Source organism: Candidatus Accumulibacter necessarius (genome assembly GCF_036625085.1).
Window position 1 is genome coordinate 510,642 of sequence record NZ_JAZKUM010000004.1, and the last position, 57,671, is coordinate 568,312.

At 63.7% G+C, this 57,671-nt stretch carries 46 protein-coding genes and 6 pseudogenes (2 of these 52 cut by a window edge); 23 read left to right on the top strand and 29 right to left on the bottom strand.

The genetic code is table 11. From position 1 onward, the window contains the following. Both V5B44_RS13585 and V5B44_RS13590 read right to left on the bottom strand, forming a co-directional pair. Nucleotides 1–98: the 5' portion of a hypothetical protein gene (locus tag V5B44_RS13585; RefSeq protein WP_332359546.1), read on the bottom strand. 994 nt of this gene lie to the left of the window's left edge; only the first 98 of its 1,092 coding nucleotides appear in the window; its start codon is at nt 96–98; its stop codon lies off the left edge, out of view. 184 nt (nt 99–282) lie between these two features. After that, a complete protein-coding gene (locus tag V5B44_RS13590) occupies nt 283–2,673 on the bottom strand; it encodes a DUF6600 domain-containing protein (RefSeq protein ID WP_332359547.1) in 2,391 nt (796 codons plus the stop codon). A gap of 275 nt (nt 2,674–2,948) precedes the next feature. Between V5B44_RS13590 and paaY the strand changes: the two genes are divergently transcribed. Both paaY and V5B44_RS13600 read left to right on the top strand, forming a co-directional pair. After that, entirely contained in the window at nt 2,949–3,575 is a 627-nt protein-coding gene (paaY, locus tag V5B44_RS13595; protein ID WP_332359548.1) for a phenylacetic acid degradation protein PaaY, read from the top strand. A 121-nt stretch (nt 3,576–3,696) separates the two neighbouring features. After that, on the top strand, nt 3,697–4,554 hold the full coding sequence (locus tag V5B44_RS13600) for an NAD-dependent protein deacetylase (protein WP_332359549.1): 858 nt from the start codon (nt 3,697–3,699) through the stop codon (nt 4,552–4,554). Between the two features lie 540 nt (nt 4,555–5,094). Here the strand turns inward: V5B44_RS13600 and V5B44_RS13605 are convergent. From V5B44_RS13605 to V5B44_RS13630, 6 genes are all read right to left on the bottom strand, one after another. Next, nucleotides 5,095–5,751, bottom strand: coding sequence for a hypothetical protein (locus tag V5B44_RS13605; RefSeq protein WP_332359550.1), 657 nt, complete (start codon nt 5,749–5,751; stop codon nt 5,095–5,097). A gap of 79 nt (nt 5,752–5,830) precedes the next feature. Further along, nucleotides 5,831–6,016: a hypothetical protein gene (locus tag V5B44_RS13610; protein WP_332359551.1), complete on the bottom strand. Its 186-nt coding sequence runs from the start codon at nt 6,014–6,016 to the stop codon at nt 5,831–5,833. Between the two features lie 96 nt (nt 6,017–6,112). Next, nucleotides 6,113–7,855 carry a dihydrolipoyl dehydrogenase gene (gene lpdA / locus V5B44_RS13615; protein ID WP_332359552.1) on the bottom strand — a complete coding sequence of 581 codons (1,743 nt, stop codon included), beginning with the start codon at nt 7,853–7,855 and terminating at the stop codon, nt 6,113–6,115. Between the two features lie 13 nt (nt 7,856–7,868). Continuing rightward, the gene (gene aceF / locus V5B44_RS13620; RefSeq protein ID WP_332359553.1) at nt 7,869–9,197 is read right to left on the bottom strand and encodes a dihydrolipoyllysine-residue acetyltransferase; all 1,329 of its coding nucleotides are present in this window, start codon (nt 9,195–9,197) and stop codon (nt 7,869–7,871) included. A gap of 12 nt (nt 9,198–9,209) precedes the next feature. Then, nucleotides 9,210–11,903 carry a pyruvate dehydrogenase (acetyl-transferring), homodimeric type gene (gene aceE / locus V5B44_RS13625; RefSeq protein ID WP_332359554.1) on the bottom strand — a complete coding sequence of 898 codons (2,694 nt, stop codon included), beginning with the start codon at nt 11,901–11,903 and terminating at the stop codon, nt 9,210–9,212. Between the two features lie 280 nt (nt 11,904–12,183). Continuing rightward, nucleotides 12,184–12,954 carry a lytic transglycosylase domain-containing protein gene (locus tag V5B44_RS13630; RefSeq protein ID WP_332359555.1) on the bottom strand — a complete coding sequence of 257 codons (771 nt, stop codon included), beginning with the start codon at nt 12,952–12,954 and terminating at the stop codon, nt 12,184–12,186. A gap of 287 nt (nt 12,955–13,241) precedes the next feature. Here V5B44_RS13630 and V5B44_RS13635 point away from each other — a divergent pair, with 287 nt between their 5' ends. The 4 genes and pseudogenes from V5B44_RS13635 to V5B44_RS13650 all read left to right on the top strand — a co-directional run. After that, nucleotides 13,242–14,372, top strand: a complete 1,131-nt coding sequence (locus V5B44_RS13635) for an ISAs1 family transposase (RefSeq protein WP_332359556.1) — start codon at nt 13,242–13,244, stop codon at nt 14,370–14,372. Nucleotides 14,373–14,595: 223 nt separating this feature from the next. Further along, nucleotides 14,596–16,499, top strand: a pseudogene (locus V5B44_RS13640) (thiamine pyrophosphate-dependent enzyme). An 84-nt stretch (nt 16,500–16,583) separates the two neighbouring features. Further along, nucleotides 16,584–17,219 (top strand): indolepyruvate oxidoreductase subunit beta, encoded by a 636-nt coding sequence (locus V5B44_RS13645; protein WP_332359557.1) that lies wholly within the window; start codon nt 16,584–16,586, stop codon nt 17,217–17,219. Nucleotides 17,220–17,298: 79 nt separating this feature from the next. Continuing rightward, nucleotides 17,299–17,751 (top strand): annotated as a pseudogene (locus V5B44_RS13650) (AAA family ATPase); the annotation flags it as partial. Nucleotides 17,752–17,831: 80 nt separating this feature from the next. On the opposite strand, the pseudogene V5B44_RS13655 reads toward V5B44_RS13650, so the two are convergent. From V5B44_RS13655 to V5B44_RS13665, 3 genes and pseudogenes are all read right to left on the bottom strand, one after another. Continuing rightward, nucleotides 17,832–17,999 (bottom strand): annotated as a pseudogene (locus tag V5B44_RS13655) (PIN domain-containing protein); the annotation flags it as partial. Continuing rightward, on the bottom strand, nt 17,996–18,250 hold the full coding sequence (locus V5B44_RS13660) for a FitA-like ribbon-helix-helix domain-containing protein (protein ID WP_332359558.1): 255 nt from the start codon (nt 18,248–18,250) through the stop codon (nt 17,996–17,998). The gene V5B44_RS13660 and the pseudogene V5B44_RS13655, both read right to left, overlap by 4 nt. A 40-nt stretch (nt 18,251–18,290) precedes the next feature. Next, nucleotides 18,291–19,172 (bottom strand): annotated as a pseudogene (locus tag V5B44_RS13665) (transposase); the annotation flags it as partial. A gap of 64 nt (nt 19,173–19,236) precedes the next feature. Between V5B44_RS13665 and tnpA the strand changes: the two are divergent. The 3 genes from tnpA (at nt 19,237) to tnpC (V5B44_RS13680) (ending at nt 21,556) form a co-directional block, all read left to right on the top strand. Further along, the gene (gene tnpA, locus V5B44_RS13670; RefSeq protein ID WP_332359559.1) at nt 19,237–19,557 is read left to right on the top strand and encodes an IS66 family insertion sequence element accessory protein TnpA; all 321 of its coding nucleotides are present in this window, start codon (nt 19,237–19,239) and stop codon (nt 19,555–19,557) included. After that, nucleotides 19,554–19,907: an IS66 family insertion sequence element accessory protein TnpB gene (gene tnpB / locus V5B44_RS13675; protein ID WP_332359560.1), complete on the top strand. Its 354-nt coding sequence runs from the start codon at nt 19,554–19,556 to the stop codon at nt 19,905–19,907. The genes tnpA and tnpB overlap by 4 nt, the downstream gene beginning before the upstream one ends. Nucleotides 19,908–19,987: 80 nt before the next feature. Further along, nucleotides 19,988–21,556, top strand: coding sequence for an IS66 family transposase (tnpC, locus tag V5B44_RS13680; RefSeq protein WP_434735447.1), 1,569 nt, complete (start codon nt 19,988–19,990; stop codon nt 21,554–21,556). A gap of 38 nt (nt 21,557–21,594) precedes the next feature. On the opposite strand, the pseudogene V5B44_RS13685 reads toward tnpC (V5B44_RS13680), so the two are convergent. Then, a pseudogene (locus V5B44_RS13685) lies at nt 21,595–22,056 on the bottom strand (IS110 family transposase); the annotation flags it as partial. Nucleotides 22,057–22,443: 387 nt separating this feature from the next. Next, complete coding sequence (locus V5B44_RS13690) at nt 22,444–22,755, bottom strand: hypothetical protein (protein WP_332359561.1); 312 nt, start codon at nt 22,753–22,755, stop codon at nt 22,444–22,446. 513 nt (nt 22,756–23,268) lie between these two features. Here V5B44_RS13690 and V5B44_RS13695 point away from each other — a divergent pair. The 6 genes from V5B44_RS13695 (at nt 23,269) to V5B44_RS13720 (ending at nt 29,850) form a co-directional block, all read left to right on the top strand. Then, a complete protein-coding gene (locus tag V5B44_RS13695; protein WP_332359562.1) occupies nt 23,269–23,454 on the top strand; it encodes a hypothetical protein in 186 nt (61 codons plus the stop codon). Nucleotides 23,455–24,723: 1,269 nt separating this feature from the next. After that, nucleotides 24,724–25,901, top strand: a protein-coding gene (locus tag V5B44_RS13700; RefSeq protein ID WP_332359563.1) for an IS3 family transposase whose coding sequence is annotated in 2 segments (ribosomal slippage) — nt 24,724–24,973 and nt 24,973–25,901 — 1,179 coding nt in all. Because the reading frame shifts where the segments join, the coding sequence is not laid out codon by codon here. A 370-nt stretch (nt 25,902–26,271) separates the two neighbouring features. Continuing rightward, nucleotides 26,272–27,126 carry a bifunctional methylenetetrahydrofolate dehydrogenase/methenyltetrahydrofolate cyclohydrolase FolD gene (gene folD, locus V5B44_RS13705; protein ID WP_332359564.1) on the top strand — a complete coding sequence of 285 codons (855 nt, stop codon included), beginning with the start codon at nt 26,272–26,274 and terminating at the stop codon, nt 27,124–27,126. After that, nucleotides 27,126–27,623, top strand: a complete 498-nt coding sequence (gene purE, locus V5B44_RS13710; RefSeq protein ID WP_332359565.1) for a 5-(carboxyamino)imidazole ribonucleotide mutase — start codon at nt 27,126–27,128, stop codon at nt 27,621–27,623. Before folD ends, purE begins: the two co-directional genes overlap by 1 nt. A 42-nt stretch (nt 27,624–27,665) precedes the next feature. Then, nucleotides 27,666–28,823, top strand: a complete 1,158-nt coding sequence (locus tag V5B44_RS13715) for a 5-(carboxyamino)imidazole ribonucleotide synthase (protein ID WP_332359566.1) — start codon at nt 27,666–27,668, stop codon at nt 28,821–28,823. Continuing rightward, on the top strand, nt 28,813–29,850 hold the full coding sequence (locus tag V5B44_RS13720) for an L-threonylcarbamoyladenylate synthase (RefSeq protein WP_332359567.1): 1,038 nt from the start codon (nt 28,813–28,815) through the stop codon (nt 29,848–29,850). Before V5B44_RS13715 ends, V5B44_RS13720 begins: the two co-directional genes overlap by 11 nt. Here the strand turns inward: V5B44_RS13720 and V5B44_RS13725 are convergent. From V5B44_RS13725 to V5B44_RS13735, 3 genes are all read right to left on the bottom strand, one after another. Further along, the gene (locus V5B44_RS13725) at nt 29,847–33,923 is read right to left on the bottom strand and encodes a translocation/assembly module TamB domain-containing protein (protein WP_332359568.1); all 4,077 of its coding nucleotides are present in this window, start codon (nt 33,921–33,923) and stop codon (nt 29,847–29,849) included. The two genes, V5B44_RS13720 and V5B44_RS13725, sit on opposite strands and share 4 nt — an antisense overlap. Further along, on the bottom strand, nt 33,920–35,629 hold the full coding sequence (locus V5B44_RS13730) for an autotransporter assembly complex protein TamA (protein ID WP_332359569.1): 1,710 nt from the start codon (nt 35,627–35,629) through the stop codon (nt 33,920–33,922). The genes V5B44_RS13725 and V5B44_RS13730 overlap by 4 nt, the downstream gene beginning before the upstream one ends. A gap of 302 nt (nt 35,630–35,931) precedes the next feature. After that, nucleotides 35,932–36,771, bottom strand: coding sequence for a cytochrome C assembly family protein (locus V5B44_RS13735; protein ID WP_332359570.1), 840 nt, complete (start codon nt 36,769–36,771; stop codon nt 35,932–35,934). A 31-nt stretch (nt 36,772–36,802) separates the two neighbouring features. Between V5B44_RS13735 and ffh the strand changes: the two genes are divergently transcribed. Continuing rightward, nucleotides 36,803–38,158: a signal recognition particle protein gene (ffh, locus tag V5B44_RS13740; RefSeq protein WP_332359619.1), complete on the top strand. Its 1,356-nt coding sequence runs from the start codon at nt 36,803–36,805 to the stop codon at nt 38,156–38,158. Between the two features lie 19 nt (nt 38,159–38,177). On the opposite strand, the gene V5B44_RS13745 is transcribed toward ffh, so the two are convergent. Continuing rightward, nucleotides 38,178–38,780 carry a lytic transglycosylase domain-containing protein gene (locus V5B44_RS13745; RefSeq protein ID WP_332359571.1) on the bottom strand — a complete coding sequence of 201 codons (603 nt, stop codon included), beginning with the start codon at nt 38,778–38,780 and terminating at the stop codon, nt 38,178–38,180. Further along, nucleotides 38,768–40,492 (bottom strand): proline--tRNA ligase, encoded by a 1,725-nt coding sequence (locus tag V5B44_RS13750; protein WP_332359572.1) that lies wholly within the window; start codon nt 40,490–40,492, stop codon nt 38,768–38,770. Before V5B44_RS13750 ends, V5B44_RS13745 begins: the two co-directional genes overlap by 13 nt. A 215-nt stretch (nt 40,493–40,707) precedes the next feature. On the opposite strand from V5B44_RS13750, the gene V5B44_RS13755 reads away from it, so the two are divergent. The 3 genes from V5B44_RS13755 to coq7 are packed head-to-tail and all read left to right on the top strand — an operon-like array spanning nt 40,708 to nt 42,494. After that, entirely contained in the window at nt 40,708–41,253 is a 546-nt protein-coding gene (locus V5B44_RS13755) for an RNA pyrophosphohydrolase (RefSeq protein ID WP_332359573.1), read from the top strand. Then, nucleotides 41,250–41,825 carry a CNP1-like family protein gene (locus V5B44_RS13760; protein WP_332359574.1) on the top strand — a complete coding sequence of 192 codons (576 nt, stop codon included), beginning with the start codon at nt 41,250–41,252 and terminating at the stop codon, nt 41,823–41,825. Before V5B44_RS13755 ends, V5B44_RS13760 begins: the two co-directional genes overlap by 4 nt. 48 nt (nt 41,826–41,873) lie before the next feature. Then, on the top strand, nt 41,874–42,494 hold the full coding sequence (gene coq7, locus V5B44_RS13765) for a 2-polyprenyl-3-methyl-6-methoxy-1,4-benzoquinone monooxygenase (protein ID WP_332359620.1): 621 nt from the start codon (nt 41,874–41,876) through the stop codon (nt 42,492–42,494). A 163-nt stretch (nt 42,495–42,657) separates the two neighbouring features. Here coq7 and V5B44_RS13770 read toward each other — a convergent pair whose 3' ends face one another. Next, complete coding sequence (locus V5B44_RS13770) at nt 42,658–43,077, bottom strand: OsmC family protein (protein WP_332359576.1); 420 nt, start codon at nt 43,075–43,077, stop codon at nt 42,658–42,660. Between the two features lie 635 nt (nt 43,078–43,712). On the opposite strand from V5B44_RS13770, the gene V5B44_RS13775 reads away from it, so the two are divergent. Continuing rightward, a complete protein-coding gene (locus V5B44_RS13775) occupies nt 43,713–43,850 on the top strand; it encodes a hypothetical protein (protein ID WP_332359577.1) in 138 nt (45 codons plus the stop codon). Between the two features lie 15 nt (nt 43,851–43,865). On the opposite strand, the gene V5B44_RS13780 is transcribed toward V5B44_RS13775, so the two are convergent. Both V5B44_RS13780 and mtnA read right to left on the bottom strand, forming a co-directional pair. Continuing rightward, nucleotides 43,866–45,482: an NAD(P)/FAD-dependent oxidoreductase gene (locus V5B44_RS13780; protein WP_332359578.1), complete on the bottom strand. Its 1,617-nt coding sequence runs from the start codon at nt 45,480–45,482 to the stop codon at nt 43,866–43,868. Between the two features lie 102 nt (nt 45,483–45,584). Then, on the bottom strand, nt 45,585–46,592 hold the full coding sequence (gene mtnA, locus V5B44_RS13785; RefSeq protein ID WP_332359621.1) for an S-methyl-5-thioribose-1-phosphate isomerase: 1,008 nt from the start codon (nt 46,590–46,592) through the stop codon (nt 45,585–45,587). A gap of 331 nt (nt 46,593–46,923) precedes the next feature. On the opposite strand from mtnA, the gene tnpC (V5B44_RS13790) reads away from it, so the two are divergent. Then, nucleotides 46,924–48,561 (top strand): IS66 family transposase, encoded by a 1,638-nt coding sequence (gene tnpC, locus V5B44_RS13790; RefSeq protein WP_332359579.1) that lies wholly within the window; start codon nt 46,924–46,926, stop codon nt 48,559–48,561. Nucleotides 48,562–48,859: 298 nt separating this feature from the next. On the opposite strand, the gene V5B44_RS13795 is transcribed toward tnpC (V5B44_RS13790), so the two are convergent. The 5 genes from V5B44_RS13795 to V5B44_RS13815 form a co-directional block, all read right to left on the bottom strand. Further along, on the bottom strand, nt 48,860–49,237 hold the full coding sequence (locus tag V5B44_RS13795; protein WP_332359580.1) for a HepT-like ribonuclease domain-containing protein: 378 nt from the start codon (nt 49,235–49,237) through the stop codon (nt 48,860–48,862). A 26-nt stretch (nt 49,238–49,263) separates the two neighbouring features. Beyond that, nucleotides 49,264–49,554 (bottom strand): nucleotidyltransferase family protein, encoded by a 291-nt coding sequence (locus tag V5B44_RS13800; protein WP_332359581.1) that lies wholly within the window; start codon nt 49,552–49,554, stop codon nt 49,264–49,266. A 366-nt stretch (nt 49,555–49,920) separates the two neighbouring features. Then, nucleotides 49,921–51,552, bottom strand: coding sequence for a transposase (locus V5B44_RS13805; RefSeq protein WP_332359582.1), 1,632 nt, complete (start codon nt 51,550–51,552; stop codon nt 49,921–49,923). A 40-nt stretch (nt 51,553–51,592) separates the two neighbouring features. Further along, nucleotides 51,593–52,432 (bottom strand): transposase, encoded by an 840-nt coding sequence (locus tag V5B44_RS13810; RefSeq protein WP_332359583.1) that lies wholly within the window; start codon nt 52,430–52,432, stop codon nt 51,593–51,595. Further along, complete coding sequence (locus tag V5B44_RS13815; RefSeq protein ID WP_332359584.1) at nt 52,433–52,810, bottom strand: transposase zinc-binding domain-containing protein; 378 nt, start codon at nt 52,808–52,810, stop codon at nt 52,433–52,435. Nucleotides 52,811–53,247: 437 nt separating this feature from the next. Between V5B44_RS13815 and V5B44_RS13820 the strand changes: the two genes are divergently transcribed. Continuing rightward, nucleotides 53,248–53,874, top strand: coding sequence for a nucleotidyltransferase domain-containing protein (locus V5B44_RS13820; protein WP_311106217.1), 627 nt, complete (start codon nt 53,248–53,250; stop codon nt 53,872–53,874). Between the two features lie 325 nt (nt 53,875–54,199). Here the strand turns inward: V5B44_RS13820 and V5B44_RS13825 are convergent. Then, nucleotides 54,200–55,878, bottom strand: a pseudogene (locus V5B44_RS13825) (IS1634 family transposase). Nucleotides 55,879–55,998: 120 nt separating this feature from the next. Between V5B44_RS13825 and V5B44_RS13830 the strand changes: the two are divergent. Then, a complete protein-coding gene (locus tag V5B44_RS13830; protein ID WP_332359585.1) occupies nt 55,999–56,151 on the top strand; it encodes a hypothetical protein in 153 nt (50 codons plus the stop codon). A gap of 264 nt (nt 56,152–56,415) precedes the next feature. On the opposite strand, the gene V5B44_RS13835 is transcribed toward V5B44_RS13830, so the two are convergent. Continuing rightward, on the bottom strand, nt 56,416–57,489 hold the full coding sequence (locus tag V5B44_RS13835) for a hypothetical protein (RefSeq protein ID WP_332359586.1): 1,074 nt from the start codon (nt 57,487–57,489) through the stop codon (nt 56,416–56,418). A 4-nt stretch (nt 57,490–57,493) separates the two neighbouring features. Beyond that, nucleotides 57,494–57,671: the final stretch of an NAD-dependent epimerase/dehydratase family protein gene (locus V5B44_RS26705; RefSeq protein WP_434735448.1), read on the bottom strand. The gene runs 596 nt beyond the window's last position; the window shows 178 of its 774 coding nt (coding positions 597–774); its start codon lies beyond the right edge, outside the window; its stop codon occupies nt 57,494–57,496.

Here is a 57,671-nt window from a genome sequence, read left to right on the forward strand (position 1 = left end):
CCCAGGTTCATTTCATAATTGACCGGCGCCGCGAGTGCGCCTGGCAGGATGCCGGCCAACGCGCCGGCCATGGCCAACTGCAGAGCATGCTTGTTCATCTTGACCTCCCAAATGGAATCAAAGCAAGGCCAGTGTATAGCACGCTTCGTGCACAACGGGAAGGGTACCTTGTCAGCGTCGGGCTCCTGCCTCGCGGCCGCCATCTCTGGCCGCAGTCGCCACTCGCCGGTGACCGTCGCGCGTCGGCAAGCATCCAGACCCCGCCAGCGATCCTTGTCCGCTTCATTGCATCCCCGACTGACGGGCTCGCAGTTCCTCACGTGGATCACCCCGCTTCTCGCTCGGCCGGCTACCACCCAGCGCACGTTCGGCACCCGCCGGTCGCTCTCGCGGCGGCTGAGCATCCACCCGTGCCGGAGCAGCCAGGCGGGTCGACTCCGCTCTCCCCGCAGCAGCTTGCTCACTGCGCGCCTCCTGCCGCCGGTGCTGCCGGAGCGAGTCCTCACCATTTGGCGCGCGGTCTGGCAGACGGGGCTCGGCTCTCTCCGACCGCACCGCGGTCACGGGCCGGGCGGCTTCCGCCGGCGGCCGCTCAACGCGTTGCGGCGCCATCACGGGCTGTGACGTCGGCGCGGCGGCGCGCTGCGGTGCCATTACGGGCGGTGGCATCGGCGCGCCAGCACGCTGCCCAGCTGCGTCGACGCGAGGCAGTGGCGAGGTCGTCGGCACGTCCACTGGGCGCTGTTGAGAACCGGTGGCAGTCATCGCCGGAACCGCGGTCGAAATCGGCGTCGGTGACGCGGCTTGCCGATCTCGCCCTTCGAGCGCGGATGGCGCAGACACGCGGCCGGGGGAGTCGCCAGAGCGCTCGCGGCGTTCGGGGACGGGACCGGCAGCAGGCATTCCTCCTCGATCGATCCGCTGACTCGCGGACAACACCGAAGGCGCTGGCGCCATTGGCGACGCCGGCGCAGCGGGGAGCAACCCGGGATCCGAGCGACGTGCGCTGTCCATCGGTGCTTCCGTGCGCACCCGACCGCCTGGATGCCCAGGCAGTGCGGCTCCGCGCGGTGGTGGGGATGCGGCGTCGGCAGTTGGCGGCGGTGCCGGTGCCGGTGCCGCCACGGTCGTCGGGGGGCTTGCCGGCAGCATCGAAACGACGTTTGCGCTCGCTGGTGGCGGTACCACCGACCTTGGCCGGGTCAAAGCCGCCGCTGCGGTCGCTCCTGACAACCCGACAGGAGGGGTCGCCTGTGCGTCGCCGCGCCTGCCCGACTGACCATCCGGCAACGCGCCACCGGCTGCCGGCCGCGTTCGCTCTGCTGCTGGCTGCATCTGACCCATCTGGCGACGCACCTCCTCACGATCGCGGGCTGCAACCGGAGCCCTCACCTGTACTGGCTGGCTGGTCAGCAGGGCGCGCTCGGCTGGTTGCAGGGCTGCTTCACGAACATGGCGACGCTGCCGCATGGCCTCCTCGGGAACCGCCGTCACCGCTTGTGGCAGATGCTGATGAACGTAGCGCGAACGTGCCGCGACGGCTTGCGGGTTGACCGTGATCTCCGTCAGGTGGTTGATGTTCGTGACCTGGGCCGCGTTGACCTGGCGCACATGGCCGGCACTACTCCGGTAGGCCGGGATATACACCTCGCGCGGCGCGAGCGGAAACCAGCCGACGGCAGGTCGTGCGCCGGCGTGCGCGGGTCGGTGGGCGGCCGGTGTGCCGACCCAGGCCACCAGCGCGGGAGCGTAGACCGGTCTCGCCACCCGCTTGCCCGGAACCCAGCCCCAGGCGCCACGGAAGAGCGCCCAGCGTCCGTAGTGGAAAGGTGCAAAGCCCCAGGGCTCGTCGCCAACCCAGCTCCAGCCCCACGGATCAACCCAGACCCAGCGCCCCGAGCGGTACGGTGCCCAGTCAGCGGGCAGCGCCCGCGGAAACCAGACGGCACCGTATTCGGGGCTCTCATACCAGTTGCCGTGGGCGTCGAGGTCGCCGACACCGGTCATCTCCGGCGAAACAAGGAGGGCCTGGGTAGCCGCACGCTGCGGCTCACGCGCCGCACTCCAGAGGGCAAATTCGTCATTCACCGGCGCCGACAACTGATACTGGGTCCGTCCGGCAGACCAGAACTGGGCACGTTGGCCAGCGCCGATGTCAAGTGAACTGTCGGCTGCAGAGAAACGGAGGGCGCCGGCATAGACCGTCCCGGCGGTGGTGGAACGATCCGAGTCGAAGCGATAGCGACCCGCCTCACGCACCTGGAAGCGGCCGTCCCGGGTACTGAATTCGAACTCGCTTGCCGATTCGGGCGAGGGGAGCCGGGCAATCACGCTGCCTTCGCGCAACCGCAGCGCGACTCCTTGATCGTCAAGCTGCACCAGTTCGAGAACACTCCCCGAGGCAATCTGGAGCAGATTCGAGCCGATCTGTACTTCGGCACGGGCACCGGCAGCCGTCGACAAGACGTCGCCACTGGTGAGCGGCCAGTTGAGCACGGCGGCGCTCGATTCACCGCTCTCCGCCCGGTGCAGATGAACCGACCCGAAGAGCGAGGCGATGCGCCCTACCCGGCCAGGCGGATCGGCTGCTGCCGGCGAGATCGCCAGCAGCGAGAGAAACAGCAGGGTCAGTGATCGACACCAGTGATGCAGGGTGGCAAGGTAAGGTGGCATGGCTTCCGGTCTCCAGAGCGCCGGCATGAAACCTGCCGGATGAAAGGTTAACGCTCGACTCACCGTTTTATCGGACAGCGGCAACCGTTTGTTACACAATTGCCACGCGCCGCATCATCAGGCCAAAACCGCAGCCGCTCCCGCGGACAGGATCCCGCATTCGTAAGGCGGTTTGGCAGCCACCCTTGCCGACCGTAGAATGCGCCGCAGATCACCCGCAGCGCCACGCCATAGCCCCCTTGCGCCCCGGCGCGCCCTTCCGCAGGAGTATCCAGATGAACAGACCCCGTGTTTTCGCCATCGACGGCATTGTCCCGGTCATTGACCCGAGCGCTTACGTCCATCCATCAGCGGTTCTGATCGGCGACGTGATCGTCGGCGCAGGCTGCTATGTCGGCCCCTGCGCCAGCCTGCGCGGCGATTTCGGTCGCCTGATCCTCGAACAGGGGGTCAATGTGCAGGACACCTGCGTCATGCACGGCTTTCCCGGCACCGACACGGTCATCGAGCAGGACGGCCACATCGGCCACGGTGCCGTGCTGCACGGCTGCCACATCGGACGCAATGCGCTGGTCGGCATGAACGCGGTGATCATGGATAACGCCGTGCTCGGTGAATCGTCGATGGTCGCCGCTTGCGCCTTTGTCAAGGCCGGGATGGAAATCCCGGCGCGGTCGCTGGTTGCCGGTGTCCCGGCCAGGGTACTGCGCCCGCTCAGCGATCAGGAACTCGCCTGGAAGTTTGCGGGAACCCGCACCTACCAGGATCTCACCCGACGCTCGCTGGCGACACTGGTCGAAGCCGAAGCGCTGACGGCGGTCGAGCCCGACCGGAAGCGCTTTGACCTGCCGGGCGTGCTGCCGTTGATCGAACTCAGGAAGCTGTCGGAGAATAGCGGGTAGCGCGAGGCGAAAGCCTCTTTCGTCCCGCTGTCCCCGGATTGGCGATCTGCTCCGGATGGCACATGGCGACGATCCCAGGCGGCTCCCGCCGTTTCCCGGACCCTCCCGGATTGGAACCCGCATGCCCGAGACCAGGCCAATCTCTCCCATCCCACGACAAATCGAGCAAGGCATCGAGCGGCTCTCCACTCTGCTGGAGCGGGGCCCGGTCGCCCTCCTTTCCGGTGCCGGCTTGAGCACGGCGAGCGGCATTCCGGCGTATCGGGACCGTCATGGCCAGTGGCAGCATTCGCAGCCGATCCAGCATCAGGATTTCCTGCGTTCGGAAGCCGTACGCCAGCGTTATTGGGCGCGCAGTTTCGCTGGTTGGGCAAGCATGGCCCTGGCCAGCCCGGCAGCGGGGCATCGGGCGCTGACCCGAATGGAAGAGAGGGGGATCGTCTCGGCGGTCGTCACGCAGAATGTCGATGGCCTGCATCAGAAGGCGGGCAGTCGTTCGGTGATCGAACTGCATGGCGGCATCGATCGGGTGCTCTGCCTCGCCTGCGGCGAGCGTTTTCCGCGCGCATCGGTCCAGCACTGGCTGGCGGCCGCCAACCCCGAGTTCACGGCCGGCGCCACGCGCCCGGCGCCGGACGGCGACGCCCAGTTGCCCGATGCGGCCGCCGCCGATTTCCGGATCCCCGGCTGCCCATCCTGCAACGGGACGCTCAAGCCGGATGTCGTCTTCTTCGGCGACAGCGTGCCCAGGGAGCGTGTCGCTGCAGCGAAGCAATCGATCGATGCGGCACGGGCATTGCTGGTGGTTGGCTCGTCACTGATGGTTTACTCGGGCTTCCGCCTCGTCGACCATGCACGCCAGCGCGGCCTGCTCGTGGCCGCGATCAATCAGGGCGTGACGCGAGCCGATCACCTCCTCGACCTCAAGGTCGAAGCCGACTGCGGTGAAGTTCTCGAGCGCCTGCTGGGCAGGACATGAAGCGCGCGCGGTCTTCGGCGCCACCGGAGAAACACGAGGGCAGCCGATGCAACGACGCCGGAGCAAGAACAGGCTCTCCCATCAGCTTTGGCGAGCGTGCGATTTGGCTCCCGGGAGCCGGTGAGCGTTCGGTCAGAACGAGCGCGTGACGCCTTGCAGACATCACCGCGGGGCACCGCAGCCCAAAGCGAAGAACCAAAAAAACACACCGCCGCTGCACGAAGTGCGGCGGCGGCATGCGACAGCTGAAGTGGCCGAACTACCCGTGCCCGTGGTACCACGGCAAGTACCACCTGTGGAACGGCTATGGGGCGTGCTGGGAAACCACAGACGCTGCTAGCTGCCGAGCAGCGTCTGAGCCTGGCCTACAGCATCACCCGCCGCAAAGTTCCTCGGGTCGCTGACCCTGAACCCTCGCCGGGAGGGTTTCTCATTGCCGCCGCCCTTACCAGTGCTTTTCCCCATGACCACACCGGGTAAAGCTATAATGACAGGCTCCCCATCTACCCTTCCATGGTCCGAGACACTACCTTCGGCCCCTCAGTTCGCCGGCAAACAGACGTAGCCTTCCACCCTCATATTGATTTGGAGGTCGCCGTAGGGGAAAGCCAGCGGATAATCTGAGCCAGCGTTGGTGCAACCGACCACCGATATCAATCCCTCAGTCACACCGGAAAAGAGACCTTTGGTGGGTTCGCCTGGATCAGGCGAGGACTCCTCCACAAAAAAGCTCAGCAACTGGCCCCGACACAGTCTTCGTTGCAGCTTGGGATCCAAAGGATCATCCCCAACAAACCGGGTGTTGAAAGACATCTCCGACTGCTCATAGTCATCGCAGACGATTCGATGATCATAAACATGATCTTCAGCGGAAGATGCGATGTTTGGAGTACCCGACAGAGCACACGTGAGCTTGTAAGTACCGCCATGCCTCCTGGCGGAAACCTTCAGCTGTGCCACTCCGGATGTTAGCGGGAGTGGCCCGAAGAAGCCGCCATCCCCGAAGCCTACGGCGTTGTTGTTGATCACACCTTCCACCTGCGCCGGGAAAGTACCCGCCGCGTTACAGGAAGGTTCGCCCGCCTGGCAAATCGAGGCTACGAAGACCAGGCTGGTCGTCGCCAGCAGTTTCGGGAAATGGGTCACAGGATTCTCCTCTACAGAATTATCGACGATGGATGTGAACGCCAGACCCAATCAGACCTGGTATCCCGAGCAGAGAACCTCGTGAAGGATAGTGAGTCCAGCCGCTCCGCGGTGAGTATAGTTATGCCCTTCAAGCCTTGTCAATGTCGCGCATACCGACGGTATGGCAAGTTGGTTGTCTGTCGGCAAACAAGACGAGCGGTGTGCCCTCTCGGGTTTTGGTCATTCCTTGATGATCGAAGACCACACGGATGTTGCGGTTGAGATGGCGCATATTCTCCGCGAGGCTGGTCTTGCCGCGCTCGTCCGGGGTCATGGCACGTCCGGGATCAAGTCCTGTAAGCCCGCAGCAAGAGGACGCCGCCACACTTCACGTGTGGCGGCGTCACTGAACGGTCGAGACTCGTCGCGCCTACCTTTTCTTCACCGCCGGCAGATCGGTACACACTCCCTCATAGACCTCCGCGGCCATTCCCACCGACTCGCCGAGCGTCGGATGCGGGTGGATGGTGTGGCCGATGTCAGTCGCGTCGCAGCCCATTTCGATCGCCAGGCAGACTTCGCCGATGAGATCGCCGGCGTCGGTGCCGACGATGCTGCCGCCGATGATGCGGTGCGTGGCTTCATCGAAGATCAGCTTGGTGAAGCCCTCCTCGCGGCCGTTGGCAAGAGCCCGACCCGATGCGGCCCAGGGGAAGACGCTCTTGCCATAGGTGATGCCTTCCGCCCGGCATTGCTCCTCGGTCTTGCCGGCCCAGGCAATTTCCGGATCGGTGTAGGCAACCGAGGGGATCTGCAGGGCGTCGAAGCAGCGCTTGCCGCCGTGCGCGGCTTCGGCGGCGACGTGCGCTTCGTGCACCCCCTTGTGCGCCAGCATCGGCTGGCCGACGATGTCGCCGATGGCAAAGATGTGCGGCACGTTGGTACGCAACTGGCTGTCGACGGGGATGAAGCCACGCTCGCTGACCACGACGCCCGCCTTTTCGGCTGCCAGCTTGCCGCCGTTCGGCGAGCGGCCGACGGCGACCAGCACGAGGTCGAAGCTTTCCTTCTCGTCGTTGCTGTAGGTGACCTCGATGCCTTCGGGCTTGGCCACGCCGGCGACGACGCCGGTATTTAGCAGGATGCGGTCGAAGCGATGGGCGTTTCGCTTCTCCCAGACCTTGACCAGATCACGGTCGGCGCCGGGCATCAGTACCGACCCGAGCTCGACGACCGTGATGCGCGAGCCGAGCGCCGAGTAAACACTGGCCATTTCGAGGCCGATGATGCCGCCACCGACGACCAGCATGCGCTGCGGGATCTGGCGCAGTTCGAGGGCGCCGGTCGAGTCGACGACGCGCGGGTCGTCGGGCATGAAGGGCAGCGCGATCGGTTGCGAGCCGGCGGCGATGATCGCCTTCTGGAACCTGATCAGCTTGCTGCCGCCGTCGGTCAGCGCGACTTCGAGGTGATGCGGGTCGACGAACTGGCCAACGCCCTGCACGACTTCAACCTTGCGCCCCTTGGCCATGCCGGCGAGACCGCCGGTCAGCTTGCCAACGACCTTGTCCTTGTGCATGCGCAGTTTCTCGAGGTCAATGCTCGGGGCACCGAAGCTGACGCCGCAATCGCCCATGTGCTGCGCTTCGTCCATCACGACAGCAATGTGCAGCAGCGCCTTCGACGGGATGCAGCCGACGTTGAGACAGACGCCACCGAGCGTCGGGTAACGTTCGACGAGGACGGTCTTCATGCCGAGATCAGCGCTGCGAAACGCCGCCGAATAGCCGCCCGGGCCGGCACCGAGGACCAGCACCTCGCATTCGATATCGGCGCTGGCCGCGATCGCTGCCGCGGCCTGCGGGGCTGTCGCCGCGACAGCCACTGGCGGCGCCGTGACACTGGCCGCCGGCGAGGCTTCGTCGACTGTGCCGGCGGCTTCGATCAGCGCCACGACCGAGCCGGCGGACACCCTGTCGCCAAGCTTGACCTTCACTTCCCTGACGACGCCGGCGATGCTGCTCGGTACGTCCATCGTCGCCTTGTCGGACTCGAGGGTCACCAGCGCATCGTCGACCTTGACCGTGTCGCCCACTGCCACGCAGAGGTCGATCACCGGAATATCGTGATAGTCACCGATGTCGGGCACTGTTGCTTCAATGATCTGGCTCATGATTTTCTCCCGATCAGAGCAGCACGCGCCGCATGTCGGCAAGCAGTTGCGCAAGATAGACGTTGAATCGGGTCGCCAGCGCACCGTCGATGACGCGGTGGTCGGCGGTCAGCGACATCGGCAGGGTCAGTCTCGGCACGAACTCCCTGCCGTTCCACACCGGCTTCATGACCGAACGGTTGACCCCCAGGATGGCGACCTCCGGCGCATTGATGATCGGCGAGAAACTGGTTCCCCCGATACCGCCCAGGCTGGAGATGGTGAAGCAGGCACCCGACATCTCGCCTGGCGTCAGCTTGCCGTCGCGCGCTTTCGTGGCCAGTTCGCCGCTTTCGCCGGCGAGCTGGCTGACCGATTTCTGATCGGCATTCTTGATCACCGGTACGACCAGCCCGTTCGGCGTGTCGGCGGCGAAGGCGATGTGGAAGTACTGCTTGAGCACCAGGTTGTCGCCGTCGAGCGAGCTGTTGAACTCGGGAAACTTCTTCAGCGCCAGGGTGCAGGCCTTGATCAGGAAAGCCAGCATGGTGATCTTGAGGCCCGATTTCTCGTTCTCGCGGTTGATCGCCACCCGGAAGGCCTCGAGATCGGTGATGTCGGCGTCCTCGTGATAGGTGACTCCCGGGATCATTACCCAGTTGCGCGCCAGGTTCTGGGCCGAAATCTTCTTGATCCGCGCCAGCGGTTTGACTTCGACGGCACCGAACTTGGCGAAGTCGACCTTCGGCCAGGGCAGGAGGTCGAGGCCACCACCAAGCGATGGCGCTGCCGCGGCCGCTGCCGCCGGAGGCGCCGTCAGCACGCCCTTGACGTAGGCGGTGATGTCTTCCTTGAGAATGCGGCCTTTCGGTCCGCTGGCCGCGACACGGTTGAGGTCGACGCCCAGCTCGCGCGCCAGAAGGCGCACCGACGGGCTGGCATGCGTCTGGGCGCCCGGTGCCAGGCCGGCGACCGGTGGCGAGACGGCCACCGGAGCGGCGGGCGGCGCAACGGCAGGGGCAGGTGCGACGGCGACAGGTGCTGCCGCGACAGGCGCGCTTGCTGCGCTCGCCGCCGATGCGGCAGCCGGTGCCGCGACCGGTATCGCGGCGACCGCGGCCTCGGATGCTTCGAGAACGACGACGACCGCGCCTTCGGAAATCTTTTCGCCAAGGGCGACGCGGATTTCCTTCACCACGCCAGCCGCCGACGATGGCACATCCATCGTTGCCTTGTCGGATTCGAGGGTCACCAGGGCGTCATCGACCTTGACGACGTCACCGACGATGACGCAGATGTCGATCACCGGCACGTCGTGGTAGTCGCCAATGTCGGGGACTTTTACTTCGATCAGTTGACTCATCTGAGGGCTCCCTTAAACCGTCGTCGGGTTGGGTTTGTTCGCGTCAAGACCGTAGCGGGCAATGGCCTCGGCGACCTTGCTGCGCTCGATGGTGCCGTCGTCGGCCAGTGCCTTCAGCGCAGCGACGGTGACCCAGCGGCGATCGACCTCGAAGAAATGCCGCAGCCTTTCGCGCGTGTCCGAACGGCCAAAGCCGTCGGTACCCAGGGTGACGTAACGACGGTTGATGAAGGGACGGATCTGATCGGCGAACAGGCGGACGTAATCGGTGGCAGCGACGATCGGGCCGCGGGTGTCGCCGAGACAGGCCTCGACGTGTGACACCCGTGGCCTCGCCATCGGGTTGAGCATGTTCCAGCGCTGCACGTCGTTGCCGTTGCGCGCCAGTTCGGTGAAGCTCGGGCAGCCCCAGAGGTCGGCATCGACGCTCCAGTCGTTCTTGAGCAGCTCGGCGGCCGCAATGACTTCGCGGAAGATCGTTCCCGAACCGAGCAGCTGGACGCGCGGAGCGGCCGGATTGGTGTCCGACGACTGGCCTCGGCGCAGCAGGTACATGCCCTTCAGGATGTCGGCTTCGGCGCCGGCGGGCATTTCCGGATGCTCGTAGTTCTCGTTCATCACGGTGATGTAGTAGAAGATGTCTTCCTGCTCCTGGTACATCCGGCGCAAGCCTTCACGCATGATGACCGCGATCTCGAACGAGAAGGTCGGGTCATAGCTGAGGCAGTTCGGAATCAGGCTGGAGAGGACCAGCGAATGGCCGTCTTCGTGCTGCAGGCCTTCGCCGTTCAGCGTCGTGCGGCCGGCCGTACCGCCGACCAGGAAGCCGCGCGCGCGCTGGTCGGCAGCTGCCCAGCAGAGGTCCATGGTGCGCTGGAAGCCGAACATCGAATAGCAGATATAGAACGGAATCATCTGTACGCCATGGACCGAGTACGCCGTGGCCGCGGCGATCCAGTCGCTCATCGCGCCGGCTTCGTTGATTCCCTCCTGCAGGACCTGACCGTCCTTCGATTCTTTGTAGAACATCAGCTGATCATGGTCCTCGGGAACGTATTTCTGGCCTTCCTGGTTCCAGATGCCGATCTGTCGGAACAGACCTTCCATGCCAAAAGTGCGTGATTCGTCGGGAACGATCGGGACGACGTGGCGACCGATTCGCTTGTCCTTGAGCAGAATGTTGAGCAAGCGCACGATGGCCATCGTCGTTGACACCTCCCGCCCCTCGCCCGAGGCCTTGAGCAGGGTGTCGAAGGCCGCCAGCTCGGGGATTTCGAGCGGCGCCGCCAAACGTCGGCGCTTCGGCAGGTAGCCGCCAAGGTCCATCCGCCGCTGCCGCATGTAGGTCAGCTCGGGCGAGCCTTCGGCGAACTTCAGGTAGGGCAGCTCCTTGATCTGGTCGTCTGCCACGGGCAGGCTGAAACGGTCACGGAAGCGCTTGATGGCGTCGTAATCAAGCTTCTTCTGCTGGTGCGAGATGTTCATCGCCTCGCCGGCCTGGCCCATGCCGAAGCCCTTGATCGTCTTGGCCAGAATCAGCGTTGGCTGGCCCCGGTGCTCGACGGCGCTCTTGTAGGCGCTGAAGATCTTGAAGATGTCGTGACCCCCGCGGTTGAGCGCCCAGACCTGGTCGTCGGTCCAGTCAGCCACGAGTTCCCTGAGCTCGGGGGTGTTGAAAAAGTGCTCGCGGACGTAGGCGCCGTCCTTGGCCTTGAAGGTCTGGTACTCGCCATCGACCGCCTCCATCATCCGCTGCTTCAGGATACCCTTCTTGTCACGCAGCAAGAGCGTGTCCCACTGGGTACCCCAGATCAGTTTGATGACATTCCAGCCGGCGCCACGGAAGGTGCCTTCAAGTTCCTGAATGATCTTGCCGTTGCCGCGCACCGGGCCGTCGAGCCGCTGCAGGTTGCAGTTGATGACGAAGATCAGGTTGTCGAGCTTCTCGCGTGCCGCCATGCCGATGGCACCGAGCGATTCCACCTCGTCGGTCTCGCCGTCGCCAAGGAAGGCCCAGACCTTCCGGTCGCCGGCCTGAATGAAACCCCGGCTGTCGAGGTATTTCATGAAGCGCGCCTGATAGATCGCCTGGATGGGGCCCAGACCCATCGAGACCGTCGGGAACTGCCAGAAATCAGGCATCAGCCAGGGATGCGGATACGACGAGACACCCTTGCCATCGACTTCCTGCCGGAAACAGTCCATCTGTTCGTCGGTCAGCCGCCCGAGCAGATGCGCGCGCGCATAGACGCCAGGGACCGAATGTCCCTGGAAGAAGATCAGGTCGCCACCGTGCTGCTCCGAGGGCGCATGCCAGAACCATGAGAAACCGACATCGTAAAGGGCTGCCGCCGAGGCGAAAGAAGCGATATGGCCACCGACGTTGCTGTCCTTGTTTGCCCGCACAACCATCGCCATGGCGTTCCAGCGGATGTAGTTGTGAATCCTGATTTCCATGTCGGCATTGCCCGGATACTTGGGCTGCCGATCGACCGGAATGGTGTTGACGTATTCGGTGGTGGCGCTGTAAGGGATGTCGATTCCCTGCTGGCGCGCCTGGTCAATCAGGCCTTCGATCAGGAAATGAGCCCGCTCGGCGCCTTCCTTCTCGATTACGCCGCTCAGCGCGTCCTGCCATTCCTGGGTTTCTTGCGGGTCCGCATCGCTGATGCTGGCCGACAGCGCGTTTTCGGGCAGAGCTGCCATGATTTGTCTCCTGATCTACAGAATCGTGAAGTGAATGTTGGTTTGCCGCACGCCGGGCTTGACGGCAGCGAACAGGGTAATACCTTGCCGCATCGCGTGGTACCGCAGCGCAGCAACGGAGAGAGCGCCGGATTGTAGGATAGACTTTCGCATGCTGCAATTTGCGTCACCAATCGACGTTACCCGAACGCGCGGGCACACTGGCATGGACAGCCAAATTGCACGGAAGTTGAGTGGCGGGGGACGGGAAGGTTGACGCGGCGAGCGTCGTCAACCGGGCTCAATCGTTATAGGCGACTGGCGAAACCGGCATGCTGCGACGCCCCGGCAGAGTCATGTACAGTCGTTTGGCAGTGGGTCCAGAACGAGTGAACACCTTCGCCTGGTATTTCCCGGTCACTGTACCGCCCTGATAGAGCTGGTAGAACTGCGTGACCAGCTGGACGTAGTTGCGCGTTTCCGGGTAAGGCGGAATCTGGTTCTTGTATTGTTGCACCGCGCCTTCGCCAGCATTGTACGAAGCCAGCACCAGGTCCTGCTGATTGGGAAACCTTCGGGACAGGTCGCGCAGATAACGTGCGCCCAGGCGGATATTGGTTTCCGGGTCGGCCAGTTTCTGTTCTATGCTTTTGTTCCTGTCGCCCTGCAAGCCATAGCGCTCGGCAGTGGCTGGCATCACCTGCATCAGGCCAATGGCCCCCTTGGGTGAAATCGCGCCGGGGTTGAAACCCGATTCTGCCGCCATGACTGCCTTGAGCAAGGCGGGCTCCACCGAGAACTCATCGCTGGCGACTTTCAGCAAGGGCTCAAACTTCTTCAGGTTTGGATGTTGGGACAGATAGCGTGCCAGTTCGGGCTTTACCGGACCGATTGACGTGACTTCAGACGAATCGAACTGTTTGCCGCGCAGGAACAGCTGATAGCGCGCATCGATCTTCTCGGTCGCGAAATGCGCCGCCCCCTGCTCGTCAATATAGCCATAGATGTTGGCGCAGGCGCTCGCGGAGACGAGGCCCAAAGCAAACATCAGGATCACATTGAGAACTTTCATCAGCTATCCACTTCCATTTCGGTCCGTTGCCATGCTCCTGGATCGGCGCCCGGCGGGCCGCCGCTTCTCTTTTTGCGGGCACGCTCGCCTCGGCATCGACTTCCAGACAACCCCAATCTTACCACGCCACGGGGGGCAGAACGCCGTGACTCTCAATCCAAGCAGGGCAATCGCATGAATGCCATCGTCGTGAACCCTCCGAAATAATCGTTTACGCTCAACGAGTTACAAAGGGGCTGTTCACAGCCCCCTGATTTGTGTAGTTTTCTGTCTTTTTGGGGTTTTCCATGAGGGCAGAAAGCAAGTTCCGGTTGGTCGACGTCTGGGTGGGCGTGCGCGATCCGAGGCAGAGTACGAAGGTCGAGCACGACCTGATCGAGTTGCTGGTGGTTGCAGTCAGTGCGGTCCTGTCAGGGGCCGACACCTTTGTCGAAATCGAGGCTTGGGCGAAAGAGAAGCTGGAGTGGTTGCGGGAGTATCTGAAACTCGAACAGGGCATCCCCTCGCACGACACCTTTGGCCGGGTCTTTGCGGCGATTGATCCCGACGAATTCGGGGCGGCCTTCGTGCGCTGGGTGGGCCAGGTGTTGCCCGTGCTGGCAAACGGCGACGTGGTGGCCATCGACGGCAAGACCAGTCGTCGGTCGGGAAAGGTGGGCGCCACACCCCTTCACCTGGTCAGCGCCTTTGCGGCCCAAGCGGGTGTGGTGCTCGGGCAGCGCGCGACCGCCAAGAAGTCGAACGAGAAGACCGCCATCCCTGAACTGCTGGCGACCTTGGCACTGCAAGGCAGCATCGTCACCATCGATGCGATGGGCACCCAGCCCAACATTGCGCAGGCCATTCGTGACCGCGGCGCGGACTACCTCCTGGCCGTCAAGGACAATCAGCCCAGGCTGGCCGAATCGATCGACGACTTCTTCGGCGCTTTCGTGGCGGCACCAGCCAAGACGCCCCACCAGTTCCACGAAGTCATCAAGAAGGATCATGGCCGGATCGAAGTGCGTCGCTGCTACGTCTTCAACCAGCTGGACTGTCTGCACGCCCCCGAGCGCTGGCCAGACCTGAAATCGTTTGCGGTGATCACCAGCGAACGGACCATCAGGGGGAAAGCGACTTCGACTGAACGGCGCGTGTATCTCAGTAGCTTGCCACCTGACGCTCAGCGCATGAATCAGAGCGTCCGCCAGCACTGGCGTGTCGAGAACAGTCTGCATTGGTGCATGGACGTGGTCTTTGGCGACGACCAGATGCGGGCCCGTACCGATCATGCCGCTCACAACCTCGCCGTCGTGCGCCAATTCGTCTTGAACCTCATCCGCCTCTCCCCGGTCAAGCGCAAGGGCGGTCTCAAGGTTCAGCGCCTCATCGCCGCTACCTCCGATACCTTCCGCGCGGAACTGCTCGGTCTTGTATAAGATTCATGCAATTGCCCTGCAATCCAAGCCTCGCCACGCCCGCTTCCCCGATGCCGGGTGACCCTGGCTGGACCGCTGCGGCAGCGCAGGCGCGGACTGCGCTGAGCGAAATCGGGCTCGACCACCCCATCCCTGGCAAGTTGACCTGCGTCAACGTCCCGATCCCCCTGAGCCGCTAAGGTCTCGCCTTTGTCCGCAGCTTTTTTTTCTTGCAGGAGAAGCAATGTCCGCAGAAGCAGCGATATCAACCCCGCCGGTAGCCGCACCGAGCCGGCTTCTGATGTCCGGCAACGAGGCCGTGGCGCGCGCCGTATGGGAGGCGGGGGTCCGGGTGGCAGCCGCCTATCCCGGGACGCCCTCGACCGAAATTCTCGAGTGCGTGGCGGCCTATCCGGCCATGTACACCGAGTGGTCGGTAAACGAGAAGGTCTCTCTCGAGGTGGCCTTTGGCGCGGCGATGGCGGGTTCGCGCAGTTTCTGTGCCATGAAGCATGTCGGCATGAATGTCGCGTCCGACGCGCTGATGACCATGACCCTGACCGGCGTTGCCGGCGGCCTGGTGATCGCGATCGCCGACGACGTTGGCCTCTCCTCGTCACAGAACGAGCAGGATTCGCGGTACTGGGGTCGTTTCGCCCATGTCCCTTTGCTCGAACCGGCGGATTCACAGGAAGCCATGACTTCACGCTGGCCGCCTTCGAGCTCTCCGAGCGCTTCGAGGTACCGGTGATCCTGCGCCTGACCACGCGCATCTGTCACGTCAAGGGTCTGGTGACCGTCGGTGAACGTCACGAACGCCCCGTCGCCGGCTTCACCAAGGACGTCGGCCGCTGGGTGATGGTTCCGAGCGCCGCCGGTCGACGTCTGCCGCTGATGTTCGAGCGCGAACGCCGGCTACGCGCCGAAGCGGAGATTTCCGACCTCAACGTCGTTGAACCGGGCAGCGACCGCCGGGTCGGTTTCGTCACCTCCGGCCCAGCCTACATGCATGTCCGCGAGAGTTTCCCCGACGCGCCGGTATTCAAGCTCGGACTCTCCTTTCCCCTGCCCTTCGCCAGCCTGCGCCGGTTCGCCGAGCAGTGCGAGCAACTGGTGGTGGTTGAAGAGGTCGAGCCGCTGATCGAGACCGAGCTCAAGGCGCAGGGCTTCAACGTCACCGGCAAGGACATTCTGCCCCTGTCCGGCGAACTGTCGCCGCAGGTTCTCAAGCCGGCGATCGCCCATCTGCTTGGCGAAGTGCTGGCCGAACAGGCGAAGACGGCACCGATGCCGGTCTTTCCCCGCCCGCCGACGATGTGCGTCGCCTGCCCGCATCTGGGCGTCTACTACACCCTCTCGCAGCTGCGCAATGTCACCATCTCGGGCGACATCGGCTGCTACACGCTCGGCTTCGGCCAGCCATGGAACGCGCTCGACGCGTGCATCTCGATGGGCGCCTCGATGGGCATGGCGCTGGGCCTCGACAAGGGGCGCAGCGATGCCGAGAAGGACAGGAAGATCGTCGCCGTGATCGGTGACTCGACCTTCCTGCACATGGGCATGCAGGGTTTGCTGGACATCGTCTACAACCGCGGCAACGTCACTGTCCTCCTGCTCGACAACCGGGCCGTCGGCATGACGGGCGGTCAGGACAATCCCGGCAGCGGCCGCGACATCCACGGCCAGGAAGCGCCACGGGTCGACTTCGCCAATCTGGTCAGGGCGCTCGGCGTGCGCGACGAACGCGTGCACGTGGTCAACGCCTACGAACTGCCGGTGCTGCTCAAGACGCTGCGTGAAGAGACCAAGATCCCCGAACCATCGGTGATCATCACCAGCCAGCCCTGCGTCCTGATCAAGGATTACCATGCGCTGAAGCCGTACACGGTGATCGAAGACAAGTGCACCGGCTGCGGCAACTGCATTGATGTCGGCTGCCCGGCGATCCACGTCACCCGCCGCGACCGGGTCACGAAAGCCAGTGGCCGCGAAGTCGATCTCGCCTTCGTGCGCATCGAGAGCGCGGCCTGTACCGGCTGCGGTCTGTGCCTGAAGCCCTGTGCGCCGGATGCGATCGTCCATGTCGATACCCTGGCAATGCCGATCAGGGTCGTCAGGAAGACCGCCGAGTTGACGCCAGGCGCGTAGCGCGCAGGCCACGATACGGGATGGGCGAGCCCGGCAGACACCTGGGGCATCGCCCTCCCACCGAAGCTGAGAGGTTCCGATCTGATGTCTGAAACAGGCAAGTTTGACACCACCAACATTCTCGTCGTCGGCACCGGTGGCCAGGGTGTGATGACCGCGACCGAGATCCTCGCCGAGGCGGCGATCGCCCTCGGCCACGACGTGAAGAAGACCGAAGTCGCCGGCATGGCCCAGCGCGGTGGCGTCGTTTCCTCGCACCTGCGCTTCGGCCCGAAAGTGTTGTCGCCGCAGATCACCCCCGGTTCGGCCGACGTGCTGCTGGGTTTCGAAGCCGCCGAGGCGATGCGCTGGCGCCACATGCTGCGTCCCGAGGGCCTCGTCCTGATGAACACCGGCCGCCTGGTGCCGCCGATCGTCGAGCTTGGCCTCTACGATTACCCGAACGATCCGGTAGCCGAAATGCGCGCGGCCGGGACGCACGTCGTCGCCTTCGACGCCTCGATGATTGCCCAGGAACTCGGCGACATCCGTCTCGGCAATACGGTCATGCTGGGGGCGATCTCGGACCACCTGCCGTTCCCGGCGGAAGTGCTCGAGCGCTGCATCCTCAAGCGCTTTGCCAGCAAGAAAGCGGAGCTCGTCGAACTCAACCGGCGGGCCTTCGCCGCCGGTCGGGCAGCCGCCGAAGAGGCGGCCAAGGCCGAGGCCGCGGCTGCCTGATTTGCGCTAGACTCGCACCGTTGTCGGCGAAGAATGCGATACCGGGACGGACTCGATACGCGCGCTGGAGACGAGGTGAATGGCAATTCTCGAAGGCATACAGATTCAGAACTACCGGGCATTGCAGAATGTCACGCTGGGGAAGACGCTCTATGAACGGGAGCAGGACGCTCTTCCGAGACTGGTTACCGTCATTGGCGCGAATGGGTCCGGCAAGTCGAGTCTGCGCGACGCCTTGGGGTTTCTCGGTGATTGCCTCGCTGAGGGAGCGGAAGCCGCGTGTGACAAGCCGCACCGCGGCGGTTTTGAACGCATGCGAACACAGGGTTCCGCTGAGGCCGTCAAGTTTGAAGTTCGCTACAAAGAGACGCCCATCGCAAGACCGATCAGCTACTCGCTGCAGATCGCCTGTGATGCGCGGGGACGCGCCCAAGTGTTCTATGAGAGACTCCGGCAACGTCGCAAGGGACAAGCCTACGGCCAACCGTATTCCTTTCTCGAACTTACCAATGGGCAGGGCTATGCCTGGTCGGGAACGGAAGGGTTCGAGCAGGGCACGGGCACCGGAAAAGGCGCACCGGCTGCAATGGAAGGAAGCGAGCGCGTTCCGACCTTGCGCTTGCCGGCTGCAAGCGCCCCGATGCCAAACAACAGCTCTGCCAGCGTCACGCTGGACAGATACAGCGTTTCGGCGACTTGATCATTCAACCAGCCCCGCACGGCCGGATGCGGCTCTGGTTGCATCGCCTCGGCAACGACATTGGTATCGAGAACGATCATTCAAACCTCAGCGGCTCGGCCGGCGTCTTGTCTCGCTCTTGGTTGAAGACCTCGAAATCCTCGTTCGTGAGGCCGATCTTGCGGCCCAATGCCGCGAGGGCTTCGCCCAGGCGAACGCGCGTCTCTGGCTTGACCGCGATCGCCAGAATCTCGCGGACCTCGGCCTCAGTGCTATGCCCATGTTGAGCAGCCCGCACCCTCAATGCGCGGTGTACATCGTCAGGCAAATTGCGGACTGTCAGCGTTGCCATAGCAGCACCTCCTAAGAAACAGAACGAGTTCAGATTGTTTTCATGCTGGCGCGGGCGTCGGATTGATGTCGAAGCCCAGGGCGGCGGCGCGACGCTTGAGGGCGGCGATGCTCCGCTGGCGCTGCTGTTCTTCGTAGCGCTGCTGTCCCTGGTCAACGAAGTCTTCGCCGCGGGTCAGCATGAAATACACCATGCGTGCGAGCTTGTGCGCCGCGGCGGTGTTGGCGCGGGGCTTGTCCATGCGGCTGCACAGGCGGCGATAGAATGCGCCGAGCGCGGAGTCGCTGTGTGACAGGCTCATCGCCGCCATTTTCAGCGCCTGGCGTACCCGGTTGGCCGAGTGCTTGGTTTTGGCGCAGAGGACCTTGCCACCGCTGATCTTGGTACCAGGGCACAGTCCAAGCCACGAGCAGAAGTGCTTGACGGTGGCGAAGCGACTGAGGTCGGGACCTAGCTCAGAGAGGATCTTCATGACCGCAGTCAAGCCCAGCCCATTGATGCGCGTGAGATCCACGCCAGCCCAGTTGGCGAGTATCTGGCGGGCGTCGAATTGCTCGCGCAGCTTGCTGCCCGTGCGAGGGGCCTTCCCAAGATCGACGTTGCACTGACCGAGAGCGCGCAGCAGTGCCTGCAGCTTCGAGTCACACTCGGTCAGGTGCCGGGCGATGTCGTCGTACATGGCCAGCGCCTGGCAGAGCACGAACAGGTGCTCGTCACGCCAGTTGCCGGTCAGCGCCTTGGCAATCTCCTCAGCGCTGGCCTTGACGCGGCGGTTGCGGTGCTTGGCCAGCGCCTTGGGATCGCGTTCGCCAGCCACGATGGCGCGGATGATCGCCTGGCCGGTCGTACCCATGACGTCGGTGAGCACCTCGGTGAGTTGGATGTTCATCTGCACGAGCGACTTCTGCATAGTAAGCGTCCAGCCCACCCACCTGTAAAACCCCCGAGATGTAGAGCAACCTCCAGGTTTTCGACAGGAGGACGAGATGGACCAGGCAGGGGAACTGGAAGCGCACTGGCGAGGGCATGTGGACGCCTGGCGGGCGAGCGGCGGCAGCCAGAAGGCGTACTGTGAGCAGCACGGACTGAGAAGCCATTCGCTCAGTTACTGGCACCGGCGCCTGGCGAAGGGTCCAGGGCCGAGCGGAGCGAGAGGCCTGCTGACCCTGGTCCCGGCAGTGAGGGTTCCCAGTGCCGCGGCTGCTACGCCGAGCCTGTCGCTCCATAGCCCGCAGGGCTGGCGACTCGACTTTGCCGCGCTGCCACCGGCCGGGTGGTTGACGGCCCTGTGGGGAGAGCGCACATGAACGCGCCGCTCGGGGCGGCGCCGGAGCGCATCTGGCTGGCCGTCGAAGCGGTGGACATGCGCCTGGGCATTGATGGCCTGTCGGCGCGCATCCAGGCCAGTCTTGGGCGCAGCCCCTGTGACGGCACCGCCTACGCCTTCACTAACCGGCGGCGCAGCCGGCTCAAGCTGCTGGTCTGGGACGGCACGGGCGTCTGGCTGTCGCAACGCCGGCTGCACCGCGGCTACTTCACCTGGCCGGGCGCCAGCGACGCGGTTTTCGCCCTCACTGCAGCGCAATGGCGTTGGCTGACTGCCGGCGTAGACTGGCAATGCCGTGACGCGCCAGCACCCGCCCACTGGCAGGTCTAGGCATGCGCCGTCTTGTCATAAAAGCACGCAAAATCCGTGACTTCGACGTCTTGCCGAGCATCTTTCTGGTATAATTCGTCATGGATTTAGCGAGCGAACTTGCCCCTTTCTCGCCCTCGCCGGAACTGGTTTTCTGGGCTGAGAAGCGCGTCGGTGGGCTGCTCGAACAGGTCAAGACCAGCGCCACGGAGATTCACTGGCGCGATGCCAAGATCGAGAAGCTGACCCTCGAACTGGCCTATTTGCGGCGGATGAAATTCGGCGTCAAGAGCGAGTCCCTGGCCGCCGGCGCACGGGACCTCTTCGACGAAACCCTCGCTGCCGACCTGGCCGCCTGCGAAGCCCGCCTGGCCGAACAGCGCCAGGCGGCCGAGATGGGGCCGCATCTCCCGCCCCCCGAGAAACCCAAACGCGACCGCGCCGGCCGTCAGCCCTTGCCCGAGCAACTGCCGCGTGTCGAGCACCTGCACGAGCCCGAAACCTGCACCTGTGGGCAATGTGGTCAGGCGCTGGTGCGGATCGGCGAGGACGTGACCGAGAAGCTCAGCATCGTCCCTGCCGAGTTCTTCGTCGAGCGCCACATCTACCCCAAGTACGCCTGCCGGCCCTGCGAGACCCTCATCGCCGCACCGGCCATCGCTTCGGTCATCGACGGCGGTTTGGCGGCACCGGCCTTGCTGGCCTGGGTGATGGTCAGCAAGTACGCCGATCACCTGCCACTTTATCGTCTCGAACGGCAGGCCGCTCGCTCGGGGGTGACCCTGTCGCGTTCGACGCTGGCCGACTGGGTCGGCCGTACCGGCGTCGCCTTGGAACCGCTCTGGCTGCGCCTCGCCGAACTGCTCCGCCAGGGCACGGTGCTGCATGCCGATGAAACCCCGGTGCAGCAACTCGATCCGGGCAATGGAAAGACCAAGCGGGCCTATCTCTGGGCTTATCGCAGCAATACCTTGGCAAGCGACCCGCCGATCGTCGTCTTCGACTACCAGCCCGGGCGGGGTGGGAAGTATGTGGTGGAGTTCCTCCGGGACTGGCAAGGCGCGCTGATGGTCGATGAATTCGCCGGCTACCAGGCCCTGTTTCGCGGCGAGGTGATCGAACTCGCCTGTCTGGCTCATGCCCGGCGGAAGTTCTTCGACCTCCATCAGGCGAATGGGAGTCCCATTGCAGCGGAGGCCCTGCGCCGTATCGGCGAGTTGTATGCCATCGAGGACGCGGCGAAGGGAAGGACGGTCGAGGAACGGGCCCGACGACGAAAGGAAACCAGCCAGCCGCTGCTCGAAGCCCTGCACCTATGGCTCCAGAACACCCGCAGATCGGTGGCCGACGGCGGTGCCCTGGCCAAGGCGATCGACTACAGCTTACGGCGCTGGCCGGCCTTGGCCCGCTACGCTACCAACGGTTTCTACCCGATCGACAACAACCCGGTCGAGAATGCCATTCGTCCGATCGCCATCGGGAAAAAGAACTGGCTGTTCGCGGGTTCCGAGGCTGCCGGGCAACGTGCCGCGGCAATTCAATCGCTGCTCGAAACTGCGCGTGTGAACGGCATCGAGCCCATGGCCTGGCTTACCGATACCCTGGAGAAACTCCCCTCCTGGCCGAACCGCCGCATCGACGAGCTGTTGCCTCTCAAAAAACCAGCGTGATCGTGTGCGCACAGGGGTGGGTGCGCTGAACGCTTACTCTGCATACGCTGAACCCAACTGGCCTGCTCGGCGAGTAGGATTTCGCGCTGGCGGGCCACCGCGCGCACGACGCACACATCGCCTTCAGGGCGCCAGGCCGCGCGCAGGAACCCCAGGCTCATCAGCTTTTGCAGCCACTGGCAATCCTGTATGTCGCTTTTACGCCCAGGAACGTACTTCATCTGCCGAGCGTCCACCAGCCAGACCTTCAGACCGCGCTGTTCGAGCACCTCAAACACCGGGATCCAGTACACGCCGGTGGACTCAAGTGCCACCGTGTCTACACCACTCGCGACCAACCAGTCGGCCATGGCGTTCAGGTCGTCGGTCATTGGGCCAAACTCGCGTACCGGGTCTTCCGTCGCGTCTCGGGGTACGGCCACCCAGTGGCTTGAAGCCCCGACGTCAATCCCCGCCGCGTGGGGAAACACTACCTCTTCATCTCGCCTGCGCATGGCCATGATGTGCTCCACGATGGTTAATGAATGGCAGCACCAGGGGAAACGTCGAAATTCGACTCGATCTCCTAAACGGGATGCCCATCGCTGCGCTCACCACTGTCGCCGACGATTCCCAGACCATGCTCACAAACGGGCTCGCTTGAGCTCACACCAATGGTAGGTCGGTCATATCGCTGCTGCCGCTAACCATGTGGGGCAACTACCATGGAGCGCAAGTGGGCGACACAAACCCTGTTTCTTCGCGAACGCCTGGCCCGCGGGCGGGGTTGGGAGACTCACAAGAATGCATTCGATGCATGCAGTTTACTCAAACGTATGCAGGTGTTCACTACTGATGCAGACGGACGGCGACCTCCTCCGACATATCGAGATGGACGGGCACAGCGGCTACTGCCCCCGCTCTTTCCACAGGGCGCGGCGCGAGCCCTTGAGCAGGCTATTGGCGAGTGCTCGGGTCTGCGCCTCGAGATGTTCGCGCGAGGTGGACTGAGCTTCCAGCGCCATGCGGCTGATGGCGGCCATCTGCTGCTGCGCCAGGCGGCTGGTGCGTTCCTCCAGCGTTGTCGTCAACGGCTGTCGGGGCACCCAGGCATAGTGCAATTCGCAGCCGAGGGCCTCGGCTGCACGACGCAGGGTCGCCAGGCTGATGGTGTCGTCGGTTTCCGAGATCTCCAGCCGGGTGAGCGTCGAGGTGGTCACCCCAGACGGCGGGCGAGATGGGTTGCCGTCATGCCCAGCGCTTGCCGGATGGCCTTGAGCCAGCCCGATGGCGGGCGGGCCGGCAGGTCGGCGCTGCGCACCGCCGCCAGCCAGAATTCGAGATCCGTTTCCGAACGGACGATCCGGCAGGGTGTCGTAATCGTTCTTCTTGGCGTGCCCCTTCTACCGCATCGCGAACCGCCTTGTCATCCCCGCGTGGCCCCCTTGGCCGATCAGAGGCATACTTCCCCGATGGTCGGTGCGCGGCAGGGGTGCGTGTCTTCAGTCGCCCTGCCGCAACATCGGGTGGCCCCGCCGACCCGAAAACCCCGATTCGTCTCAATTTGGACTATCCCTCGCCGGCAGCCTCCCCTACGCTTCGCAGCCAGCTATCGGCGCTTTCTGACCGCCACTGACACCGCACCAACCAGGCGAATATCCAAGCCGTCAGGATCGCCTACTGAACACAAATCCCGAGCGACGCCCTGGGCTTTGGTGGCGCGGGGAGCACGAGTGCGGCGCGCGTTCCTGCTCCCGGCGGTCAACTACCCGCAACTCCACCCCGCAAGCCGTACAAGAATCACAGCCATCCTTCGGGATCATCGTCAGTTTCCCGCACTCACCACCCACCTTGCCTGCTTCTTCCCGGTGCGCTCGCCTTTCAGCGCCGATGGCTTGATCACCGGCTTCGCCTTCTGACCCCCCGACCGCGCCAGCTCATCGCGCAGCGCCTGAATCTGCTCGTGCTGCCAATGGCAGAGTGTTCAGCAGCCGCACGGCCGCCAGCATCCTCTGGTTGGCGGGGATTTCGGGGATACCGGCAAGTTCCCGAAAGCTCTCCGTGCTCATGCCTGCCGATTGAATCACGCTTGGCGGGCTGTGTTCAGCCCCGCCTGCAAGCAGGCACCCCGGATTCAGTAAACGGTCATGCCCGGGGGTTTTGGGCAGTTACACTTGACGGAGTCCTTTTTCGTTGCCTGTCGTCCCGGTAAGCGGATCGTAAGCAAATTTCCTCAATCCGAATCCTCCGCACCAAAGAAGAGCCGGCGCGGTGCCGGATGCCCAGGATCCATCTGCAACAGCCGATAGCTAGCCAGAAGCAGACGGTGGAGATTCTTCTCAACAGCTAACGTTGACCTCGGGCGACCCGACGAAAGCGGCCATTCGGCCGGGCTGGTCAATTCTCTCGCTTGGCCGACCGCTACGCTCCCAAAAGCGGTCAGTGGGCGTAGGATGGCGTCGGTCAGCAACCGGCCATGACCAGCCATTCGAGATGTTGTTGAAATTCCTATCTCTGGATTTCGCCGGATGACCGGTTTGCGGCGAGCAAGTTGAAGTGCGCTCTGCCTTGACCGGCCATGAACGGACGCTAAAAACATCTGCCCGAACCAGTCATTGGGGCGGAGTAGGTGTAAGCTGAAGTTCGTATCTTGAAGTGCCGCTTTTGGCGTTTATATTGGTGTGCGGGAGTGAATGATGAACCATTTATTTGCAACTTCAGTGCTGGCTTTTGGCCTTGGTTTCGCTGCCATGCCGGCGAGTGCCGTTGTTTATTGCAAGACCGTTGGCGTACCCAAAGGATGTGTTGCGCGCCCAGTAGCAACCCCCGGTGTCGGCGCTCCGGGCGTGGGGGTTGCACCCGGCGTTGGCGTAGGCGCACCCGGCGTGGGCGTGCGGGACCCTGGTATCAACCAACCCGGAGCTGCTGGGAATGTTGGCGCGGCAGGCGCTAGTGCAACCAATCGGAACGGGGGAGCTAACCGCGTGGGCGTTCGACGCTGAATCGTGGGTTACGTACGCCTGTAGCGCGCTAGAACGAGTAGGAAGGTGTTACGACTCGGTGTCTCACCCGACTCTGCCATGCGGAGCCGGTGAGCGAGTCCGTGGAAGGTCTGCTTATTGAGCTTCCCCCGAAATTTCGTCTGCCAAGGGTGACTTAAAATTGAGGTCACTTTTGGAAGGCAAGAAATGAAGATACCGAAGCAGGCATACACGACCGAGTTCAAGGAACTGGCGGTCAAGCGCGTCAAGGAAGGGCAAAGTGTTGGTACAGTTTGCAGGGAACTCGGGCTGAGCGACCAGACCGTTCGCAACTGGGTCAAGGCGGCAGCGGAAGGCAAGCTCAACGGTGCGGGCGGCAGAATCGTGACGCCGGAGGAAATGGAGCTTTCAAGGCTGCGTGCTGAGAATCTCCGGCTGAAGCGGGAGAACGAAATACTAAGAAAAGCGACGGCGTACTTCGCAAGGGATGTTCTGTGAAGTACGCCTGGATTGCCGAACAGGGCACGCGGTTTGCGCTGGCCGAAATGTGCGAGGTGCTCGGCGTAAGCATCAGCGGTTATCGGGCCTGGAAGCGTGGTGGTGCGCCGGATCGAAAGCGACTGACTGACAGCCAGATGCTGGCGCTCATCCGGGCCATTCATGCCGAACTCAAAGGGGCCTACGGCAGCCCGCGCATGGTTCGGGAACTTCGCGCCAGAGGCTTCTCGGCGAGCAAGGAACGGGTCGAACGGCTGATGCGCGACAACGGCATCCATGCACGCCACAAGCGGCGCTACAAGGTGACGACGGACTCGAAACACGGCTTGCCGGTGGCGGAAAATCTGCTGGCCAGAAACTTCACACCAAGGGCGCCGAATCAGGTCTGGACGTCCGACATCACCTACTTGTGGACCGACGAAGGCTGGCTCTACCTGGCCATCGTGCTTGATCTGTTCAATCGCGAAGTTGTTGGCTGGTCGCTGAAGCCGCGCATGACGACTGACATCGTGACCGATGCGCTGACCATGGCCTGGTTCAGGAAGCGCCCTGCAACGGGGTTGATGCACCACTCCGACCGGGGTAGCCAGTATGCCAGCCATGCCTTTCAGGACAAGCTCAAGGCGTATGGCATGACTTGCTCGATGAGTCGGACAGGGAACTGCTGGGATAACGCGCCGACGGAGAGTTGGTTCAACAGCTTCAAGAACGAGCGGGTGCATGGCTTTCGGTATGCTACGCACGCTGAGATCAAGGCTGTCACCTTTGAATACATCGAGGTTTCCTACAACAGAAAGCGGCAGCATTCGACTCTTGGCTACAGATCGCCAGCTCAGTTCTTGAAGAGTGGGATCAGAAAACAGCATCAGGAAAAACTGGTAGCATGAAATCCACCCTTTGGCAGACGAAAAACCGAGGGAACCTCACTTTCCACCTGACTGGTCTCGATCCCTGCCGCCAATGCCGCCGGGGAAATGCGCAGGATGCGCAGCGACGGGTAGTCCAACCCCGGCGGGTGCGCCATGCTGCCGAGGCGATCCAGACCCCGAACGGCGCCTGCGAGGTCTCCCGATGCAGGCGCCGTTCCGTCAACGGGGAGCACACCGCATGCGGCGCGCTTGGCCCGGGCAGCAGTGTGCCTGATCCGGCTATCCGATTTGCGCTAGAATGCTGGCCTTCTGCTGATTGATGGGCAGCCCGGGCGACACGCCTTGCCTGTTTCCCACTCGCCCTCCAGGCACTCCAGGAAGATCCAAGATGACGGCAAGAATCCTCGATGGCAACGCGCTGGCGCAAAAGCTGCGCGCCGACTTCAAGACCCGTGCCGAAGGGCTGCTGGCCAGCCGCGGCACCCGCCCCGGCCTGGCCGTGATTCTGGTCGGCCAAGACCCGGCTTCGCAGGTCTATGTGCGCAACAAGGTGAACGCCTGTGCGCAGGCCGGTTTCTACTCCGAGAAGATCAGCTACACCGCGGATGTGGAGCCGCAACTCGTCTTCGACCGGATCGCCGAACTCAATGCCGACCCCAAGATACATGGCGTCCTGGTTCAGTTGCCGCTGCCGAAACACTTCGACAGCGATGCGGTCCTCAAGGCGATTGCCCCGGAAAAGGATGTCGATGGTTTCCATGCCGAGAACGTGGGTGCCCTGATGCAGGGCCACCCGCGCTTCATCCCCTGTACGCCTTACGGCGTCATGAAGTTCCTGGCGGACGCCGGCATCGACCTCAGAGGCAAGGAAGCGGTGATCCTCGGGCGCTCGAACATCGTTGGCAAGCCGATGGCGATGCTGCTGATGCAGGCCAGCGCGACAGTCACCATCTGCCATTCGCAGACCCGCGACCTGGCCTTCCACACGAGCCGTGCCGACATCCTCGTCGCCGCGCTCGGCAAGGCGCGCTTCGTCACCGCCGAGATGGTCAAGCCGGGCGCCGTGGTCATTGACGTCGGCATCAACCGCCTGCCCGATGGCAAGCTCTGCGGCGACGTCGATTTTGCAGCGGTCAGCGAAGTCGCCTCGGCGATCACGCCGGTACCCGGCGGCGTCGGGCCGATGACCATCACCATGCTGCTCGCCAACACCCTCGAAGCGGCTGAAAGAGAGGCCCGCTGATGCCGCAGCAGCAGCCGCTGGTCGGTGTGGTAATGGGTTCCGATTCCGACTGGCCGACGATGCAGGCGGCGGCGGTCATGCTCAAGGAATTCGGCGTGCCCTTCGAGGCGCGTGTCGTGTCGGCGCATCGCACCCCCGACCTGCTTTTCGAATACGCGGCAGCAGCGGCCCAGCGGGGCCTGAAAGCGATCATCGCCGGAGCCGGCGGCGCGGCGCATCTGCCGGGAATGCTCGCCGCCAAGACCATTGTTCCGGTCCTGGGCGTACCCGTCCAGTCGAAGGCGCTGTCCGGCCAGGATTCGCTGCTGTCGATCGTGCAGATGCCGAAGGGAATTCCGGTGGCCACTTTCGCCATCGGCGAGGCCGGGGCGGCCAACGCGGCTCTGTTTGCCGTCGCCCTGCTGGCCACCGGCGATGCCGCACTCGCCCGGCGTCTCGACGACTTTCGCCGGGCACAGTCGGAGAAGGTGATGGCCATGAAGCTGCCGGAGGTGTGACCGGGTTTCCGTCAACGGCCGTCCGGACCACAGCCATGCACCATGATTCTTCCTCCTGCAACCCTCGGCATGCTCGGTGGCGGTCAACTCGGCCGCTTCTTCGTCGCGGCAGCGCACGAGATGGGCTACCACGTCTGGGTCCTCGACCCTGACCCGCACAGTCCTGCCGCACTGATCGCCGACCGCCACCTGCTCGCCGCTTACGACGATTACGCGGCGCTTGACGATCTGGCGCAGGGTTGCGCGGCGATTACCACCGAGTTTGAAAATGTGCCCGCCGGCACCCTCGACTATCTGAACAAGTTCGTTCTCGTGCGGCCGTCAGCGGCAGCGGTCAGCGTCTGCCAGAACCGCATCGCCGAAAAGAACTTCCTGCGCGACAATGGCCTGCCACATGCCGGCTTCGCCGCAGTCCACCATGAGCACGACCTGCGCGAGGCCGCAGACAGGCTTTTTCCCGGTATCCTGAAGGTCGCCCGTTTCGGCTACGACGGCAAAGGTCAAGCCGTGGTGGTCAATCGCGACGCGGCGATCGCCGCCTTCCAGCATTTCAAGGGCGAGACCTGTGTCCTCGAGCAGAAGCTCGCGCTCGACTGCGAAGTCTCGGTGGTCCTGGCACGCGACGAAACGGGCAGCATCGAGAGCTTTCCGACCGCCGAGAACAGCCATCGCAAGGGGATCCTCGACGTCTCCCTGGTGCCGGCGCGTGTGGCGGCCGAACTGCGTGACCAAGCCGCCGGGCTCGCCGGCAGGATCGCCGATCGTCTCGGCTATATCGGCACCCTGGCGGTCGAGTTCTTCGTCGTGCACGGCGAACTGGTGATCAACGAAATGGCGCCGCGGCCGCACAACAGTGGCCACTACACCATCGACGCCTGCATCACCAGCCAATACGAGCAGCAGGTACGGGCCCTGTGCGGCCTGCCGCTGGGCGAAGCGCGGGCGCACTCAGCGGCGGCCATGGTCAACCTGCTCGGTGACCTGTGGTACGAGACAACCCTCGCCGGCGACCACTACCGCGAGCCGGACTGGTCGAAGCTGCACGCCTTTGCCAACCTCAAGCTGCACCTCTATGGCAAGCATCACGCCCGGCCCGGCCGCAAGATGGGACATTTCACCGTGCTCGATGCCAACCCGGAACGTGCCCGGCAGGTCGCGATGACAGCGCGCGCCGCGATCGGAATCGTCGATGCGTCCTGAGCTGGACGCGATCGATCGCGCGGTTGCACTGCTGCAGTCCGGCGAACTGGTCGCCTTTCCGACCGAGACGGTCTACGGCCTCGGTGCCGACGCCGCGAATCCCGCCGCCGTCGCCCGGATCTTCACCGCCAAGGGACGACCTGCCGATCATCCGCTGATCGTCCATCTTCCCGCCGACAGCTATCTCGAGCGCTGGGCGCGGGACATTCCTGCCGTCGCCTGGGAACTTGCCGAGGCCTTCTGGCCGGGCCCGCTGACCCTGATCCTCAAACGGGCCGCGGCCGTGCCGGGTGCCGTCACCGGTGGCCAGGACAGTGTCGGCCTGCGCGTGCCGGCGCATCCGCTGGCGCTCGACCTGCTGCGCGCCTATGCTCGCGCCGGCGGCGGCCTGGCCGGCATGTGCGGCGTTGCCGCGCCATCGGCCAACCGCTTCGGCCGGATCAGTCCGACCGAAGCCGCACACGTGCGCGACGAACTCGGTGACGCGGTGAAGCTGATCCTCGACGGCGGCCGCTGCCCGGTCGGCATCGAGTCGACGATTCTCGATCTGACGCGAGGCAGTGTAATGCCGCCGCGTCTGTTGCGCCCCGGCCGGATCACGCGCGAGCAGATCGCGACCGTCATCGGCGTACTGCCGGAGATCGCGGACCGGCAACCGGGCGATCGAACGCCGCGGGTTTCGGGTTCGCTGGCCGCGCACTATGCGCCAAGCACGCCACTCCGCCTGGTGCCACCCGGGCGCCTTGCCGAGGTCATCGCCCGGCTAGGTCAGGCTGGCCACCGCTGCGCCGTACTTTGCCACAGCCAGCTGCCGGATCAAGACGCATCGCCTGAGCTGCGCCGCCTGCCGGGCGATCCACGTGGCTACGCCAGCGGACTGTATGCCGCCCTGCGCGAACTGGACCAGGCGGCGACCGATCTGATCGTCGTCGAGGAGATTCCGGCCACGCCGGCCTGGGCAGCGGTCGCCGACCGCCTGCGCCGGGCGGCCTGCGGTGCAGGTCGGGGGACGGACCTGCCGGGCTAGCGCCCGAAGCGATAGTTCCAGAGCAGGTCCAGCCCGGTGTCGGTCCCGGCGCGACCGATGAGCGAGAGATTCCGGCTGAGGTTGACAGTCAGCTTGACGACGCGGCCGACGTTGATGAGCGACTGGTCGTAGCTGATCAACACCGTCGACGACAAGCGCTTGCCAACGCTGACGATCTGATCGCTCGTCGTGTCGCTGGCGCCAAAACCGGTGGTACTGGCGATACGACTCGTCTGCCGTTCGCCCGAGCCATCGAGCGTACCGCTGCTGACCCCGAACTCGTCAATCCCGAGACCGCGCTGTATGGCCTTGAGCGGCCCGCCATCCTGCCCGCCAAGGATCGCCTGCGCCGCAGCCAGAAGCACTGCCGACTCCTGCCCACCCGTTTGGTCTGGCGCATGCCCGAGCACCAGCCAGGAGAGCTTCTCGGCATCCGGCACCTCCGGGTCGGAAACCAGGCGGACGACCGGCCGCCTGGCTGTCCCGGTCACCTCGACACCGGCCTCGACCGGCAAATTGGCGCGCACGGCCCGGATGTTGAGGCCGGGGTTGTCGATCAGCCCCTGGAAGTTCAGTATGCCCCGTTCGATTTCGAGCTTCTGGCCGTAGGCATTGAAGCGGCCGTCTCTGGTGCGGATTGAACCGGTGGCGCGGGGCACACCGGTTCCGTCGGAGCGAATGTTCACTGCACCGACCAGCCGGCTCTCGACGCCGGCGCCCCGAAAATGGAAGTGGCGGCCAAGGTCAGCGTCCACATTCACCGACAGCAGCCTGGCCGGCAGTGAAGACTTCGCCTGCCCGGCGCTCGCCCGCTTGATCACGACGTCGTCCGAAAGTCGCGGCGTACCGGTCTGGGCCAGCTCCCAGTAGCCGGCGTCGAGCTTGAAGTTACCCAGCATCTCAACTGCGCCCCCAGCCAGCTTGATCCGCGCATCGCCGGAAAGCAGTGTCCACTGATCCGGCCTCTGCGTCACACCCAACCGATCCGCCTTGACGGTCAACACGCCATCGACCTTGCCGGTGCGCAGCTCGCCACTCGCCTCGACGCGCCCCGGTTTGCCGGTCAGGCCGGCATCGATGCCGGGATCGAGCAACAGTACGCGCGGCATCGGCTGCAAGTCGCTCTCGAAAGACAGCTGCTTGAGAATCAGACTAACGTCACCATCGGCTTCTCCGCTCAGTTGCAAAAGCAGCTTGCCACGCTCGAGACGCATCCCCAGGTCGAGCGCACGCACCGCCAACCCGTCACCACGCCATTCGCCCGTAAGTCGCGGTAGCGCCGGCGTACCGGCGAGCAGCATCTCGCCCGCCAGTCGACCGCCCACCTGCCAGCCCGGGCCGAGCAGCGGACCCGCCCAGGCCAGATCCGGGGCGTTCAGCCTGATCCTACCGCGCCAGGGCGCCAGCCGATCGATCCAGGCGCTGGCCGAACTCGCCGCGCTCAGCTCGCCGTCTACTTCACCCAGCCGCTTGCCTTGCAGTCTGAGCTGGCCTTCGAGACGCCCGGCCCTGGCCAGTAGGCTCAGGCTCCCCTCTTCGAGGCCGAGAGGCAGGCCGCCGATCGACAGGTCGCCGCTCTCTCGCCATAGCCGTACTCGCCCGCCCGGCAGGGCGACTCGCGCCGCCTTGGCTGGCGTCGCGGAACGGTCGGCACTGCCGATATCCCACTCGCCATTGAGCCGCAGCGTGTCACCATTGTCCTTCGCTGTCGCCGAAACCGCGCTGGACCACTCCGGGAACTCGGCGAGAAGAGCCACGACCGGCAGGGAACGCATGCTGCCGGCAGTCTGCCAACGGCCCTGCGCGTAGCGCGATTGCTCCAGCCGGGCCGACCAGCCGGCGCCGACGAGATCGGCCGGGCCGGCACTGACGCCCGCGGCAGCCACCTGCAGCGGCATCGCCGAAGCCAGACTGACGAAAGGCCGCTGCGCATCGACGACCGAGGACAGTGTCAGCTCGCTCAAGGTGCCAGCCCAGCTCAGGCCGGCCGTTTGCGCGGTGAGACCACCCTCGAGCAGCAGGCGAAGACCACGCTTGCCGGGCAAAGCCAACTGCCCGCGTAGACTGTGCCTGCTGCGAACACCCTGGGCATCGAGCTGCAGGTCCTGAGCAACGGTTTCGCCGCCAGGCAGGTCCAGTCCGGCCAGTCGCAGCTTGCCGACCAGCGCACCCTGACTGCCATTGCCCAGCTCGGCTTCGAGATCCAGCCGACGCAGCTGTCCGATGCCGGCGACGGTTAGACGCGTCGAATGCACATCCGCCGACAGCTGTAGCGTCTTGAGGCCACCGCCGACAACCACCACGCCGGCAAGATCGCCGGCGACGCCAAGCAGGTCAAGCTTAGGCGCCGCAATCGACACGGTCAGCCGGTCGCCCGGTGCCCCGAAAGCGCCTTTCGCCGACAGCTGGTTGCCGGCCGCGGCCAGCTCGATGTCGGCCTTGCGCAGCCGCTCCCCGGCGAGATCAATCTCGCCACGGCCGGCAAGCGCTGCCGCACCTAGGCGGCTGTTGCGCAGCTGGAAGCGCAGTCCGAGGGCGAGCTGCGGCTGGCGGCTGCCTTGCGCGTCAAACTCGGCATTGAGAAGCGCCGCCGGCAGCTTGGCAAAGCGGCTGGGATCGAAATCCTTCAGGCTACCTGCGACGGTGAACTGGCCGGTATCCACCAGCGCAACTTTGCCACTGGCAGTCAGTTGCGCGTCACCGCTGCTCAGCTGCAGGGTCTCGACAGTGACCTCGGCTGGATCAATCGCCAGTTTGCCCTCGATCGCGAAACGCGGGTCGCGCAGCTTGCCTTCGAGCTGCTGGCTATTGAGGCCGATGCGGGCGCGCAGCGGACCCGCGAGTTGCGTACGGCGCAACCCGGTGTACAACGCACTCGCGTCAAGCGCAGTCACCGCCAGGCGCAGAGCCAGTTCGGCGTCGCGCAGGCTGCCACTCCCCTGCAGGCGTCCGCCGCCGGACAAACGAACATCAAGATCCGCCAGGTCCAGCTCAAGGTCGCTCAGATTCAGTCCGGCGGTGACTGACTCGATCGGCACGAGCTGACGATCGACGGCTCCGGGACGACGGTTGACCAGCTGCAGCCGCCCCCCCAAGGCGCCGGCCGACTCGCCCAGCGGCCGCAATTCGGCACGCAGGTCAAATTCTGCCTGCGGCGCGCCGGCAATCCAGGCTCTGGGGTCCACCCCCGTCAGCTCCGCCGCCGCTTCGACGACCGGCTGCGCTGCGAAAGGGGCAATCCTCGCCACGACTTCACCGGCGAAGCGGTCGCCGGCCGCGGCCTCGAGCGGCCGCGCACTGCCGACCAGCGCGAACTCTTCGAGCCGGCCATCGGCAGCCAGATCGAACGCCAGCCGCCGCCCACCGGCTTGACCCTCGATGCCTGCTTTCGCCACCAGTGCGAACGGCCTTTCCGCGCCCAGCGAGGCTTCACCGCTGACCGCCAGACCCGCCACCCGCACCCGTAGCTCGAGCACGCGATGCAGCGCGCCATCGCTGACCAGTTGCGCCGCGAACGACTCGGCGACCGTTGCCGCCTCGCCGTTCGGGTAGGCATGATCACCGACTTCAAGCCGGCCGAGCTGGAACTGCTCGATTTCGACCGCCAGCGGGAGTCCCAGGCTATCGGGCAACAGCACGGGCTCGCTACTCGTAACGTTGGACACGCGCAGACTCGCCGCAGCGATGCTGCTGACGACCACTCGCCCGCGCAACAGCTCGCGCGGGCGCCAGTCCAGCTGCAACGCTTCGACCTGGACATCGAGCGTCTCACTGCGCCAATGCACGGCCGGCAGGAAGAACGAGCCGCCGAGCGTGCCGCCTGGCTCTTCGAGCGTCAGTTGACCGGCTGCGAGCCGCTCGATCACCCGGCAGCTAAGCCGCAGGCCGGCCTCGCTGCCAAACAGCCAGCCGGCGCCGGCGAACAACAGCAGCAGGGCGGTGAGTGGCGCCAGCCATCGCCAGTGTCGGAGCGACGAGCGCACCGGCGGCGGCGGCGGCGTGGGCGTCGGCGCCGGCGCCGGCATGGCGGCAGTCGTGTCCGGGGTCATCGCTGGCAATTCGTCGTTATTCAAAAGGGTATCGCCAGGGAAAAGTCCAGCCGCAGCTTGCCCTCACGCTGGCCGTAGGCGAGGTCAATGCCGAGCGGTCCAGCCGGGCTCCGCCAGCGCGCGCCAACGCCGTAGCCGACCGCGAGATCCATCGCCTGCCAGTCGTCGACCGCATTACCGGCATCGACAAAAACCGCCGCACCCCAGGTTGGCTTGATCCAGTGCGTGTATTCGCCGCTCATCGTCACCAGGTAGCGCCCGCCGACGATTGCCGAGCCCTCCTGCACGCCGAGGCTTTGATAGGCGTAACCGCGTACGGTGTTGCTGCCGCCGGTACGAAAGAGAAAGTCCTGCGGGATGCCCGCCGACGAGGGGGCAAAAGTTGCCCCGAGTTCGCCGCGCAAGAGCAGTGCGTTGTTGGCACCGAGCGGAATCCCCTGGCTGTAGCGCAGGTAGGTACGCACGAAGTTCTGATCGGAAAGCAGTTGCTTGCTGCCGCCGCCAACCTGGAACTGCAGCGAGGTCCCCTCTGCCGGATCCAGCGGATCGACCGCGTGCCGCCAGGTCCAGCCAGCCTGTGCAGTCAGGGCGCGATTGGTGGTGGACGGCGCCCCCTGCGGCGATTGCCGCTCGTTTTGCCAGTTAAGGCTGAGGCGCTGCTCGACGCTGCCAAGCTGCTGCAGACGTGTCGCGCCGATCGCGTAGCGCTGGATGCCCAGATCCTCGATATCGGAGTTCTCGACAGCGATGCCCACACCGTTGCGGCCCTGTTCCTCGTCTGGCGGCAAGAAGACATCGGCAGAAGCCGTCTGCTGCAACTGCGCCAGACGCACGCCGGTCTGCAGATCCCAGGCGCGGCCGAGAAAATCGAGGTTGCGGTAGGTGGCTCCGGCGCGCGCACCGGTGTTGGTGCTGAAGCCGACGCTGAACGACACCTGATAGGGCTGCCGCTCTCGGAGCTGTACGCGTACCGGCGCCGTCACCCAGCCGTCCGCGGCGGCGGCAGCTGCTGCGTCATCGTCGCCGCGCTCCAGGGAGACACTGACCGAGGCAAAATAGGGTGCGCTCTGCAGTGCGGCCTGCAGGGCCAGCAGACGATCTTCCCGGTAGCCTTCGCCAGGCCTGACGCTGCGATTGAAGCGCGCCACCAGTTCTGGCGAGTAGCGCTGCAGACCACTGATCTTCAGGTCGCCGAAGCGGTAACGCGGGCCGGCATCAGCGATCACGCGCAAATCGACCCGGTGTGCTTCTGGATCGACCTCGGCGCTGGTTTCCTGCAGGCGAGCGGCAGCGTGATCAACGGCCAGCAGGTCGGCCAGCAGGGATTGCTTGGCATCATCCCAGGCGGCTTGCCGGAACGGCTGACCGACGTTCAGTTTCCAGGAGCGCACCAGCGCCTCGCGACGCGCCGGATCGAGATCACCCGCGATGTCGATATGCACGTTGCCAATCAGTGAGCGCGGACCAGGGTCGACCGTCAGCAACAGCTGCTCACCTTGCTGGCGCAGCGCGACGCTGGGCGAGAAGTAGCCCTCGGTCGCCAGCAGGTCCGCCACCTCGCGCTGCATCCGGCGTTCGAAAGCCGCCTGGGCCGGCGCATCCGAAACCTCACCGATCTCCAGAAAGCTGCCCAGCAGTTCGCGCACCTCATCCGGCGCCTGCAACTGTGGCACCACCGCGGCGGCAGGCAAGGCGAGCAGCAGCGCTGCGAGGGGAAGGAGCTTGTGCATTGGGTAGCGCGGGTCTGTCAAGCGGCGAATCCGGGCCTGGGTTTTTCTCTCCACGCCTCAACGGACTTGCGACACCGTTCAGGCACCGGCACAAGGCTCGGCGGGCGGCATAGGATAAACCCTTTTTGGCCGCTGGCGGCAAGATCAGCCGTACCAAGCTGCGCAGGCGGGTGGCTGAGCAGTCGTTTCCGAGATGCCGGGGATTGCCGGCAATGGCGCCGGATGGTGAGTGACGGTGCCGGTTCTCCGTCAATTTGGCCGCCCTTCGCTACGCGCGCCTCGCGGCCGGAGGTGCGGCAACGTCAAAGGCGACCGAGCAGGACCTCGGCGACAAATCGACTGCCCATATATGCCAGCAACAGCACCATGAATCCAGCCAGGGTCCAGCGCAGGGCAATGCGGCCCCGCCACCCGTAAACGCGGCGTCCAACCAGCAGGGCGGCGAAGATTGCCCACGAGGCAAAAGCGAACAAGGTCTTGTGATCGAACACCACGGCCTTGCCGAAGATCACCTCGGAAAACATGACGCCACTGACCAGCGCGACGGTCAGCAGGCAGAAAGCAGTGAAGATCATGCGAAACAGCAGCGCTTCCATGGTCAGGATCGGCGGCAGGCTACCGAGGCTCCTGGTGACTGCCCGTTGATGCAGCTTGCGTTCAGCAAAGCCCATGAACACCGCGTGCAGCGCCGACAGGGTAAACAGGCTGTAGGCCAGCATCGCAGTCAGGAAATGGAGCTGGAAACCCCAGGCGCCGGCGTGGGCGACGACGCGAAGGTGCGGAAACACGGCCGGAGCTGCCGCACCCAGCGCGGCTAGCGGCAACACCATCGGCTGCAGTCCGTCCATGCGCGAGCGGAAACTCTCCAGCCAGTAGATCATGACGGCCAGCCAGAGCATCAGTGACAGCGCGAAACTGAACGAGAACCGCATGCCGCCAGCGCTGAACAGCCCCTCGTAGAGTCCAAAACCCTGCACCACGAGGGCGCCAAAGATGGCCGCCCGCTCCCAGGGCTGCATCGGCAGGGTCACCAGCGGTTGGTCGGTTTCACGCCACCGGGTATGCCAGAAATGGATTCCCAGCGCGGCATAGAGCAGCGATGAAACGATGTGCGGTAGAAGGTGCAGTAGAATGTCGGACATTGTTTTCAGTTTACACCAAGCCGGAATCCAGATGCTCGACAACCTGACCCAACGCCTTGCCCGCGTCATGAAAAACCTGCGTGGCGAAGCGCGCCTGACCGAAGGCAACATCACCGATGCCTTGCGCGAGGTTCGCCTCGCCCTGCTCGAGGCCGACGTGGCCTTGCCCGCGGTCAAGCAACTGATCGCCGCCGTCAAGGAAAAGGCCATTGGCGAGGAGGTGATCGGCTCGTTGAGCCCGGGGCAGGCACTCGTTGGCGTCGTCCATCGTGAACTGACAGCGCTGATGGGCGAGGCGCACACCGGGCTGAATCTGGCGACCCAACCGCCGGCGATTGTCCTGATGGCTGGCCTGCAGGGTTCCGGCAAGACGACCACGGTCGCCAAACTGGCCAAGATGTTGCGTGAAACGCAGAGGAAGAAGGTTCTCGTTGTCTCCTGTGACGTCTATCGCCCGGCGGCCATCGAGCAGTTGAAGACCGTTGCCGCCCAGGCCGGAGCGGATTTCTTTCCCTCGGCGACGACCGAGAAGCCGGTCGACATCGCACGCAATGCGGTCGATTGGGCAAAGCGTCACTACCATGATGTCCTGCTGGTGGACACCGCGGGCCGTCTGTCGATCGACGAGGCGATGATGAAGGAAATCGCCGAACTGCATGCGGCGATCAAACCTATCGAAACGCTGTTCGTCGTCGACGCGATGCAGGGGCAGGATGCGATCAACACGGCCAGGGCTTTCAACGAGACCCTGCCGCTGACCGGAATCATCCTCACCAAGCTCGATGGTGATGCGCGCGGTGGTGCCGCACTGTCCGTTCGTCACGTGACCGGCAAACCGATCAAGTACGCCGGAATAGGCGAGAAGCTGACTGGCCTGGAAGCCTTTCACCCGGAGAGAATGGCCTCGAGAATCCTCGGCATGGGCGACGTGCTGTCGCTGATCGAGGACGCTAGGAAAGGCATCGACGAGGAAAAGGCGATCGAGTTCGCCAAGAAGCTCAAGTCGGGCAAGGGCTTCGATCTTAGCGACTTCAAGGACCAGATCGGCCAGATGCGCAAGATGGGTGGCCTCTCGTCGATGATCGAGAAGCTGCCGGCACAGTTCTCACAGGCGGCAGGCCAGTTGCCGGCCGGCGGCGAAGAGAAGGCAGTGGCACGGATTGAAGGCATCATCAACTCGATGACGCCTGCCGAGCGTAGCCGGCCCGAGTTGCTCAAGGCCGCGCGCAAGCGCCGCATCGCGCTCGGTGCCGGCGTTCAGGTGCAGGAGGTGAATCGCCTGCTGAAACAGTTCGAGCAGACCCAGAAGATGATGAAGCAGTTCTCGCGCGGCGGCATGTCGCAGCTGATGCGTGGTCTCAAGGGGATGATGCCCGGAATGCGCTGAGCGCCGCAGGGCGCCCGCCTCAGCGCATCGCCAGCTTCCTCTTGGTGTAAGACCACTGATTCTGCCACGCCACGCGAACCACATTCGGGTATTGCGGCTGGCCAAGGCTGCCGTTGTAGCGACCGAGCGCGCGGTACAGATCTCCACGCTCGATGTCGAGGTAGTGGCGAAGAATGGTGCAACCGTAGCGTAAGTTGGTGCGCAGGTGGAAAAGGTTGTCGTCACTGCGTCCGACGACTTTCACCCAGAAGGGCATCACCTGCATGAAGCCGCGCGCGCCAGCGCTCGATACGGCGTATTTCTTGAAACCGCTTTCCACCTGGATGAGACCAAGCACCAGTTGTGGGTCGAGACCCGAGCGCGTCGCTTCGTAATGCACCGCGCGCAGGAATTCGAAACGCGCTTCCCGGTCAGGAATCCGCTTCTCGAGGCGCCGTGACATCTCGGTCAGCCAGTCGATGGCATCCATCGAATCCTGAAAGGAACTCCTGGGCGGCGCCCGATCAGAAATCGATCGCGTCAGCACCGCCTGCACGCTGGCTGAGAGGGGTTCGTACTTCTGCGCACCGGCATGCGCCGCGAGCGGGAGCAGAAAGGCGAACAGCGCCGTCAGGTAACGCATAGTCGCTCCTTCAGGAACTGGCCGATCTCTGCCCTGCCGATCATCTGTGACGCTGCTTCGACGCGTCCCTTGTATTCCAGCTTTCCCTCCGCGAGACCGCGTTCGCCAACCACGACACGGTGCGGAATGCCGATCAGTTCCATTTCTGCGAACATTACCCCGGGACGCTCGTTGCGGTCATCGAGCAGAACGTCGATACCGGCTTCCGTCAGTTCCGCGTAGAGGGCATCGGCAGCCGCCCGCACTGCCTCACTCTTGGCGTAAGCCATGGGAACGATGCACACCTGGAAAGGGGCAATGGCCGCCGGGAAGATGATGCCGCGCTCATCATGGCCCTGCTCGATGGCAGCTCCGACGATACGGGTGACGCCAATGCCGTAACAACCCATTTCCATGATCCGGCTCTGACCGCCCTCGTCGAGGAAGCTGCATTTCAGCGCCTCAGCGTATTTGGTACGCAACTGGAAAATGTGGCCCACCTCGATGCCCCGGCAGAGCTCCAGCCGGCCCCGGCCGTCGGGAGACAGGTCACCGACAACGACATTGCGGAAATCGCCGACTCGCGTCGGCTCGGCGACATCGCGCGAGAAGTTGACTCCAGTCAGGTGGAAACCCACTTCGTTGGCGCCGCAGACGAAGTCGCCCATCACCGCCACGCTACGATCGGCGAAGATGGGCAGATCGACGACGCCGACCGGACCAATATAGCCAGGCTGACAGCCCAGCTTGTCGAGGATCTCGTCGTCGCGCGCAAAACGGAACTCGCCAAGGGTTTTTTGCACCTTCAGCTCGTTCAGATTATGGTCACCGCGCAGCAGGATCAGGGCGAACTGCCCAGCACCACCGGCCGGCGAACTCAGAATGACGGCAATCGCCTTGACCGTCCTGCTCACCGGGAGGTCCAGAAGTTCGGCGACATCCTCACATCGGATTCGGCCCGGCGTGGCAACCCTGGACATGACGACGGTACCTGGCGGGCGGCTTCCGCCCCCAGCCAGCGCTTCGGCCAGTTCTACGTTGGCCGCGAAATCGGAGTCCGGACAGTACGCCAGAGCATCCTCGCCGGAATCTGCCAGAACGTGAAACTCGTGCGATCCGGTGCCGCCGATCGATCCCGTGTCGGCAGCGACGGCACGGAACTTCAGCCCGAGACGGGTGAATATCCGCGTATAGGTGTCGAACATGTTGCGGTATTCGCGCTGCAGGTCTTCGAAGCTGCTGTGAAAGGAGTACCCGTCCTTCATCAGGAACTCGCGGCCGCGCATGACCCCGAAACGCGGCCGGATCTCATCGCGGAACTTCACCTGAACCTGGTAAAAATGAACCGGCAACTGGCGATAGCTCTTGACATCCTTGCGTACGACGTCGGTAATCACCTCCTCGTGCGTCGGACCGATGACGAAGTCGCGCTGGTGTCTATCCTTGCAGCGCAGCAGTTCGGGACCATACTTGTCCCAGCGCCCGGATTCCTGCCACAGCTCGGCCGGCTGGACAGCCGGCATCGACAACTCGATTGCCCCGGCCCGATCCATCTCGTCCCGGACAATCTGCTCTACCTTGCGCACCACGCGCAAACCGATCGGCATCCAGGTGTAGATGCCGCCCGCCAGACGTTTGATCATACCGGCCCGCAGCATTAGCTGGTGGCTGATCACCTCGGCGTCGGAGGGTGCCTCTTTCAGTGTCGATAAAAAAAACCGGGAAGTCCGCATGGCAATCAGGTCAGCAGGGCCAAAGCCGGCATTTTACTCGACAGGTGGCCGAACTGGGGCGCCAATTGCGAGGTGCTACGGCATCGGCTCACAGGCCGCGGGCCAAGCCTCAGGGAGGAAAGCAGGCCGCGCGGCCGCAAGTCGCACGGTTCGCTTTGCAACGCCGCTGAATTGTGGAAAAATGCGTTCAATCAATCAATTTGCAGGTTTTTGAAATGCTTGACCGTGAAGGCTATCGCCCGAACGTCGGCATCATTCTTTGTAACGCCAGGAACGAGGTCTTCTGGGGCAAGCGTATCCGAGAGCATTCATGGCAGTTCCCGCAGGGCGGTATCAAGCGGGGCGAAACGCCCGAACAGGCGATGTACCGGGAGTTGCATGAAGAAATCGGATTGCTACCCGAGCATGTTTATGTTCTCGGTCGGACCAAGGACTGGTTGCGTTACGATGTGCCGACGCATTGGGTCAGACGCGAATGGCGCGGTAGTTACCGAGGCCAGAAGCAGATCTGGTTCCTGCTTCGTCTGATTGGGCGCGACTGCGACGTGTCGTTGCGCGCCTGTGATCATCCCGAGTTTGACGCCTGGCGATGGAACAACTACTGGGTGTCTCTTGACGCTGTAATCGAGTTCAAGCGCCGGGTCTATGAGCAGGCCTTGAATGAGCTCGCGCGTTTTCTCAATTCAGATCACCGTCGAGTGCGTCATCCGTCCACGCATGGCCGTGCGCCTGTGGCAGCTGAAATTGTGAGCAAGGAATGAAGCGCGCCCTGCCTGTACCGACAGTTAGGGTGCGAATTCGCCGGTGGTTGGCGGCAGGGACACTCGCACGCTGGCTTGTGGCTGCTGTGGGCACTTTTCCTTTGGCAGTCTGCTCAGCCACTGCCGAGCGTGATCTGGACGAACGGCGCGGACCGGAAGTTGAAGTGCAGTTGCCGCCGTTTCCGCAGACAGAGCACCTGATCCCTTTTGTCGTCAGCGCGACAACCGACAACAAGTTCCTGATAGACAGCGACTCGCTGACCTTTGTCAGCGGCGGGCTGGTGCGCTACACGCTGGTGATCATCAGCCCTTCCGGGGCTCAGAATGTCAGCTACGAGGGCATGAACTGCGCTACCGGCGAGCGCCGGCTTTATGCCTTGGGCCGCCCGGACCAGACCTGGTCCAGGGCACGCAGCGATCAGTGGATACGAGTCCGGGAGAACACGCTCAATCGACACCACGCGGAGCTCTTCACCAATTATTTCTGCCCGCTCGGTATTTCCGTTCGGGATGCCGACGAAGTGCGCCAGGCGCTACGCCTCGGCGGCCACCCTGCGGCGATGCGACGCTAGGGACCGGGCCATGCTTCACGCCAGCCGAGACAACAAAGGCCATCGATGATCAGCGACCGACTCGTCATCGAATTCGACAAGGCGCTACGTACGCTGTTTGCCCCGTCGCCCACCAATCGTCCGGTTCCGGGCAGCCACGAACCGGAAGCGGCGCTGTCAGACCAGGAGCGAGCGCATGCCGGCGCGCTGATGCGGATAAACCACGTCGGCGAGGTCTGCGCGCAGGCACTTTACCAGGGACAGGCACTGACCTGTCACGATCCGAACCTGCAGCACGCACTGCTGAAAGCCGCCAACGAGGAAACTGAACATCTGGCCTGGACCGAGCGCCGCCTTGTTGAGCTGGGCGGGCGCACAAGCCTGCTGAACCCGGTCTGGTACCTTGGCGCGCTGACCATCGGCATCGCTGCTGGCAAACTGGGCGACCCCTGGAGCCTGGGCTTCCTGGCCGAAACCGAGAGACAGGTCGAAGCGCACCTTGATCATCACCTCAGCGAGCTGCCGATTCAGGACATTCGGTCCCGGGCAATCGTGTCCCAGATGCGTCTCGACGAGATTGCGCACGCGGAAACCGCTGTCCATCTCGGCGCACGCGAATTGCCTGCAGCGGTCATCATGGCCATGAAGCTGGCATCGCGAACAATGACCCGTACCGCTTACTACGTTTAGTGCGTTTGGCTGCTCGCGCAAAATGTTCATACGGCCCAGATCCGTCAAGTCAAAGAGGAACTGCGCTTTCAGGAGTCGTGGCAAGCTTTATCCACGACTCCTCTAACCTCATAACTTACTGTAATTACCGATCACAACCGTCTATAAAATAGACGATATCGCTCTAGCTTTCGACGATCTCGAAATCATGCGTGATGGTGGCTGTCTTGCCAAGCATGATCGAGGCCGAGCAATACTTGTCTTTGGACAGCTCGATGGCGCGCGCAACCGCATCCTGCTTGAGTTGCTTGCCGCTAACCCGAAAGTGAAAATGGATGTGTGTAAACACTCTTGGCTCCGCCTCTGCGCGCTCTGCCTGCAAGCTGACTTCACATCCCGTCACCCCGTAACGCCCCTTCTTCAAAATCAGGACAACGTCGAACGCAGCGCACCCGCCAGTCCCGGCAAGCAGCAGTTCCATCGGCCGAGGTGCCAGATTGCGCCCGCCGGCCTCAGGAGCCCCATCCATCACCAGCGCGTGATTGCTGCCCGTTTCGGCGATAAAGGACATCCCGTCTCCGGTCCACTTCACCTTGCATTCCATATGCTGCTCCTATTCTCCAGATGGGCTTACGGACGCGCCGGCCTCGACAGGCAACAAGGCCCGGTCCGATAGGTCAATGCCAACGGGCACCCGCAAGAGGTGCGTGTTCATACCTCGTGCCAAGCACCTCGCCAATGGACACCGTCATTTCTCGCTCAGGGATGATTGTAGCCGGAAGTTCCAGGTCGCGCGCCCCTGACATGAATGCTGCATCGCAACATTCGAAGCGCAATACCACCGTAAACCAGCCATGTGTTGCGTTGCATATTATGTAACTAATATCCTATAATAGCTCCATCATCTTGCTATTATTATTTATTTTGCTTTGCCTTCGGTTGCCACATTGATGCCGCAAAAAAGCATGGCGCAATGCACAAAAAATAGTTGACCTTTGATCTGGGAAGAGACATAATCCGTTTCAATCCAGTCAGATTTGAGTTCGGCAGCAACCGGCCTCTCCCTTTGTCTCCTCCACCCTCCTCCTTTGGTGTGGATTTAGCGCGGCTCCACGAGCCGCGCTTTTTTTTGGTGCGCTCGGCAGGGCGCGCTGACTTGGAGGCGAAGGTCCTCTACTTGCCCGAGAAGGCGGAAAGGGGGCTTCACCCGACGCCACGCCTGTCTTGTCGGAGAACTCGATGCCCCAACGCCTGTTGCCGATCTTCCCCGATGCCGTCACGCCGATCAAGGCGCTGCTGTCGGTCGGGAAGCAGGAAGAACGAGTGGTGCATTTTCACGGGGTCCTGCTGGTGTTGAGTCATGCCGCGCCAAGCTGACTTGTGCGGATTGGGTCAGACCTTGACAGCCCCGCCCCTGAGCATCTCCCGCGTCACGGCCTCGGCAACCCGGATGCCGTCGACACCGGCGGAGAGAATACCACCGGCGTAACCGGCGCCTTCGCCGGCCGGGTACAGGCCCTTCACGTTCACGCTCTGGCAATCCTTGCCGCGGGTGATGCGGAGCGGCGAAGAGGTGCGCGTCTCGACGCCGGTGAGCACCGCATCGGGCATCGCAAAGCCCCGGATCTGGCGATCGAAGGCCGGCAGCGCTTCGCGGATCGCGTCGATGGCGTAGTCCGGCAAGGCGCTGGCGAGATCGGTCAGGCGAACGCCGGGCTGGTACGAAGGGACCACCGTGCCCAGCGCGGTCGATGGCCGGCCGGCAAGAAAATCACCGACCAGTTGCGCCGGCGCCTCGTAGGTCCTGCCGCCCAGCTCGAAGGCGCGCGCTTCGAGATCGCGCTGCAGCTCGATGCCGGCCAGCGGCCCGCCGGGGTAGTCGAGCGGCGTGATACCGACGACGATGCCGGCGTTGGCATTGCGCTCATTGCGCGAGTACTGGCTCATGCCGTTGGTCACCACCCGGTTGAGCTCGGAAGTGGCGGCCACCACGGTGCCACCAGGGCACATGCAGAAGCTGTACACCGAGCGCCCGTTGCGGCAGTGATGGACCAGCTTGTAGTCGGCGGCACCGAGCAAGGGGTTGCCGGCGTGCGGTCCCAGACGTGCCCGGTCGATCAGTGATTGCGGGTGTTCGATGCGAAAACCGATCGAAAAGGGTTTGGCCTCCATGAAGACGCCGGCGCGGTGCAGCATGGCGAAGGTGTCGCGGGCACTGTGGCCGAGCGCCAGGATCACGTGCCCGGCACGCAGTTCCTCGCCGGAAGCGAGCGTGACACCGCGCACCTGCCCCGCTTCGATCTGCAGCCCGGTCACCCGCTGCTGGAAGCGAATCTCGCCGCCGAGTTGCTCGATCTCGTGGCGCATCTGTTCGACCATGCCGACCAGCCGGAAGGTGCCGATGTGCGGTTTGCTGACATACAGGATCTCCGCCGGCGCGCCAGCCTTGACGAATTCCTCGAGCACCTTGCGGCCGTGGTGCTTCGGGTCCTTGATCTGGCTGTAGAGCTTGCCGTCGGAAAAGGTGCCGGCGCCGCCCTCGCCGAACTGGACGTTCGACTCGGGGTCGAGGACCTTCCTGCGCCATAGCCCCCAGGTATCCTGCGTGCGCTCGCGGACCGCCTTGCCGCGCTCGACGACGATCGGCCGGAGGCCGCTCTGCGCCAGGATCAGCGCGGCGAAGATGCCGGCCGGGCCGAAGCCGACGACGACCGGTCGCGTCGCCAGCGATACCGGCGCCTGTCCGACGAAGTGATAGCGCATGTCCGGCGTTGGCTGCACCCGCGGATCGTCGGCGAAACCGGCGAGCACCGCCGTCTCGTCGGGCAACGCGACGTCGACACTGTAGATGAAGGTCGGCGCACTGGCCTTGCGCGCATCGCAACTGCGCCGGAAAACGCTGAGTTCGCGGATGTGCTCCTCGGCGATACCAAGGCGGGCGGCAACCGCCGCCGGCAGCGCTGCCGGCAGATGCTCAAGGGGAAGGCGGATTTCGCTGATGCGCAGCATGCGTGGTTCCCGGGAAAGGTCGGCGCAGAGGCTCAGGCCTGCTGGCCGTAGCCGGCGAACTTTTCGAGGACCGTCGCCATCTCGCTCAACTGCTGCCGCAGCTCAGCCATGTCGCTCCTCCGGGTAGAGCGTCAGCAGCCCTTCGCGACTTGCCGCACAGGCGCCACGTTCGCTGATCAACGCGCTGACGAGGCTCGCCGGCGTGACGTCGAAGGCGGGATTGGCGACGGCCTCGTCGGCCGACAACTGGCGCAACACGCCGGGCTGCCCCGCCGCATCGCAACCATGGACAAGCCGCAACTCGTCAGCGGCGCGCTCCTCGATCGGGATGTCGCCGCCGCTCGCGCAGGCAAAATCGATCGTCGAGCGCGGCGCGGCTACGTAGAACGGTACGCCGGCTGCCTGCGCCGCCAGCGCCTTGAGCCAGGTGCCGATCTTGTTCGCAACGTCGCCGTTGGCGGCAATGCGATCGGCACCGACGATCACCGCGTCGATCGTGCCGCGCGCCAGCAACAGACCGGCGGCGTTGTCGGCGATGACGGTATGCGGCACGCCGTGCTGCCGCAGCTCCCAGGCCGTCAGCAGCCCCTGATTGCGTGGGCGGGTTTCCGAAACCCAGACATGGCTGTCGATTCCCGCGTCGAAAGCGGCATAGACCGGCGCCAGCGCAGTGCCGTGATCAACGGTGGCCAGCCAACCGGCATTGCAATGGGTCATGATCTCGAGCCGGTGGCGGCCAGCCCGCCGACACGAGAGCAAACGCTGCAGGCCGTGGGTGCCGATCCGGCGACACTGGTCGACGTCCTCGTCGGCAATCCGGCCTGCCTCGAGCCACGCGGCGGCAGCACGCGCCGAGGGTGGCAACGGCAGCAGGCAGGCTTGCAGGCGGGCCAGCGCCCAGTGCAGGTTGACCGCCGTCGGACGCGCCGCGGCCAGCGTCTGCAGGGCAGCGGCAAGCGTTGCGTCATCGGCCCCCCGCGCGAGCGCCAGGGCAACGCCGTAAGCGGCGCTGACGCCGATCAGCGGCGCGCCGCGGACCTGCATGCTGCGGATGGCTTGGGCTACGTCATCAAGGCTGTGCAGCCGCAGGACCGGATAGCTGTGCGGCAGTGCTGTCTCAGCGTTCTGATGCGCCGCGCCCTGGCCTGAACCGCCTTTTCCCGCCGCTCCAAGTCAGCCAGTTGACGCTCATAGGCCCGGTGCGCCGCCAGTATTTCAGGGTCGGCGGCGTAACTGTATGAACGTAACCGTTCACTCCCCCTCCCCGCCGATTGGCCACCAGCCCCCGCGGCCGTGCCTGCGGACGAACGACGGGGTTCGTGACCGCTGTGCGCCGGTGCGCATGCCGTCGTGGGCGATCAGACAATCCGCCCGATCGTTTTTTCTCAACAGCTTACCGATGTAAGCTGAGAAACCACATACGCTTTTGTGGGAACTGAGCGTGAGTTGCATTAGACTGAGCGCCGTTGCCCACAGCCAAGCCCGTCGTGCCATGCATCTGACCGACCACGATCTTCGCCAACTCGACCGCGATGCTCTGTCGCGGCTTGAGGACGAGGCGTTGCGGCGGTTGGCGGAGCGCCTGCTGGCTGACCTCAAGGAGGCGCGGGACCGATTGAACCAGGACTCCCGTAACAGTTCGCGTCCGCCCGGAAGCGATTCGGTCTATCGCCAACCGCGTGGGGCCGCGGAGCGTGATCCGCCGACGGACAGTGCGTATGGGGATCCGCCGACGACCATGGCCGACGAACACGGAGAGGCGGTTGAGGCGAGCGACGACGTCGCTCCGGTGGCAAAGGCGCCTTCCGGCACGGCGGCCCCTGCGGCGCGTCGCCCGGGGCGGCAGCCGGGCGCGCCCGGGTTTGGCCGAACCCAGAAGCTGACTGTCAACGCCGTGCTCGATCATTGGCCGGAGCGATGCGCGGCCTGTGACGAGCCCTTCGCAGCCGAACCGGTGGGCCAAGCCTATGGGGGCTACGACGAAATCGAAGTGCTGCCGGCCGATCCGAACGCCCCAGGCCTGCGGCTGTGGGTGACTCAGCACCGGTTCTGGGAAGCCCCGTGCGGGTGCGGCCACTGCAGCCTCCATCAGCCGCCGCGTGCGTTGGTCCTGCCCGAATGGCAAGGCGCACGGGTGGATGCCCAGCAGATGCTCGGGCCGCGCCTGGCCGGGCTGATCGTCATGCTCTGCCTGCGCTATCGGCTCTCGCGCGCCAAGGTCCGGGAACTCCTCTGGGAGTTGCTCGGACTGCAACTGTCCGCCGGACTCATCGACCAGACCATACGGCAAAGCGCCGGCCAGGTCGCGCCGGTCGAAGACCTGCTGCTGGAGGAGATCGAGCGCGCCGGCCTGCTGCACCTGGACGAGACGCCGTGGCGAGAAAGTGGCCAGTTGCTGTGGTTGTGGGTGTTCAACGCCGTGACGACGGTGGTGTACTTCATCGGCGCACGCAGCGCCGAGATCTTCGTCAATGCCCTGCAGGGTGGTTTTGGTGGCTGCCTGATGAGCGATGGTTACGCGGTCTACCGTTCGTACCTCAATCGCATTCGCTGCCTGGCACATCTCCTGCGCAAGGCCCGCGGACTGGCCGAGGCCACTTGCCGGCACACGAGTCAGGTCGGGCAGCAACTCCTCGACCTGATGAGTGGTCTGATACAGGCGATCCAGGCCGCCCGCGATGGCCCTTCCGAGGATTTGGCCGAGCGACAGGCGCCAGCCCTGGCCCAACTCAAGGCCTTGTGCGAACGCCACCAACACAGTCCCTTCGTCAAACTCGGCGAATTCTGCCGCGAGATGCTCAACGATTGGGAAGCAATCATCCGGCCGCTACTCGACCCCAGCCTGCCGCTCACCAACAATGCGGCCGAACGTCTGTTGCGCCACTGGGTCATCGCTCGTCGCCTGAGCTTCGGTACCCGCAGCGAGCAAGGAACTCGAGCGTTTGCGCTGCTCGCCAGCATCATCGACACTTGTCGCGCAAGGAAGGCGTCCGCTTGGGATTACCTCACCGCCGCCCTTCAGGCTGGCCGCCAAGGACTACCGATGCCGCCTTTGCCCGCCGTCTCGGTAGGGGGGTGATTGGTTACGTATGAACTCAGGTTTTCGAGCATCATGTGTAGTCCCATGATGCTATTCAAGCGCCACTAACGACTGCTGTTCGGTTCAGGGTCGGGCAAAGCGGGGATCGCGTCATTTCACGGGTTGCGCCCTTTGTTCGCAAAACGCGAAGCGGCGCGAGGCCAGCAAAATTTAACCCCGTCCTGTTGCCGGAAATCATCGCGGCGGAAGACACGGCCACAGCGCTCCCGCCAGGATGCGCCTTCGTCGCCTCCGCGACGGTCGCGCTACCCGGTGAGCAGCACGTTCCGGCCAAAGCTTAACGTGACATGCCTTGACCTTGTTCTTGGTTCTGCTCTTCTTGTTCCTGGCGGCGCTGGATCAACACGGCTTGAATTTGCTCCTGAAGCGGCGGCAGATCGTTTTTGACAGTGCTCCAAACAATTGCCAGATTCACGAAAAAATATTCGTGAATGAGCAGATTGCGCATCTCGCGCATTTTCACCCACGGAATTTCGGGATGCCGCGCGGTGAAATCGGGGGCCGCTTTGTGAATCTTCGTCGCCGCCTCGCCGATGATTTTCATATTGCGCAAGACGGCATCCTGATAAAGCGGAGCCTCTTCGAAAGCCGCCAGATTTTCGGTGTGTTGCAGGTAGCCCGTGGCGCGGGCGATGGCCTGGGCGATGTGTTCCAAGTAGTCTTCGACACGCTCCGGGTGCGTCATAGAAGCTCGGCTTGTTGCAGCACCCGGTCACGAAATTTCGGCGGCAGCCCGTTCGGGGTCAATACCGAAACCGGCACGCCCAGCAACTCCCTCGCCTCGGCTTGCAAACCGGCAAGGGTGAACAGCGTCGTGGATTCTGTGGGATCGACCAGCAAATCGAGGTCGCTGTCTTCCGTATCGGTGCGCGTCAAAACCGATCCGAAGACGCGCGGGCGCATGAGGTTGTAGCGACTGACGAGTCTCCGCAACGCCGCGCGGTGGGTTGTGAGGGCATCAGAAGGTTTCATAAAAGGATAGGAATTCCAACGGCACCATCGAGAGTATATGAGCCGTCATCAAGGGGCGTCAATCTCGTATTTCGCCCCGGTGGCCCTTGAAAAGTCATCCGAATCCCGCCCCGCTCAGTGCCAGGGGCCATCCGCCGGGCCGGACCGGCCGGGCGGATGGCCCCTGGCACGAGTCGGCCCACGACGGGCGATGGCAGCTCGTCTTGCTTCAGGCTGGACCCTTGCGCATTGGCACCTACCAGGCAATGCGCTGGTCGAATTGGTACTCCGGCGCCGACTGAGCCTGCGCCTCGTCCTCGCCCATGTTGGCGCCCTGCACCTCCCAGAGCGGGGGCGCACGGGCCTTCATCAACCTAAATTCCTCTGTTAGCCGATTGCGGCAGCCAGAGCAGGGGAAGCCAGGGCCGTGTGCCGCGGCATTTTGGGTTTGGCGGCGATGATCTTATCGACGATGTAGCGGAGCAGTGCAGGCCAGCGGGCGGCTTTCGGCAACTGAGGCGCGGTTGCCCGAACATGGTCAAGACCCCTGCGGATACTGGCGATCATCGCCTTGATCTGATCCCCCGCCGCATGGGAAAGGGTGAGCAGCAGGCGGGATTTGCCGGCGTGCTGAGTCAGGCGGGCGACACCAGCGAGCAGCAGGGGGCGGCTGGTGATCGCCTCCAGGCGTGCCTTTGGATGCGCCAGGCGGACATACCAACTCCACCAGTTGTAAATCAGTGCCACCGCTCGCGCCGAGAGGTTGCAGCGCTCCAGGTCTTGCGTGGTGTAGCCGCCCCAGCCCCATTGATTCTTCAGTTCGTCGAAGCCGTTCTCGCAATCGGCCCGATCCCGGTAGAGCTGGCCCATGGCTTCAAGCGAGTACTCCGCGTTGGTCACCAGGACGGCGTACTCCCAGACTTTGGTCGTCTCCGGAGGGTCAAGGAACTGCAGTTCTGGCTGTCGGCTCTTGCGGCTTGTCTGGGCGACCAGACTGGACTTGACTGGCTGCCGCAGCACCACCACACGCCGCGCGCCACTCCAACCCGCCAACCGGAGCTCGCCTTCGACCGCCTCACAGCCTTGGCCGACGCCCTGCCAGTCGCCTTGCCGCCAGAGCCGCTCGATCAGACGCTTGACGCCGGGCGTTTGCTTGAGCTTGAAGAGATAGTGCTGCCCAATCTCCTCCATCTCGGCCATCACGCGTTCATTGCCGAAACCAATGTCGCCGCGCACCAGGACGGGACGTTCCTCGGGGGTGAGCCGCTCGAGCAGCCTGCGCAGACGCGGCAGGCTATGTTTGGCCGCATGGGCTTTGCCGCCTTGTACTTCCACATCGAGCACCAGGCGCAGGTTGCCAATCCAGTAGGTATGCAGGGTATGGCTGGGACGTCCCGGCTTGGTGGGGTTGTACCCGATCTCGGCACCCGCCTGGTGGCCATAGAGCAACTTGACACTGGTGTCGGCGTCGAGAATCCAGGGCGTCCGCAGGGCCTCGCGCGTGCTCTCCGACAGCGCTGTGTCCATCCAGGCCGTACTCCTGGCCAGCTGGGCGGTACGCGCGGCGCGTTCTGCGTCGCTGCAGCGCTTGGCTTGGTTCGGGGCCAGGTGCGCCAGTGCGCGCCGCAGGCTTTCGTCGCTGATGATCTTCTTCATGCCGAGAATCTGTGGCGCGACTTCGTCGCCGCGCAGTCCGGTCACATGCGCATAGCGCCGTTGGCCATCCAGGATCGACAGCAGCCAGGTGCCGAGAACGTCGACCACCTCGGGCGCATTGGGGCTCGTGTAGGTCATCGGACACCCGTCCCGCCACCGGGCAAACAATCCCGAGACTTCAAGCAACTCGGCAAAGAACGGCAACTGCCCCAAAGCCGTGGCGCTTCCGCCTTCGTCCCAGCGAACATGAAACCGCCCGCCGGGGGTAGTAACCCGTATTTCCACCGCCGATTGTTCCACTTCCTGCAAGGCGCCATCGACCGCTTTGACCAGCGACTTTCGCTCAAACTCCATCTCACCCATCGGGTGACCCTCCCTCTTCGCCGAAAACCCTCATCAATCCTCAGTTTGCACTAATGACGGGAGGTTCAACTGAGGAAAATAGGATCAAACGTGGCGGCGAGGTCGGTTCGCCCAGATGGGTCAGGATCTCGCGGAGGGCACCGGCGTCGGTGATGAAGGCGATGATTCGCATCCCGCCGCCGCAGCGTGGACAGACGAGCGGAAGGACCTCATGGATCCGCATGAGCAGCAGCGCCCAGGCGTAACCGGCGGCGCGACGGAGGACCGCTTCCGCTTCCCTCGGTGCTTCCTCTGTCCCCTCAGACGCCCGGCATGGCGTGGCGCCTGGCGCAGCGGGCACGGCTGCCGCCGGCGTACCGTCTGGCACGCCGGCGAGCGCAGTGACCTGCCCCCGCAGCGACGCGTTCGGTGCCAGCACCCCGTAGTAACAATGCCGATGTCGGCGTGGCGGCGGAATCAGCGCCGCCAGACGCTCGATCAGTTCGAGGGGCGTGAGCATGAGGCTGACGCTGCCGCCGGGACCCGGCTTGATGCTCTCGTAGACCAAGTGTTCGGCGTCGATTTCACGCCAGCGCTCCAGCGCGAAGGCCGGGCGAGCGCAATACCGCAGCAGACGTTCCAGACCCGGGCGGTCGGTGCCCTCGATGCGCAGGCTGGCGTCGAGCGAGAAGCCGCCACCATGCGCCCAGTTCGCCATCGCCTCGGCGTCTTCCGGATCAAGCACACCACGTCGGGTCAGCGCGCGCAGCAGATGCCGGCGGACCTTGGCGTGGATTTCGTCGAGCCACTTCTGGTCGGGGGCACGGCTTGCGTGAAACGTCGCCCCTCCTGAAGCATCCGCCGCGAAAACGCCCTCGATGACGAGGCAGTGGAAGTGCACCTACGGATTGAGCAGCGCCCCAAAGCGGTGGATGAAGGCCACCGCGCCGATCCGGGAATCGGGAGCCGCAGCCGGGCAGGCGCGGCGCAAGGCTTGTTCCACGACGCTCAGAAAAATGCGCAGCGCCAGCGTTTCGATCGCCGGATCGTGTTCGAGGTGATAACGCAGCCGCTTCGGAACCGACAACACCCACTGGCGGACCGGCAGTCGCGGGAAAACGTGGTCGGCCAGATGGGCGGCGGTTTCGACCATTCGCCGGGTGTTGCAAGCGGGGCAGACACCACGGCCCTTGCACGAATGCACGAGGGGGCAATGAGAAAATCGTGACCGCACTCGGCGCATCGTGCGCGGGCGAAGCCATGCGCGAGAATCCCGCATTCGAGATAGCGGCGGAACTCGCGTTCGACATGGGCTGGGCCGGAAGCGCCCTGGCGGCTATCGCAGGAGAGTTCGAGCCAGGTGGCGAGGTGCGTCTGCACGGTGCGATAGAGCACGGTACGTTCGGGCCGGCGACGGCGATAGACGGCAGTGCGAGCAGGGGCACAGGCGGCAGACATGGGGGATACGAGTCGGGCAATCGAGAGGCCACAACTGTACGCCCCTACAGTTGTGGCCTCAATGCCTGCTGGCTGCGGGACGCGCGCCCTAGTCATGGGCGCAACCCTTTACCCCGAGCCTTCTGAAGGATAAAGGACAAGAAATCCCCTGAATTGGGGTCGCCAAGCCCCATAGAGGGGAACAAGCGTTGCCCTCAGTTTAGCGCGCTGATCCCCAGATCAGGTACCATAGTACCCATTATGGGGAATAAAGACTCTGTGTCGATTTCAGATGCGCTCTTCTCTGGAGGCCAGCAGCGGGTGCTTGGGCTGTTGTTTGGTCAACCGGACCGATCTTTCTACGCCAACGAAATTGCAAAGCTTGCCTTGACCGGGCGTGGCGCGCTGCAGCGTGAACTGGAACGAATGACCTCCTCCGGTCTGATCACCATGACTCCCCTCGGCCGACAGAAACACTACCAGGCCAACCGGAAATCGCCGATCTTCACGGAACTCCGGGGGATCGTCCTCAAGACCTTCGGGCTGGCCGATGTCCTGCGTGCCGCCTTGTCCGAGTGTGCCGATCTCGTTCGTTGCGCCTTCATCTATGGTTCCGTGGCCAAGGGCACGGATACGGCGGCCAGCGACATCGACGTCATGGTCATCGCCGAGGGCTTGAGCTACAGTCATCTCTTCGAGGTGCTGGCCAAGGCAGAGGAAGTACTGGGTCGCAAGGTGAACCCCACCCTCTACGCAGCGGAAGATTTCTCGAAGAAGCTACGTAGCGACAACCACTTCCTGACCCGCATCGTCCAGCAACCAAAGATCATGCTCATCGGCGACGACAATGACCTCCCCACGGGAAACTCTGCAGAATCTGGCGAGGATCGGCAAGCTCAAGGCTGAACCCCCTGATCAGGCCGAGTTCGACGGACTGCTCCGATCCGCCAGGAATAGACTGCCGGACGCACAGAACCCTGGACTGAACGCCGAAAGCCGCTTCAGCCTGGCCTACGACGCAGCACACAGCCTCGCCTTGGCGGCCCTGCGCTGGCATGGGTATCGATCGGAGAACCGCTATATCGTCTTCCAGATTCTGGGCAGCACCATGTCCTTACCTGTAGCCAAGTGGCGTTTCCTCGACAACTGCCACCAGAAGCGTAACCCCCGAGTTCGACAAAAATACGGCCAAGTGATTGTTTGTGCTCAATTCACGGGTTCGAAATTGGCACTACAAGCGTCTGGCGGAGGGCTCGGGCAGGGCGACGGTTTCGAACAGCTCCTTCTGTTGGGGGGTGATGGCGGACAAGCCGGAGGCCGACTGGCGTTGGTGCAGCGTGACCTGGTGGTACTGGATCCGGCGGGCGATCTCCAGAGCGCGTTCCGGGGAGAGGGGACTGGCCTTCGCTTTCAGGCGCAGGCGCAGCACCCGATAAAGCAGCAGCGCCAGGAAGCAGATCAAGGCATGCGCCCGGATTCGGTTCGGCAGGCGATGGAAGACCGGCGCGATCTCGATCTCGGACTTCAGGACACGGAATCCCCGTTCGATGTCGGCCAGCGCCTTGTAGCGCGCCACGATCTCGGCCGGGGGAGAATCCGGAACGTTGGCAACGAGGATCAGCTTGCCATCCATCAGCCGCGCGCGCTTCAGCGCACGTTCGTCGATCTCGTAGGTGAATACCTCGGAGGCGAGATTGACCCTGATGATGTGCGCCAGATGCGCGTCAGCGACCGCCTTGTAGAAACGGGCGATCGTACCGGCGTCTGACAGCTTCTTGCCCGGATGGGTCTGACCGGCCTCCTGCGCATCGAGTTTCTCCGCCCACTGCGCGGCATCGGCCTCCAGCGCCGCAATGCGCTCATCGCGTACGCGACTCTGTTCGCTGGCCCTGTCGGGGCGATGGGCAACGATCAGACGAAACCCTTGCCACTTCAGCTCACCGAACACCTCTGCCGTCGCCGACTGGCAGCTCTTCTCGTGGAAAGGGGTGAGCAGGCTGTCAAAATCCCCGTAGCGCCGCGCCGGGACGGCCAGAATGAACTCCAGCGGCTGATCGCCGACCCGTAGCGCCCGGATGGCGTCGAGATTGTCGAGACTCAGCAGACCGCGATCGGCGACCAGCACCACCCGCTTGATCGGATAGCGTGCCAGCACTTTCTCGATGGTCGGCACCAGCGTCGTCGTCTCGCCGGTATTGCCGGCAAAGACCTCGTGATGGATCGGCAGGCCTTCCGCTGTCTGGACCACCCCGAGCATCACCTGGCGCACTGTCCCGCCCTCCTTGGCATGGCCAAAGTGCCGCAGATCTTCCGACTCGTCGGTGCTGCCTTCGGCACGGATCGTCGTCAGATCGTAGAAGACGATCGCCAACTCCTGATCGATCAACGGCCGCAGAAGACCTGTCAAGGCGTCGTCCACCCGGTCGGCACCCTCCGCCAGGGTATCCATCGTGCGGAGCAGGTGCTGGTGGTTCACCGAATCGGCGCTGACCTCGGGAACCCGGGTGCCCTCCAGCCAGCGCAGGATCCCCAGCTTGGATTCCGGATCACACAGCCGGTTGAACACCATCACCCGCAACAGGCGTTCGGCGTCGAACTGGTGGCGGTTGCGCAGCAACCGGCGAAAGGCGTCGGCAAAGCCCAGTTCCTTCCACAAGGCGGTCAGCAGCCAGGTGTCGCCGACCGACAGCGCTGGCGCGAAGGCGACCTCGCCGGTCCCTCCTCCAGGGAGGGCTTGCCCGCCGCCCGCAGCAGACCGTTGAGCAGCGAGTCAGCCTCGCCAGATCGCACTGCTTCGATGCGCCCCAGGGTGGCGATGACCCGTTGGCGAGGCACCCCGGCGGTGTCCCGGTAGGACTCGACGAGCTTGACGTACTGGCGCGGGCCGGACGTGGTGATCTTCACGAACATGTCGCTACTGTATCCACATACTGCCATGATCGCAATAGATTTCCAGGCCAGGCGTGTCACTACAACGAATTTCTGGCTGCGCGCCAACTCCTTGTTTTCATTGCGGCTGATGCCTCGATTATGCGTCTGGCACGCGAAAAGTGTCGAACTCGGGGTAACCGTGCCCTCTACGATGGCGACTATGAAGAAGACGAGCCGTTGATCCGGGAACTGATCGCAGTTGCCAAGGAACTTCAGGCTGCGGTGGAGGCGCTGGGCCCTGTCGACGCCTGATTGTTTCTGGCTGCTGCACGAGCCAGAAACAAGGAAATGGGCCCGGCGCACTTCAGCGGGGGTTCCGGGAGGTCTGAAGGATCTCACCGGCCTTGAGATGGTACCGAAGACCTTTCACTCACCATCACAAAACTGCACCCGCTGCCTCGCCCAATTTGGCGGAAACCGCAGCACTTCGAAAACTCCCGGTGCGCGCTGTCGTCGACGACCAAGCGGCCGTGAGCAAGGATGCAGGCGGATAGTGCAGCGTTGCCAAAAGGACACCTATTCTTCCCGAACCCCGGCTGACAGAGCTTCAATCGTATTTACAATGCTTCCACTCTGGTCAATAGCACCCATTTCTGCAGAGAAGCACTGGACCAGCAGATCAATTACGTGCCGCTCATCAACGCCTACCGAGTTCGCCCAGTCTGCAACACGCCTCTTTAGTTGTTTGAGTAAACGTCTCCGATTTCGACCTGCGATTTTTCCTCCAGTAGTGTGCAAAATCCCAACCAGAGCCCGACCTGCGTCAATAGCACGCCGAAACTCAACTTGATAGGCCGACGCCAACGACGCTTGGCCGAAAAGCGCCAAAGAGTCTGCCGCCAGTAAGATTGGTTGAAGCTCAAATAGAGATTTGAGCCCGGCTGCCACGGCCGCCAGCCTCTCAACACCAAGGGCCACCCCATAGACATGCTGGGGGGTGGGAACTAGCATGCGAAGGTTAGCCGAAAGTCGATACTGCTCTGAGACGAGAGTCCCGATTTCGACTAGGGCTCCGCAATCTGCTTTATAGAAAACCTCACATCGCGGGCCGGCTGGTTGTTGCCCCCGACGGATATTCGTGAGGAGCCGATCTCCGACTACATGTATTATTTGGTCATCCGAGAACCCCTCCTCATTTAACGCGACGATGACCTCATCATTCGCGCGCACCTGTGAAGAAAGTCCAGATCGGCCACCAGCAAAAGTGGAGAAGTAGAGGCGACTCAGATCAAGATCCATCTTTCGCAGCAAAGCAATTGTCCTCCGAACTATTTCACCGCCCAATCCATCTGAGCAATCCGCTGGACTTGATATAAGCCAGACCAGCATTCGGAAAATACTCAGATGCCACGGACTGTGTCCAATAGCCGCCAGATCGACATGCCGAAAGGCCCAATCGATTCCCCACAACCGCTTACTTACAGCGCAACCATCCTGTTGAATCAGGTCAACCACAACGTTATGAAAAACGCTCGCTGCAAATGTATCAGGAAACGACGGCGAGATCAGTCCAGCAGGTTCAATCTGCACATACTTCGATGCCTCGAAAGACCCCTTCACACGTTCAAGCAATAAATCGGGAGTCAGCAATCTTCTATCCAAATGAGAGCTTCCTTGCAGTAGCTGCGTGCAACGTTGTCTGCATTGGACTCTTGGGGGTCAAAATTGACTCTACCAAGTTTGCCGTAACGCTAGGGCTAGCGAGTGGTTGTTCCCGGCCATCCTTATCTTTCGGTAGCAACCAAGGTGCGTGTTGTCGCATCTCTTCGGCC

Excerpts from the sequence above, each read along its gene's own strand:
- V5B44_RS13590 (WP_332359547.1), bottom strand. The coding sequence starts at position 2,673 with ATGCCACCTTACCTTGCCACCCTGCATCACTGGTGTCGATCACTGACC.
- paaY (WP_332359548.1), top strand. The coding sequence starts at position 2,949 with ATGAACAGACCCCGTGTTTTCGCCATCGACGGCATTGTCCCGGTCATT.
- V5B44_RS13600 (WP_332359549.1), top strand. The coding sequence starts at position 3,697 with ATGCCCGAGACCAGGCCAATCTCTCCCATCCCACGACAAATCGAGCAA.
- V5B44_RS13610 (WP_332359551.1), bottom strand. The coding sequence starts at position 6,016 with ATGACCCCGGACGAGCGCGGCAAGACCAGCCTCGCGGAGAATATGCGC.
- lpdA (WP_332359552.1), bottom strand. The coding sequence starts at position 7,855 with ATGAGCCAGATCATTGAAGCAACAGTGCCCGACATCGGTGACTATCAC.
- aceF (WP_332359553.1), bottom strand. The coding sequence starts at position 9,197 with ATGAGTCAACTGATCGAAGTAAAAGTCCCCGACATTGGCGACTACCAC.
- aceE (WP_332359554.1), bottom strand. The coding sequence starts at position 11,903 with ATGGCAGCTCTGCCCGAAAACGCGCTGTCGGCCAGCATCAGCGATGCG.
- V5B44_RS13630 (WP_332359555.1), bottom strand. The coding sequence starts at position 12,954 with ATGAAAGTTCTCAATGTGATCCTGATGTTTGCTTTGGGCCTCGTCTCC.
- V5B44_RS13635 (WP_332359556.1), top strand. The coding sequence starts at position 13,242 with ATGAGGGCAGAAAGCAAGTTCCGGTTGGTCGACGTCTGGGTGGGCGTG.
- V5B44_RS13645 (WP_332359557.1), top strand. The coding sequence starts at position 16,584 with ATGTCTGAAACAGGCAAGTTTGACACCACCAACATTCTCGTCGTCGGC.
- V5B44_RS13660 (WP_332359558.1), bottom strand. The coding sequence starts at position 18,250 with ATGGCAACGCTGACAGTCCGCAATTTGCCTGACGATGTACACCGCGCA.
- tnpA (WP_332359559.1), top strand. The coding sequence starts at position 19,237 with ATGGACCAGGCAGGGGAACTGGAAGCGCACTGGCGAGGGCATGTGGAC.
- tnpB (WP_332359560.1), top strand. The coding sequence starts at position 19,554 with ATGAACGCGCCGCTCGGGGCGGCGCCGGAGCGCATCTGGCTGGCCGTC.
- tnpC (WP_434735447.1), top strand. The coding sequence starts at position 19,988 with ATGGATTTAGCGAGCGAACTTGCCCCTTTCTCGCCCTCGCCGGAACTG.
- folD (WP_332359564.1), top strand. The coding sequence starts at position 26,272 with ATGACGGCAAGAATCCTCGATGGCAACGCGCTGGCGCAAAAGCTGCGC.
- purE (WP_332359565.1), top strand. The coding sequence starts at position 27,126 with ATGCCGCAGCAGCAGCCGCTGGTCGGTGTGGTAATGGGTTCCGATTCC.
- V5B44_RS13715 (WP_332359566.1), top strand. The coding sequence starts at position 27,666 with ATGATTCTTCCTCCTGCAACCCTCGGCATGCTCGGTGGCGGTCAACTC.
- V5B44_RS13720 (WP_332359567.1), top strand. The coding sequence starts at position 28,813 with ATGCGTCCTGAGCTGGACGCGATCGATCGCGCGGTTGCACTGCTGCAG.
- V5B44_RS13730 (WP_332359569.1), bottom strand. The coding sequence starts at position 35,629 with ATGCACAAGCTCCTTCCCCTCGCAGCGCTGCTGCTCGCCTTGCCTGCC.
- V5B44_RS13735 (WP_332359570.1), bottom strand. The coding sequence starts at position 36,771 with ATGTCCGACATTCTACTGCACCTTCTACCGCACATCGTTTCATCGCTG.
- ffh (WP_332359619.1), top strand. The coding sequence starts at position 36,803 with ATGCTCGACAACCTGACCCAACGCCTTGCCCGCGTCATGAAAAACCTG.
- V5B44_RS13745 (WP_332359571.1), bottom strand. The coding sequence starts at position 38,780 with ATGCGTTACCTGACGGCGCTGTTCGCCTTTCTGCTCCCGCTCGCGGCG.
- V5B44_RS13750 (WP_332359572.1), bottom strand. The coding sequence starts at position 40,492 with ATGCGGACTTCCCGGTTTTTTTTATCGACACTGAAAGAGGCACCCTCC.
- V5B44_RS13755 (WP_332359573.1), top strand. The coding sequence starts at position 40,708 with ATGCTTGACCGTGAAGGCTATCGCCCGAACGTCGGCATCATTCTTTGT.
- V5B44_RS13760 (WP_332359574.1), top strand. The coding sequence starts at position 41,250 with ATGAAGCGCGCCCTGCCTGTACCGACAGTTAGGGTGCGAATTCGCCGG.
- V5B44_RS13770 (WP_332359576.1), bottom strand. The coding sequence starts at position 43,077 with ATGGAATGCAAGGTGAAGTGGACCGGAGACGGGATGTCCTTTATCGCC.
- V5B44_RS13775 (WP_332359577.1), top strand. The coding sequence starts at position 43,713 with ATGCCCCAACGCCTGTTGCCGATCTTCCCCGATGCCGTCACGCCGATC.
- V5B44_RS13780 (WP_332359578.1), bottom strand. The coding sequence starts at position 45,482 with ATGCTGCGCATCAGCGAAATCCGCCTTCCCCTTGAGCATCTGCCGGCA.
- V5B44_RS13800 (WP_332359581.1), bottom strand. The coding sequence starts at position 49,554 with ATGAAACCTTCTGATGCCCTCACAACCCACCGCGCGGCGTTGCGGAGA.
- V5B44_RS13805 (WP_332359582.1), bottom strand. The coding sequence starts at position 51,552 with ATGGGTGAGATGGAGTTTGAGCGAAAGTCGCTGGTCAAAGCGGTCGAT.
- V5B44_RS13815 (WP_332359584.1), bottom strand. The coding sequence starts at position 52,810 with ATGCGGGATTCTCGCGCATGGCTTCGCCCGCGCACGATGCGCCGAGTG.
- V5B44_RS13830 (WP_332359585.1), top strand. The coding sequence starts at position 55,999 with ATGCGTCTGGCACGCGAAAAGTGTCGAACTCGGGGTAACCGTGCCCTC.